Origin of the sequence: Gilliamella bombi (genome assembly GCF_900103255.1) — a bacterium.
In the GTDB taxonomy this organism is placed as follows: domain Bacteria; phylum Pseudomonadota; class Gammaproteobacteria; order Enterobacterales; family Orbaceae; genus Gilliamella; species Gilliamella bombi.
Map to the genome: position 1 here is coordinate 1 of NZ_FMWS01000037.1, position 57,671 is coordinate 57,671.

Consider the following 57,671-nt stretch of genomic DNA (forward strand, 5'->3'; position numbering starts at 1 on the left):
AAAATAAAAAATCCAATAAAATCAATAGTCTACCTGAGATATTTTAGAGCAAGAAACACGCTTATAGCACCATAATATTAATAAGTTTGCCTTATCAGAGCGCCAAAATATGCCGATAATGAAGTAAAGCTAGCACGCCAAATTGGGCTGTTGGGCGTGTTTGTGTTTTAGATGTTATCAGCAATATTAATCATTCCACCAAAGGTTAAAATGCCTGAAATCTGACATCATATTTTAATTAAAAAATTCACCTACTTTTATAACTGAATCATTTCTATCTTTATGTTTCTTTAAATTTATTTACATTTCTTTACAAAAAAGTCCGCCAAAAAACTAGCCAATTTTTTTTTTAACGACTATACTCTTATTGCTATAGAAAAATAAGCAAACAATCAAAAAAATACAAATAAAACAAAGTATTACTTGACAGGTGGAACGAAATGCATTATCATTTTAGGCACAAGGCACAAGGCACAAGCACTGGCAAACCTATGTCTTAAATTTATCAAATAATCCTATTCGACGAGTTTTTACACGAAACTTATTTATATCTTCGAAATTATCTCTCGAATTATTATCGAAATTATTCACAAAACTATCTTTAAAAATCCCATTGGCATTAGCGCCATTGTTGTTATTGCTGTACTCATTAGAATCGCAGGCATTATCGGCCACAACTTCTGAGCGCATTCACGGTACTGCGCCTTATTTAACCTTTGATGGCGGTGCAACCCATGCCGATTCAATTAGTCCCTTATTATCAGTAACATTGCCCGGAAACAAAATTATTACTGTATCAAATGATAGCTCAAGTATGGAAAATCCATTAGTGTTAGATAAACTTTCGGCCACTTTTGCAGATATTAAGACATTAGTACCTCATGGAGATTATCCAGAGGTATTGGCAGATAAAGTGATTGATGACAATGGTTATTGGAAGGATGATGATGGCGATACACTTCATCGTGTCAATTCAAGTAAATTAAAAATTAAATGGGAAAATATAGAAGGGCAAGATATTACTGATTATGTGAAGCACCATGCCAATAGCTTACTCAATGGGTGTGATGCACCTTATAAATTGACGTTAGAAGTTGGGGATATGAGTATTGAAACAGAATATGGCATACCATCTCAAGGAGGGCATTTTACGGGAGGAAGACATACCTATTTCATTTATCCGAAGGTGGATAAACCTAAGTTTTGTTACGCAAAACCAAATTTAGAGTTTGATTTTCACTCGGGTAAAATCCCTTATGATGGAGCGATTTCATCTATTAACGCAGGTAATGGTGAGTGGAATAAGCACAGGGGATTTTATGCTTATAATCCAGCGAATCCTGGGGCAAATTTTCCAACCACAGGCTCTCATAATTTATTTTTTTACTTGAGCGTTGCAGGAATGAAAGCACAAGAATTTATTAATACGAATGGTGATACAATTTCCAAAGGAGGCGTAACGCTCAAATTGCATAGGGAAAATAGTTCTCCTACTGGTTTAGTCAAAATTACCTTAACTGGCCCAAGTTTAGAAAATCCCGGGGCTTTTACACCTTCGACATTTTATTGGCGAGATGAAAGTAATCAACCATTATATAGTTTTAAGCTTGAGCGTTGGTATGTAGCTAAAAAAGGTGGTGGTGCTGGTGGGTATCAAAATGCAGTAGCATTTTGTAATAATTTTAATGGTGGTGGGTATCGGATAATAAAAGTACTTGATTTTACTAATGGAAGGGCTAGTAAAGTCAACTGGCAAATAGGTATAGTTGAACCGTTTTATCTGAGAAAAATTAGTTATAAAGCAAATGGTTATTGGATGGGGGGATTACTTAGTGAATGGGGTCGTATGACACAGCTTTACTATAAAGACAGTGATTGGGAATATTTTCGTGTTGGCGATCCTGCTTGGGGAGATTCTAGAGCCGCTTATTGGACTTCAGATGATCAAAATCGTTGGAGATATAACTATGTTGTAGAGGCCAATACTGGTGGTGTTGGTGATAGAGATCATTCGGATCAAGATTATAGAGTAGCCTGCGTTACACCTTAGTTTGCAGCTACCATCTAAAACACGTCTAATCATGGTTATTTAGGCAAGAAAAAACTAAATTTTTTGCCGAGATAGCCAATAAAATGTACATTGATGTAGACTAAGAACTAATGTGGTTGCTAATTAGTTTTTAAGCAATATGCCAGTAAATACTACTTTTCTTATTTAAAAAGTAAAATGTATAACAAATATTGAGCACACACTTTAATAGAAATTAACCTTAGATTTAAAATATTTATAAAAATAATTAACAATAAACTATATTGTTAAAAAGTGGGTTTTGTATCAAAAAATATTCTATAATTGTGAAAAAGCATTGATATTAAAAAGGTGGTAAATAAATGGAACAAAAAATTGGTTTTATTGGTTTAGGTAACATGGGGAATGCCATATTGCAAGGTATTTTGGGCAGTAATATTGTGCCGGGAACCCAAATTTATGTTTATGATCATCATCCAGAAAAAGGTCAAGTTCTTAATCAAACTTATTCAGTAAATAATCTTGATTCAGCGAGAGATGTTGCTCGAGAAGCCGATATAGTTTTTGTTGCGGTTAAGCCTAATGTGATTGTTGATGTACTTGTTGATATTCAAAAAGAATTAAAGAAAAATACCATCGTTATTTCAATTGCGGCAGGTGTTACCATTAAAACAATTGCCAAATGCGTGGGTTATGAGCAAAAAATTATACGAGTTATGCCTAACACACCAGCCCTTGTTAATGCCGCTATGTGTTCAATTACCCCTAATACCGAAATTACCGATGAAGAATTGTCTATTGTTCAACAATTGTTAAATTGTATTGGTGAAACGGAAGTTGTTCCTGAAGATTTAATTGACGCAGTTATTGGTGCAAGTGGATCTTCCCCCGCTTTTGTGTTTATGTTTATTGAAGCATTAGCTGATGGTGCGGTTAAAGGCGGATTATCAAGAAAACAAGCTTACAAGTTTGCTGCCCAAGCAGTTTTGGGATCGGCAAAACTACTATTAGATACAGGTAAACATCCAGGGGAGTTAAAAGATATGGTCTGCTCACCTGCGGGTACAACCATTGAGGGTGTGCAACTACTTGAAGCCAAAGGATTTAGGTCAGCAGTTATTGATGCAGTGGAAGCAACGATAAAAAAATCTCAAATGATGGCAAAAGATTAATGTTATAAAATTCATAATGTTATATCTTTAAATTAGCGTTATGAATTATTTTTACTGATATAATAGGTAATCTTTTAAAAAGATTGCTTGCATTAGTAAACTAATTATGAGTAAATAGAAACAAGCATACGACATGCGGATTTATTTTGTAACATTTCGATATATGTAGTTTGTAGTTTACTATAGCTTAGAGATTAGTTTTCTTTAGTATATTCTTCTTAGTGTTAATAAGTAATCTAGGTTTTATGTTTTTGAATATAGTCCTTTAAGGGCTAAAGTTAATTTATTTATAGGAAGATTATTATGTCTAAGAAAACTGGTCAAGTAAAATGGTTCAACGAAAGTAAAGGTTTTGGTTTCATTTCCCCCGCTGATGGTAGCAAAGATGTATTTGTACATTTCTCTGCAATTTCTGGCGATGGATTCAAAACATTAGGTGAAGGTCAACAAGTAGAATTTTCAATTCAAGACAGCCCTCGTGGTCCTTCTGCTGCTGATGTTATTGTAATCTAAGTCTTTTATTATCTTATCAGCATTTGCTGGTAAGATTTATATATTTCCATCCTAAAATTCTTCGCTACATCCTAGCTATTTTATAATATTCAAATTATTTTTTATAGATTATCAATGAAATGTAATAAAGGATAAAAATTAGTATTTTTATGGCGCCTTTAGGCATTTTTTCAGTAACTATGACTGATTTATCTGAAGTTTGTAAAAAGTTTTTATAAAATTGATACTTTACTCAAAACTAGCCCTGATGATTTAGCAATTAAATAACAAACTGACATAATCAAACAAAGCTTAGAATATAATAAACAATAAATTTCTGCACCACCAGTCGATAATCAAGAAGTGGACTGTAAACTAGTTATTGGTTCACATTGACATGTTGAAGCTTCACTCCCCCCTAAAAAAATAGGTATTTTATAAGGTGCCTTATTTGTTATTATGTCGAAAATCCCAAGGAGCTATTGGATGTTTATCTTTCCATAGTCCTTTTTTATTTTGTTTTGCTCTAGTCTCTAATTTTACCATTATTTTGTTATTAGCTACTCCTTTATAACGGTATGCCCAAGCATAACCTTTTTCGACCATTTTGGCATTGATATTAACTTTATTTAAAAAAATAGTACCTAAGGTTCTTTTATAGATATCTTTTTTGTTTTCTTTAACAAAAACATTTTTACCAGCAATGAGTGAAGCTAAATATTTCCGTGATACATTACCATAGGCTTGTTTACTTTCAGGCGCATCGATATCAAGCAAACGAACACGGATTTTTTGTTTTTTGATAGTTAAGATATCAACTGTATCGCCATCAATTACTTTGACAACTTTACCATTGAAATCAGCATAAACTAGTGTGTTTGATAAAAAAAATAAAATAATACAAATTAATAAAGGTTTTAAACGATTCATTATAAATAAAAAAGTATAAAAATTTGTAGCATTATACATGATTATTCATGCTATAACTAAATATGGATTTAATAAAAAAGAGATGATGTCAACCTTACTTGTATTTAATAAGGCTGACAGAATGAGTAGCTTTAAATTAAAAAGCGTTGGTATCTTGGAATAGACCTACTTTTAAATCAGATGCTTGATAAATAAGCTTACCATCAACAAAAACTTCACCATCACCGATACCCATAATTAATTTGCGATTAATAACACGTTTGAAATGGATTTTATAGGTTACTTTTTTATTGGTTGGTAGTACTTGGCCAGTAAATTTTACCTCACCAACACCTAAAGCGCGGCCTTTCCCTTTACCACCAATCCAACCTAAATAAAATCCAACTAATTGCCACATAGCATCAAGTCCTAGGCAACCAGGCATAACTGGATCGTTTTTAAAATGACATTTAAAAAACCATAAATCGGGATTAATATCAAGTTCAGCTTCAACAAAACCTTTGCCAAAGTTGCCACCGTTTTCATTCATTTCGATAATACGATCCATCATTAACATTAAATCAGATGGTAATGGTGGTCCATCATGACCAAATAATTCATTATTGCCTGATTTAATCAGATCTGCTTTATCGTACGATGATTTACGTTCAAATGTCATAAAAAAACCTTTTATTTAATGTAAATTAAAACATGTTTTGAAAAATTGAAAGTTAGCTAACTCTCTTTTTCTATTTCGTAATTAATAAAATTTTGAACCAAAGTTTATTTGGTATTATTACTTTTTGCAATATTTTTGCCATCTACTTAACCAACTATCTTGTTTTTTGTCCTGCAACAATACTGCTTGCATACGTGCATGAATCAATTGGTAAAGATTAATGCTATCTTTATCTTTATAAGGAATACCTGTTAGTAGGTAAAGCGCATCAGCAACATGTTCAACAGACCATATTGAAAACTTTCCTTGATCGATTGCTTCAATAACATCATCATTTAAACTTAAATGGCGTTGATTGGTGGCTGGTATGATCACTCCTTGTTGACCTGTTAAGCCTTGTTGTTTACAAACAGCAAAAAATCCTTCAATTTTTTCGTTCACTCCACCAATTGATTGGACATGACCAAATTGATCTACTGAACCAGTAACAGCCAATTGTTGATCAATAGGTTGTTGTGATAAAGCGCTAATGATTGCACAAAGCCCCGCAAGTGAAGCGCTGTCACCATCAATTTCACTGTAAGATTGTTCAAACACTAAAGAAGTTGAAAAAGGTAATTGATGATTGATAGCAAATTCAGACATAATAAATGCCTGCATTATCATCATTCCTTTTGAGTGAATATTACCAGCTAATTCTGTTTTGCGTTCTATATCAATTATCTCTCCATCACCAAAATGAATAAGACAACTTAGACGAGTGGGTTCACCAATCGCTTTTGGATATCCAGGGTATTCAATGACTGATAAGCCATTTATTTGACCAACAACTTGCTCTTTAGTATTAATCATTATTTGATTACTAAATATCTCCTCATGTAGCCTTTCTTGCAAATAATTTTCATGCCATGATTTTTGCTTTATAGCAGAAGTGATGGCTGATTCATCGATTACATTATTTTGCATAAAGTGTGTAGCATTAACTAATAGCGAATTAATCCAATCTACTGAAAGAGGAAGGTAATGTTGATCACCTGTATAGCGAGTAGCCTCTTTGTAAATTTTTGCTAAAGCTAAGGTATCAATATTGGGTAATTGTTGTTTGTTCGCAATAAAATTTAAATAATTAATCCATTGTTCGATTTGTTCTGGCGATTTGACCTGCAATTCATTTTCAAATTCAGTATAAATAGAAGTTGAATAAAATTCAGGTTCAAAATCTTGTAATTCTGCTAAACTTAATCTATCCCCAACTAAAATGATTCGTAAATCAAGTGGCATAGGAGGAATAGACAAAGGTAAAGGATGAGATTCGTCAGCTGAAACCCATTCAAACTCTTGCTTTATTACCATTTGTTTTAGTTTAGACCATAACAATGGTTGGCTAAGTAGTGAGCGAAGGCCTAAAATTAAAATGCCGCCATTAGCACGATGAACAAGTCCAGCTTGTAATTTTATAGGGCTATTTTCAGGTTGTCTAACACAACCAAATAGTTTTTCACTATCAACAGAAGATGCAAATAAACAATTGTCTTGAGCTGCAAAATTATCTTGTTTGCTCTTTGCATTGGCCAGCGTAATTTTACTTTCGCTAAAAAAATAACTATAGCCTAATGAAGGTGAATATAAATCAGATTTAATGGCTTGTCTTAGTAAATCAAAAAAAAGCTCGCTTTCAGGTGCTTTAAGCAACATAAAACGTGGGCTATAACATACTCTTTTGGGTGGGCATAACAGTGCTAAGGCTGAGGCCACACGTGGTTGCCACATGAGTAAATGTTCTGATTTTTCTGATGCTAATGATATTGAATTATTAGTTTTGTTTCTAAGTTCAGAAATATAGGATAAATCAGGCTGGATCTGTTTTGCGTTGAGTTGTTTAATTGCCAAAGTTTTTATCTTTTTGTTAACTTATTTCATTTTGAAATTATAACAAGTATCCGATGTATCGCCAACAGATTACCAAAATCTTTATGGTAGCAAATAAAAAATTTACAGAAAGATTTTTTAAAATCAGGTAAACTAAAACATAATTTATTGTTTATTCATCTTAATAATCACCATTAGCAACGACTTAATATGCTCAAAATCAAAAATACTTACTTCAAAGACTATCGTGCCTCACAAATTGTTAGTTGGGGGCATTGGTTTACGTTGTTTAATATTTTTGTTGTAATTTTACTAGGTAGTCAATATTTATTTATTGCAGATTGGCCTCGTACTTTTATGGGGCGATTTTATGCAATTATTAGTGCAATCGGACATTTCAGCTATTTGACCTTTATTGCTTATTTGATTCTGCTTTTTCCGTTAAGTTTTTTCATTCATTCATCTCGATGGCAAAGGATAATTGCAACGGTTTTTGCAACAGTAGGTCTTTCATTACTAATTATTGATATTGAAGTTTTTTCGCATTTTAGAATGCACCTTAATTTGTCTATTTGGCAATTATTTTCATCGCAAAAAGTCACTTATTTAAGTACGGTATTTATTGCTATTCCGTTTATTTTGTTGATTGAAATTTTATTTTCGGTATGGAGCTGGAAAAAATTACGTAGTTTAAGTAAACGTAAACGTTATGCAAAGCCCGTAGTAATTCTTTTTATTCTTTGTTTTGTTACCTCACATTTGATTCATATTTGGGCTGATGCTAATTTTTATCGACCAATTACTATGCAGCGTTCAAGCCTACCTCTTTCTTATCCTTTAACTGCTCGCCATTTTCTTGAGCGCTATGGCTTTATTAAAGAAAATGATTATCGTGATCGTGTTGCTCAAGAAGGGAATCCTTTTGCGATGGCAATTGAATATCCGTTGGGAAATATTGTTTATAATCAAAAGCCAATAAAAAATAATGTGTTAATGATTGTTATTGAAGGGTGGAATACTAATTTATTAACTCAACATATGCCGTGGTTAAATGAATTTTCTCAAGATAATATTTTCTTTGCTAATCATTATGGTGCAAGTAATCAGTCCTATTTAAATGACTTTTCATTGTTTTATGGATTAGATCCTAACTACTATAATAGTATCCTTGTTGGACATAAACCGTCTGTATTGCTTGATGTCGTTACAAAACAGCACTACAACTTAGGTCTATTTTCGGAAGATGGTTTTGCTGAGCCTTTATATCGTTCAGCTTTGTTATCTAATTTTTCAATACCACAACCTAAAAAACAATCTAATAAACAAATAACAGAAAACTGGAGGACTTGGCATGAAGAACAAAATAGCCTTGCTAATCATGCACCTTTGTTTTCTATAATCCAATATTCATTGGGTAATAAAAATAAAAAAATCACGATATCTGATCTTCAATCAGAAGCTAAAAGGCTAGATCAATACATTGAATCATTAATTGCCTATTTAAAATTATCTAATGCCTATGATGATACGATTATTGTTATTACTGGTTCGAATGATATTAAAATTGATGAGGTGAAAAAAGTAGCATCACGCAATACAAGTAGTGATTTTAAGAGAGAATCATTAAAAGTACCATTGATTATATCATGGCCGAATAAAGGAAGTGCTCAAATAACAGAAGCAACTTCGCAAACTGATATTATGCTTACATTAATGCAAGACGCATTTTATGTTACTACGCCACCTCAACAATACAGTCAAGGTAAAAACCTATTTACTCAAAAGCCTAGACAATGGCTAGTTGCTGGTGATGAAAATACTATAGCAGCACTTTATGATGATAAAACGGTTGTTTTAGATGCTTTTGGTCGTTCTAAAATTTATGATATTAATGGTAAATTGCAAAAAGAAGAAAAAATTAGCTTACCCATCTTTTTGCAAATCGTTACTGAAAATCGCCGTTTTATGGTTGTCGATAATTAATTTAGCTTTTGAGTAGAATTATAAAAAGGGGGGTGAAGATTACTTCACCTCTTTGCCCATTGCTTGTAAATCAGCATGATAAGATGAACGTACAAATGGTCCACAAGCTGCATGTGTGAATCCCATGTCTAATGCCGTTTGCTTTAATTCTTCAAATTCTTGTGGCGAAACATAACGTTCAACGGGTAAATGATATTTACTTGGTTGTAAATATTGACCAAGCGTCAACATAGTAACACCATGGCTGCGTAAATCTTTTAACACTTGAATTAATTCTTGATTTGTTTCGCCAAGTCCTACCATTAAGCCAGATTTTGTAGGAATTTCAGGATGTCGTTCTTTAAATGCTGCCAGTAATTTAAGTGATCCTTCATAGTTAGCACCAGGTCGAATCCTTTTATATAAGCGAGGTATATTTTCTAAATTATGATTAAATACATCGGGAGGATTATCACTTAAGACATCAATTGCTTCATCAATACAACCACGAAAATCAGGAGTTAATGTTTCAACCTTTATATTTGGATTTAATTCTCTGATTTCTCGAGTACAATTAGCAAAATGGCTAGCTCCACCATCTTTTAAATCATCCCTATCAACCGAGGTAATAACAACATAGCGTAATTTCATTTCTTGAATGGTTTGCGCTAGCTTAATGGGTTCTTTACTATCTGGTGGTAATGGTCTACCATGAGCTACATCACAAAATGGGCAACGGCGGGTACAAATATCACCTAAAATCATAAAAGTAGCCGTGCCATGATTAAAACATTCAGCTAAGTTAGGGCAAGATGCTTCTTCACAGACTGAATGTAATCCATGTTTGCGCATTGTGTTTTTAATATGTGCTATATTATCAGAGTGAGCAGATAATTTAATTCGCATCCATTCAGGTTTTTTTAGCGGTGCGACATCTTCTAATGTTACAGTTGGAATTAAGCGCGTCTTTTCGGCATCACGATATTTCGAACTTCTGATTATTGTTTCATTATTTTGCATAATTGGTATCTTATCTTTGAGGTAACTGCTTAATAAAATTATTAGTTAATAGTTGTTTTATCTCTTTACGGTCAATTTGAGAGACATATTCTTTTAGTTGCGTCATTTGTAATCCAGCATAGCCACAAGGGTTAATGTTATTAAAAGGGGAAAGATCCATATCAACATTGAATGCAAGTCCATGTAAAGTGCAGCCACGACTGATATGCAAACCAAGTGAACAAATTTTCTTTTCGTTAATATATACTCCTGGTGCATCAGACTTTGCATTAGCTATAATACCATAATGGAGCAATGTTTGAATGACACTATTTTCTAAATAACTAACTACATCTCGGATACCTATCTTAAGTCTTTTTAAATCAAATAAAATATACATGATTTGTTGACCTGGAGCATGGTAAGTAATTTGACCACCGCGATCGGTCTGAATAACAGGGATATTTGTCTGATTTAATAAATGTTCTGCTTTACCAACTTTACCTTGGGTAAATACCGGTTCATGCTCGACTAACCAGATTTCATCAAGAGAATGCTCATTGCGTTGTTTGGTAAAGTCATGCATAGCTTGATAGGTATACACATATGGTTTAATTTTTAAGTCTTTGATTATGACATTATTAATGATCATAGTTTTTTCTGTTGTCTTCAAGTAATATTATCGAAATTTTTACAAGTATATAACAGATTTTGTAATAACTTGACAACTTGTAGTTATTCTAAGCATAGCTGTTAGGAATAATATTTAAATTTATTATTAAGTAAAATTTAGTTATTTATCAGATAAATACCATTTATTTTATTATTAGTATTGAAATAGTTGATTAATTTGATAGGAATTAACATTCTTTTCAAAGCGGCAGTTTGCTTTACTTTTTTTTTTTAAATGGCAGACTGATATTAATGAAGCTCCGTAATGCAGAGTTTAAGCTTTCTTTTATTACGTTTTGTAATGTAATTGAGAATAGCAAATAATGCATTTTTCTAAACAAAAAAAGAGGTTTTTATATGTCGGACATGCAAATGAATGATGTCGATCCCATTGAAACACAAGATTGGCTCAAAAGTGTTGAGTCTATTATTCGAGAAGAAGGAATCGAACGTGCACAGTATATTATTGAACAAATAGTTAATAAGGCGAGAGATGGGGGTGTTCCAGTACTTTTTGGATCTTCAACAAGTAATTATGTCAATACTATTCCAGTAGAAGAGCAACCTACTTATCCTGGCGATTGGGAAATAGAAAGACGTATTCGTTCAATTGTCCGTTGGAATGCAATTATGATGGTGTTACGAGCTTCAAAGAAAGATTTAGAGCTTGGTGGACATATGGCATCGTTCCAATCTGCAGCTACTTTTTATGAAGTCTGTTTTAACCACTTTTTCCGTGCTCGTAATGAAAAAGATGGCGGTGATTTAATTTACTTCCAAGGGCACATCTCACCAGGTATTTATTCTCGAGCCTTTATTGAAGGACGTTTAACCGAAGAGCAATTAGATAATTTCCGTCAAGAAGTTCATGGTAAAGGTTTACCATCATACCCTCATCCTAAATTGCTTCCAGAATTTTGGCAATTTCCAACAGTATCGATGGGGCTTGGTCCTGTTAATGCCATTTATCAAGCACGTTTCTTAAAATATTTAGAAAATCGTGGGTTGAAAGATACTTCTGAACAAACTGTCTATGCTTTCTTAGGTGATGGTGAGATGGATGAACCAGAATCAAAAGGTGCAATTACCGTTGCAACACGAGAAAAACTAGATAATTTAGTTTTTGTTATCAACTGTAATTTACAACGTTTAGATGGTCCAGTAACGGGTAATGGCAAAATTATCAATGAACTAGAAGGTGTATTTGCTGGTGCTGGTTGGAACGTAATTAAAGTTCTTTGGGGTGACCGTTGGGATAAACTTCTCCAAAAAGATAAATCTGGTAAGTTAATTCGACTAATGAATGAAACACTTGATGGTGATTATCAAACATTAAAATCAAAAGACGGTGCTTATGTTCGCGAGCATTTCTTTGGTAAATACCCTGAAACTGCTGAATTAGTTAAAGATATGTCTGATGAAGAAATCTTTAGATTAAACCGTGGTGGTCAAGATCCTGCTAAAATGTTTGCAGCATTCCAACGAGCAAAAGAAACTAAAGATCGCCCAACTGTTATTCTTGCTCACACCATAAAAGGTTATGGTATGGGGGCTGCTGCTGAAGCAAAAAATATCGCTCACCAAGTGAAAAAAATGAATATGGATGGCGTGCGTCATGTTCGCGATTTCTTCAATATTCCAGTGACAGATGAAGCACTTGAAAAATTACCATACATCAAATTTGAGGAACACACGCCAGAATACAAATACATTCATGAGCGTCGTGAAGCGTTACATGGTTATGTACCATCTAGATTAACTCATTTTTCAGGAACTGTTTCAATTCCTCCATTAAGTGAATTTGCGTCATTACTTGAAGCTCAATCGAAAGAAATATCAACCACTATAGCATTTGTCCGTGCGCTTAATATTATGCTTAAGGATAAAGAACTTGCTCCACGTTTAGTACCGATTCTAGCTGATGAAGCACGTACTTTTGGTATGGAAGGTTTATTCCGTCAAATTGGTATTTATAATCCACACGGTCAACAATATACACCACAAGATAAAGAACAAGTGGCTTATTATCGTGAAGATGAGAAAGGTCAAATTCTTCAAGAAGGAATTAATGAATGTGGTGCAACGGCTTCTTGGATTGCTGCGGCCACTTCATATAGCACAAATGATTTTCCAATGATTCCATTCTACATTTACTATTCAATGTTTGGATTCCAACGTATTGGTGATCTAATGTGGGCAGCAGGTGATCAACAAGCACGTGGATTTATGATTGGTGGAACCTCTGGTCGTACAACGCTAAATGGTGAAGGTCTACAACACCAAGATGGTCACAGTCACATTCAAGCATTAACCATCCCTAACTGTATATCATATGATCCTGCTTATGCTTATGAAGTTGCAGTAATCATGCAAGACGGTTTACGTCGCATGTATGGTGAGCAAGAAAACGTTTACTACTACATTACAACTCTCAATGAAAACTACGCACAACCAGCAATGCCAGAAGGTGCAGAAGAGGGCATTCGACGAGGTATTTATAAACTAGATACCGTTGAGGGTCAAAAAGGCAAACCGACTGTTCAGTTACTAGGTTCAGGCTCTATTTTACGCCATGTTCGTGAAGCGGCTGAAATCTTAGCTAAAAATTATGGTATTAGCTCAGAAGTTTATAGCGTAACATCATTTACTGAACTGGCTCGTGATGGTCAAGATTGTGAACGATATAATATGTTGCATCCAAGTGAAACACCAAAAGTGCCTTATGTTGCACAAATTATGAATAACAATCCAGCGGTGGTTTCAACTGATTATATGAAATTGTTTGCTGAGCAAATTCGTGGATTTGTACCTGCTGAAAGTTATCGAGTACTCGGTACTGACGGTTTCGGTCGCAGTGATAGCCGTGAAAATTTACGTCATCACTTTGAAGTCGATGCATCTTATGTTGTGGTTGCAGCATTGGGTGAACTTGCTAAACGTGGTGATATTGAAGTTAGCGTTGTTGAAGATGCGATCAAAAAATTCGAAATCAATGCCGATAAACTTAATCCACGAATTGCATAAGAGGTTATTATAATGAGTATTCAAATCAAATTACCTGATATCGGTGGTGACGAAGTAGAAGTAACCGAAATTCTGGTTAAAATAGGTGATAAAGTTGAAGCTGATCAGTCAATTATGACAGTTGAAGGTGATAAAGCATCAATGGAAATCCCTGCACCACAGGCTGGTATTGTTAAATCTATTTCTGTAAAAATTGGCGATAAAGTCAAAACAGGCGTTGACATTATGGTCTTTGATGGGCAAGGTGGCGAAACTGCTGCTCCAGCTCCAGCTACAGCACAAGAAGCACCAAAAGTTGAAGTAACGCCAACTGCAACTAGCCAAATTGTAGATGTAAAAGTTCCAGATATTGGTGGTGATGAAGTCGAAGTAACGGAAATTTTGGTAAAAGTAGGTGATACTATATCTGTTGATGATTCATTAATTACCGTTGAGGGTGATAAAGCCTCAATGGAAGTACCAGCAACCATTGCTGGTACGGTTAAAAGTATCACGATAAAAGTGGGTGATAAAGTGAAAACAGGTTCCAAAATCATGGAATTTGAAACCACATCTAGTGCAGCTCCAGTTACTCAAGCAGCTCCAGCTGCCGCAGCGCCTGTTGCTGAAAAAGCAGCACCTGAGCCAACGCCAGCACCAGTTGCTGCAAAATCAGCGCCTGCTTCATCAAGCAATGAGTTTGTTGAAAACGATGCTTATGCTCATGCAACACCATCTGTACGTCGTTTAGCACGTGAATTTGGGGTAAATTTAGCAAAAGTTACTGCTACAGGTCCTAAAAACCGTATTTTACGTGAAGACATTCAAACTTACGTAAAAAATGCTGTTAAACAAATTGAAAGTGGCGCTACAGGTGGTGCATTACCTGGTCTATTACCATGGCCTAAAGTTGATTTTAGCAAATTTGGTGAAGTTGAAAGTTTACCATTAACTAAAATTCAAAAAGTATCAGGTGCAAATTTACACCGTAACTGGGTAATGATTCCGCATGTGACAGAATTTGATGAAACAGATATTACTGATTTAGAAGCATTCCGTAAGCAACAAAATGCAGAAGCAGAAAAGAAAAAACTTGATCTTAAGATCACGCCACTTGTGTTTATCATGAAAGCGGTAGCAAGTGCATTAACAGCGTATCCACGCTTTAATAGCTCATTATCTGAAGATGCCCAAACCTTAATTATCAAAAAATACATTAATATTGGCGTTGCTGTCGATACACCAAATGGTCTTGTAGTACCAGTATTTAAAGATGTTGATAAAAAGGGTATTGTTGAACTTTCTCGTGAGCTTGCGGCAATTTCTAAAAAGGCACGTGAAGGTAAATTGACAGGTAGCGATATGCAAGGTGGATGTTTCACTATTTCTAGCCTTGGTGGCATTGGTACAACCTCGTTTACACCAATTGTTAATGCGCCAGAAGTTGGTATTTTAGGTGTATCTCGCTCTAGCATGAAACCAGTTTGGAATGGCAAAGAGTTTACACCACGGCTAATGTTGCCATTATCATTATCATTCGATCACCGAGTTATTGATGGTGCTGATGGTGCACGCTTCTTAAGCCATATTGTTAACGTCTTATCCGACTTACGTCGTTTAGTGATGTAATTAAGGAGATCAAATTATGAGTCAAGATGTTAAAACACAAGTTGTGGTTTTAGGAGCAGGACCAGCGGGTTATTCCGCTGCGTTCCGTGCTGCCGACCTTGGACTAGAAGTTACCCTTGTTGAACGTTATTCAACACTTGGTGGTGTTTGTTTAAATGTAGGCTGTATTCCATCAAAAGCATTACTTCATGTTGCTAAAGTAATGGATGAAGCAAAATCATTAACCGAACATGGTATCCATTTTGGTACACCTAGACTTGAATTAGACAAAGTGCGTGGCTGGAAAGAAAAAGTAATTAGTCAACTGACTAATGGACTAGCTGGTATGGCCAAAATGCGCAAAGTCAATGTTATTCAAGGTGAAGCACAGTTTACTGGTAGTCATACAATGGAGGTAACTTCATCAAAAGGAATCACTAAGATCACCTTTGATAATGCAATTATTGCAGCGGGCTCTCGTCCAATCAAGTTGCCTTTTATTCCACATGATGATCCTCGTATTTGGGATTCTACAGATGCCTTAGCCTTAACCACCATTCCTAAAAAATTATTATTGATGGGTGGCGGAATTATAGGTCTTGAAATGGGGACTGTATACCATGCACTTGGTTCAGAAGTCGATGTAGTTGAAATGTTTGATCAAGTGATTCCGGCTGCTGATAAAGATGTAATTAAAGTCTTTACTAAACAGATCCAAAAGAAATTCACTTTACGATTGGAAACTAAAGTTACTACCGTTGAAGCAAAACATGATGCAATTTATGTTACCATGGAAAAGAAAGACGGCAGCACCGAAACTCATACTTATGATGCGGTATTAGTGGCTATTGGTCGTACACCAAATGGTAAGTTAATTAGTGCGGAAAAAGCAGGCGTTAATGTTACTGACCGTGGATTTATCGAAGTCGATAAACAGATGCGTACCAATGTTCCGCATATCTATGCAATTGGAGATATTGTTGGTCAACCAATGCTTGCGCACAAAGGCGTACACGAAGGTCATGTGGCAGCAGAAGTAATTGCAGGTAAAAAACACTTCTTTGATCCAAAAACCATTCCTTCTATCGCTTATACTGAACCTGAAGTTGCTTGGGTTGGTTTAACTGAAAAAGAAGCGAAAGAGAAAGGTATTGATTATGAAGTATCAATCTTCCCATGGGCAGCTTCAGGACGAGCTATTGCTTCTGATTGCTCTGAAGGGATGACAAAACTGATCTTCAATAAAGCAGATAATCGCCTATTAGGTGGTGCGGTTGTTGGTGCAAATGGTGGTGAATTACTTGGTGAAATCACCTTAGCTGTCGAAATGGGTTGTGATGCCGAAGATATCGCATTAACAATTCATGCTCACCCAACATTGCATGAATCAATTGGCTTAGCCTCTGAAATTTATGAAGGCTCTGTCACTGATTTACCAAATGCTAAAGCGAAGAAGAAATAGTAATAAAAGGTCATTTATATACTTAATAGAATGCCGTTAGCTCAAACTAACGGCATTTTTATTTTTTATAAGATAATTTTTGTCAAAAAGTTTCAGGTAACTATACGTTTCAGTAAAAAATGAATCAAATAACTAAGTATTGATCTTAATGAAAACGAGAGATAAATAAGTTATATATCTTTGATAACTTTGGTAAACGTCAATACCCTAGTATTGGTTATTAACAGGTGTCTTTATATTATTAAAAAGATTACAATACTTAGGATTTTATTCAGATGATTTAGATGATTTATCTAAGATAAATTTGTCTGTAAGTATATTAAGAGATTTTTCAAAAAAACGATACCAATCAAAATAAATTGAAAAAATGAGGTTAATATGAACACACAGGAAATACAAACAAAATACGGCATTATTTATGCACGAAATGCATTGATATTATCTGACGTTAAATTAGAATGTATACCATTCACTTTGATGGTCAATACATCATTATCACTAGCAGGCTGTAAGCCAAAAATCTTAAATGTTCCAGAAGTTAAAGTTACATTTATTTTTAGTGATATTGATAGCTTATCTATTTATCTAATAGATGAATACCCTTATGAAAAATATTCAAAATCTAGTTTTGATTTAGTAGATGAAGTTCATAAAAAAGGCAAGCAACGCGTAATTCTTAGTACTTATGATCATATTTTTGATGTTATTGGCAGATATAAAATTGAATATGATTAATTGATAGAAGAAATACCAACATAAACCTATCTATTGTTGGTTGTTGACAGCCTAAAAATACTCAGTAAGTATTGGTAATAGAAATTATTATAAATAAAATTCATAAAACACGGTTCTATCTTTCAGCCTTTGATTAAATAGCTTGGAATTTTGATTCACAAAGTATTAAACAATATTTGGATGTTGGTAACAGAATTTGATATGTTAAAACTGAATGTTTTTGCTGATCAAAATTTAATATTTGAACACACCTTTCCTGTTGCATCCTTATTTACTTAATAAAATGCCGTTAGCTTAAACTAACGGCATTTTTATTTTTTTATAAGATAATTTTTGTCAAAAAGTTTCAGGTAACTATACGTTTCAGTAAAAAATGAATTAAATAACTAAGTGTTGATCTTAATGAAAACGAGAGATAAATAAGTTATATATCATTGATAACTTTCGTAAACGTCAATACCCTAGTATTGGTTATTAACAGATGTCTTTATATTATTAAAAAGATTAGAATACTTAGGATTTTATTCAGATGATTTATCGCAGATAAATTTGTCTGTAAATATATAAAAAGATTTTTCAGAAAAACAATACCCATTAATAATAAATTGAAAAAATGAGGTTTATATGAATACACAGGAAATACAAACAAAATACGGCATTATTTATACACGCAATGCATTGATATTATCTGACGTTAAATTAGAATGTATACCATTCACTTTGATGGTCAATACATCATTATCATTAGCAGGCTGTAAGCCAGAAATCCTAGATGCTCCAGAAGTTAAAGTTACATTTATTTTTAGTGATATTGATAGCTTATCTATTTATCTAATAGATGAATACCCTTATGAAAAATATTCAAAATCTAGTTTTGATTTAGTAGATGAAGTTCATAAAAAAGGCAAGCAACGCGTAATTCTTAGTACTTATGATCATATTTTTGATGTTATTGGCAGATATAAAATTGAATATGATTAATTGATAGAAGCAATACCAACATAAACCTATCTATTGTTGGTTGTTGACAGCCTAAAAATACTCAGTAATCATTGGTAATAGAAATTATTATAAATAAAATTCATAAAACACGGTTCTATCTTTCTGCCTTTGATTAAATAGCTTGGAATATTGATTCACACAGTATTAAACAATATTTGGATGTTGGTAACAGAATTTGATATGTTAAAACTGAATGTTTTTGCTGATGAAAATTTAATATTTGAACACGCCTTTCCTGTTGCATCCTTATTTACTTAATAAAATGCCGTTAGCTTAAACTAACGGCATTTTTATTTTTTTATAAGACAATTTTTGTCAAAAAGTTTCAGGTAACTATACGTTTCAGTAAAAAATAAATTATCTATAACTATATTTTTAAATGAAAGTAATTTTATAATGAATTCATTATATTCATCAGGCTTTGATAACTATCAACATCATGATAGCGTACCTTACTAGTCGAAAGTTCGTTAAAAAGCTTTTTCGCGCACGAAATTTTTGCTTGTTCAATTGGTCTTAAATTTAAACTATCCATAGTACCTTTGGTTTCAGCAATAAAAAAGATATGCTTTACTTTCCCAACATGAAAAGCAATTGCCCAATCGGGTGAATAATTACCAACAGGTGTTGGAATATGAAAACCTTTTGGTAATTTTGCATATACGCACACTTCTTCTGCCGTATCAAGATCTTCAACAAATTTCCGTTCAATACTTTTTTCGGCTAGACCATCGGTAAATACATAATTTTGAATTGCTTTTTTCGCTAAAAACGCTTTATCGTAACTTTGTAAACTTTTTTCCTGAGTGAAAATAGTACTGTCATATTTGCCTGAAGTTTTATTGTATGTAATATGTTCTATAATTGTAGTTGCTTTTTGTTCTTTAATTAATTTAATAATTTTAGCAATAAATTCTTCTGGATTATCCTTGAACATATCTAGTTTTTTTGTATCTAACCCCTTTAATATGGCCACTACTGTTTTGCGGGTTAATGTGGTTTCTTGCGCAATCTGACCAATCAAGTCGTATTTTATTGGTTTAAAATAAGCATGTTCCAAAGTGGTAGTCTTTGTTTCTTGAGTTTTAAACGCATCATTTTGATAGATACTTTGTGTCGTTATCTGCTCTTTAAGTTGACCGACAGCCGTAATGTATTGTAGCTGCGAGACAAATAACTTATCGTTGATATGAGCAATTGCTTTGTTGATTAATTCATCACTATCAAAGTCAACAGTATAGGCATATTGCTGATTAATTTGCTGCCATAATGCTTGGAATTCGGCTTTATCAAAATTCTCATTAAGTGGATTATCTTTAATCTTTGTTTCATGACCATCGGTAAACATGGCGTCTAACTCGCTATCATTATAAATAGTCTGAATTAGGCGATGAATTCCGTCACCCATTGGTTGTAATTCATCTGGTAATGGTGCCACTGAGTTCATTACAACATCGTTGCGGTATTTATCGGTTATTTTACGCTCGATATCAACATAGCCATGACTAATTAAATAAAATTCAATTTTATCAGCTACTGCTTTATCGATAATGGTTGATACACCATTAACTTCTACATATTTACCGAAAAAGTACTCACTGGTGGCAACAGTTGGTCGATCATAAATGACTGTTTTTATGTCGGCTTGAAGATCATTAACAAAGTTTCTATAACTTTCACTAGCGATAACGGTTAACATGTTGATATCGTGGACTTGTTCGCCGCAGCTTTCAATATCCATACGATTACCATCTTGATTAACACATAAACGAAGACCACGACCAACTTCTTGCCGTTTAGCTGTTTGGTTATCGGAGTGTTTTAGTGTACAAATCTGGAAAACATTGGGATTATCCCAACCTTCACGTAGTGCTGAGTGCGAAAAGATAAATCGAGTGGGCTCATCAAAGCTTAACAGTTGTTCTTTATTTTTAAGAATCAGGTCGTAAGCTGAAATATCATCTGAAGATTCGCTACCTCGTTTTAATTGGCTATCAATACTTTTGCCAGTTTTTTTATCAATGCTAAAGTAACCTTTATGTACTTGGCTTGCATCATTACACTTATTTTTTAAATATTGTTGATAAGGTGTGTTGCTGGCTTGGTCTAAGTATTGTTGCAAAATCGTTAGGTATTCTTGTTCAAATATTTGTCCATATTCGCCCAATATTTCGTTATTGTTTTCATCATATTGGCGGTATTTAGCTACTTCATCAATAAAAAATAATGATAGTGATTTAACGCCCATATTGAACAATTTTTCTTCTTTGTCAAAGTGAGATAATATGGTTTCTCTAATTTGAATGCGGCGCATATTTTCTTCAGAAATATCACCTATCACTTCACCGGTTTTAATTGAAACACCATTGGTAAAAGTGACTATTCCAGTCAAAGGATTGATCTCAGATACTGTATATCCCTTGTATTGCTGCATCTGTTTTGAAACAGAATAAAGATTATCACCCTCAGTAAAATGGCGAATTTCACGTTTGATACCATTCTTATGATTTATTTCTAGCTCAATATTTGCCAGTGGTGGTTTTTTACTGGATAAGACGATTTGTTCAAGATACAAGTAGCTATCAGTACCTCTTAGATTTTTAACTTCAAAACCCTTTACTTCAATTTTTTTAACTAGCCGTTTATTGTATGCATCAAGTGCATCAAGTACATAAATTAGATTATTCTGTTTTTTATGGGTAGCAGAATAATTTAATGAAAATAATGGATTAAAATTTTTTAAGGCTTTTTGCGTGACTTCACCACCCATTTTTTGTGGCTCATCCAAAATAATAATGGGATTATTAGCGGCTATAACATCAATCGGCCGGCGCGACGCAAACTCATCGCGTTTTGAGTAAATAATTCGTGCCTCTTTATTTTTGCCGTCTTCTTTTAGCGAGGACGCAAAAGCTTGAGTGTTAATGATCATAACATTAATGCCCGAATTGGCAGCAAAACTATCTAATAAAGTTAAATTTTTACTGTCATAGACAAAAAAGCGAGCCTTTTGACCATAATGCTCCATAAAATGGTCTGAGGTTATTTCAAAGGTTTTTTTTACTCCCTCTCGAATGGCAATAGAGGGTACCACAACAATAAACTTGCTCCAGCCATAATGCTTGTTCAGTTCAAACATGGTTTTGAGGTAAACATAGGTTTTACCAGTACCGGTTTCCATTTCAATATCAAGACTACACCGACCTAAGTTTTTAATTAAATCAGCCGACTGTTTGATATTGTTTATATTTTGTATTTTTTTAATATTAGCGAGTAACTCGTTATCGGTTAACGAAATAATTTCATTTTTAAAACCAATATCGATTGCGCTATCATCTGATGTATAACTTGAAGCCGTTTCATAACTCATTTCTGCCTGAGTAGGTGCATTGCCTAAATCACGCACATAACGCAGGCTATTTTGATAACCTTGCCCGTTAAAAACTTGAACTACTGCATTTACTGCATCGGTTTGATATTGTTGAATTTTAAAATTAAATTTCATTACAACACCTTCCTCTTGGTTTCAGGGCTGTAGGTAGTAAAAATTTGTTCAAAATTGGTGGCAACACTATCATTTTCCATTGAGCTATCACGCATAACAAAATAGTAAGGTTTTTGTTTGGCAATAGCCGTGATGACCTCTTCATTAATGTCTGTATCAAAACAAGCCATTAAAAAGTTATCCGCTACGTTAAACACTGTTTTACCGGCAATAGTGGTTTGTTTAATATCACTGGAAAGTAATACACCCAAATCCAGCATAACTTGGAACAATAAATCTTCCGCCGTTCTATCGGTTTTGATATTGTCAATCAGGGCGTCAAGAAGATCGGTATTATACTCAGCAGGGTTGTAATAAACCTCTTTCATATTACTGCTATCGCACTTTAAGACGCGAAAGCCTTTATCAAATTTAGCCTGTGGATTTTCTTGAGCAATTTTATTGCCTGCCCGGCGAATGCGCTCTTTACCAATTTCGCAGATATTAGTCGCTTTCTTTTGTTTTTGTAAAAACTCAACAGCAAATTTATTGTTTCTTTCCGAAATATCTTCGGGCATCTGTACCAATATATATCTAGCTGACTTATTTTGTTTTACATTATAATCCATTACCGCAGCAGCGGTTGTTGCCGAACCAGAGAAGAAGTCCATGATAATAGGAGATTCTTGTTTATATAAAGTTGCTTGTAATAAAATTTGAATTAATTTTTCAGGTTTCGGAGTATCAAATATATCTCCACCAAATAAATGTCTAATTTGAGCTAAACCATCTTCATTGGTTTCACATGAATAAGAATTAGGAGATAAAACATTTTTCATTTTTTTTATTTCACCACCTAATTTTATATGATTGGGCCTAAAAGGGGCTTTACTAATAACGATTTTTTCTTGATTTTGTACAATTTCATCGATTTTGCTTTGTGAATAGCGCCACTCACCCTCCAAAATTATCTCGGTTATATTTTTATAATTTTCAACAATTACCCTATTTAATAATTTAGTAACAATATTTCCTTCAGACATATCTTGAGGTTCAAAAATTTGTTCTTTAATTGAAAAATCAACCGAGAATGGAGGTAAAGTTATGGTTGAACGACTATTTCCTGCATTGTTTATAGGGTATTTTTTTCCCTCTGTTGTTTTTTCAATTGAAAATGGGACGGTTAGCTCGGATTGTTTAGCATAACAAAGCACGTAGTCAAAAATTTTTCCAACGTTTCTATGTAAAAATGACGGTTTCTTTTTCTTCTCCCATATAAATTCTGCGATAAAATTTTTTTCCCCAAAAATTTCATTACATAATTTCCTAGCATTGTAATTTTCGTTATCATCAAGAGTGATAAAAATGATCCCATTTTTTTTTAAAATATCTTTAGCAATTTTTAATCTTGGATACATCATGTTTAACCAATCGGTATGAAAACGACCATTACTTTCTATATTTTGGATTAATCTATTCCCATTTAGATCATATTGATTGCTATGACCTATATATTCAGCATAGCTTTGGATGAAATTATCCAAATACATAAAATCATGTCCAGTATTGTAAGGGGGATCAATAAATATTAAATCAACTTTATCGAGATAAGTTTCCTGCAATAGTTTCAATACCTCAAGATTATCACCTTCAATATATAAATTTTCGGTATCATCAAAATCAACACTTTCTTCACGACAAGGTCGTAAAGTTTTGGCTATGGGCGCATTAGCAAGTAGAATCGATTTCTTTTTATCTGGCCAAGTAAATTGGTAACGTTCTTCTCGACCTTCAACAATCACTGATGAAAGTTCTTGTTTGAGCAAATCAAAGTCGATGGCGTATTCCACTTCACCTTGTTGGTTTTTGCGTTCAGTAATACAGTTCGGGAATTGTGCACCGATTTTTTTGATATTTTCATCCACTTTATTGAGTGAATGCATCTTTAATTTATCCATTTAAGAATCCTTTAACTCTTGTTTCAATTGGTTAATTTTTTGCACCAATTCAAATACTTTTTTAGGCTGTAGCTCTTTTCTTGCTTGCTTTTCAAGACGTGCAATATTTAAAATCAGTTTTTGTCTTTTATCGGCAATGATAATCTGCTGCTCAAGGCTATTGCCTTGCTCAATATTGAATTTGCCGACTTGTTGAATGATGTTTTGCCAGACATTATCAAGGTTTAATCCTTTTAATTCAATGTGTAATTCTTCTTTAGCTTGCCAATCACTTTGTATCAATTTATGTTGAAAAACGGCCAATTTAGCCTGCTTAGCATATTGCAAAATAAATAGTATATTTTGCGGTATTAGTTTGGATAATAAAACAAGGCTTGTTTCATTAAAATTGATTTTTTTTAGTTGTACCAATGCCACAAAAAAAGCATTAATGTTATTTCCTGCTGCGAGATTTATCTTTGCTGCGGAAACCTCGTTAACAAGGGTTATTTTAGCTATATCCGCATCGACTTTTTCTTTCGTAGCATTGTTCAGTTGAAACTTTGCATAGATTGTTTTTTTAGCTAACTGGTGATTTATTTCTGTCGTTTTGGGCAAACCAAGCATTATGCTACCTTATTTTCTGATTCACTGACAACTAAAAAACAGATTAATTCAAAGTCATCTAGACCTTTTATACTATCGGTAACAAAACTAACTGAGTTACCGCTTAAAAAATTATCAATATCACTGTGTTTTTTTACTTCAATAATTGAATTTATGGCATCACCAAGTCGTTGTGAAAAATGAGTCATATTACTGCCATCGGCTGTGATTTTGTTAAATTGCTGATACAATTTTGCAATGGGTTCTGTTTTGCCTTTGCAAAGTAAGCGTATTTTATCAAGTAATTGTTTTGGTGATAAATGATCACAAATAACTTCGCCATTATTAGCTACATACACCATGTAAAACGGATGAAGTCGATTTTGATTATTAATATTAATGCTGTTTGCCCGATTTTTTAATATATAAATAACTCCTGCGGGTATATCTGGTGAAGCTGGCACAACTGCATGTAATCCATACGGTGTTTTATCAAGCTCAGGATGGTTTTTGATATACTCTAGCAAATCAAGTCTAAATTCATTTAAACCTAAATCCATAATTGATATACTGTTAGTGATATCTTCAATATCAACCACTTCGTCTTGTAAGCGTTTGAGCTGTGCTTTACGATAGGCTAAATCGGATTTTTCTTCTTCACTTAAAATATTGTCATCACCTGTTGCAGTCATGTCGACAATTTTCATGCGAGTTTCTACCTTAGCTTTTAGATCAATATATTCATCTAAAGTAACATCAGGCCAAAAGTTAACTAGCTGAATCGACTGATTTTTGCTGCCTATGCGATCAATACGTCCAAACCGCTGAATAATTCGTACCGGATTCCAATGTATATCGTAATTAATTAAATAATCACAATCTTGTAAGTTTTGCCCTTCAGAGATGCAATCGGTTGCAATTAATATATCAATCTCATGAGTGTTATTCGGCATTAACAAGTGTTTATCTTTTGATTTGGGTGAAAAGCAGGTTAAAACAGTGTTTAAATCACAATGCAATTTAGGTACAGTAGATCTTCCGTCAACCGAACCTGTTATCATTGCGGTATGTAGGGAAAAGTTATTTTGTACATACTGGCTAACGTGATCAAACAAATAACTTGCTGTATCGGCAAAAGCGGTAAATATAATCACTTTTTTATTATTGTTATTAATGGGGTTTAGTTGCTTATTTTTAATAATAGTAAGTAAATTTTGTAATTTAATATCATGTTTTGCGGTGATATCACTTATCATATGAGTTAATAATGATAAGATTTCATAATCTTTAGTAAGATAGTGTTTCCATGAAAGATAATCCATATCGGCTAAGGCAATTTTTACTTTTTTGCCAAATGTAAATAACTGATCATTATTATGTTCATCTTCATCAAGATCATTGAAATTAGTAATATCGGTAAGCTCTATTTCTTTTTTTATACTTTGATTATAAGATTCAATAGTAGCTATTGTTTGCTGAATAAAGTTTTTTATACGTTCTAATGTATGATTAAATGAGAATACCGAGCTTTCGAGTCGTTTCATCAAGTTGATTGCCATTAAACGACGAATTCCTTGTTCTCGATTAGCTTGGGTAAATCCTACATTAATTGTGTTGTCCTCATATATTTCTGCATACTTTTCCATTTTACTTTGTAAGATAAAGTGGGTAGGGGTATAAATTGATAGATTCAGTAGCATTAGTTGTTCGAAAATTTCGTTATAACTTATTGCATTAGCTAAATCCGTTAGTTTAGGTCTTACTGAAATAGGCTTGAGCCTGGTTGGAAAAGTACCTATATCGGCGGTATCGTAATATTTTTGAATGTGTTTGCGTGAACGAGCAATCGTAACAGAATCCAATACTTCGAAAAAGTCAAAATCCAACATCCGTAATAGGCTTTCTGTTGTTCTTTCAGTTGTATCTTGTTTACTCCAAATGTTAAATGCTTTTTGTGCATTCTTAAAAATCTCATCCAATGAACGATGAGTATTGAGATTTTCATCAATATGACTGGTTTTTCCTTCGTAAGCAAGGGCTAATTGATTTTTTAAATCATTGAAACGATTATTAACAGGTGTTGCGGAAAGCATCAATACTTTAGTTTTGACTCCTTTTCGGATCACTTGATTAAGTAATTTTGAATATCGATTTTCTTTTTCATTTTCGTTGTCTTTGCTTGATAATTTGCCACCATTACGGAAATTATGTGATTCATCAATCACTACAAGGTCGTAATTATTCCAATGAATTCGATCTAAATCTATACCATTTGATTTACCACAAGAGCGATTAAGGTCGGTATGAAAAAGCACATCATACCGTAATCGATCTTCAGCGATGGGGTTATTAATGTAATTTGCTTTGTAAGTGTTCCAGTTATTGTTCAGTTTTTTAGGGCATAAAACGAGCACAGACTTATTTCGGTTTTCATAATATTTAATTACTGATAAAGCAGTAAATGTTTTACCCAGCCCAACACTGTCAGCTAAAATACAGCCATTATATTTTTCAAGTTTATTGATGATTGCTAAGGCTGCATCTTTTTGAAAGTTGAATAGCATATTCCAGATTTTGCTATTTTTGAATCCAGTAGCTTCGTTGGGCAATACATCTTCTGAAATATCTTCAAGAAATTCATTAAAAATATTATAGAGGATAACAAAATAGATAAACTCAGGTGAATTTTCATTGTAGGCGCTGGCAATATTGTCGATAACAATATTGGTTACATCCTGAAGTTTAGTTTTATCTTGCCAAAGTTCATTAAAAATGGAAAGAAATTTAATTGAATCTGGAGAAGGAATCTTTTGTACTATGTTGTAAGCATTGTTTCCTCGTTCACAGCCTAGATCAATAGTTGTAAATCCATTGATTGGTATATAAGCATTATCGTCTACATGTATGAATCCAGCCATATTTTCATTAGTGATGTTGGATTTAAATGTAACCTTTTGTCTAATCCAATCAGCACATTCTTTAGCAATCGCTTTTTGTGTTAATTCGTTACGAAGTTTAATTTCAAATTCGGTACCATAAAGGCTACGTTCTCGATTAAGGCGTGGTATGTAGAATTCTCTTTGTGCTTTTGGGGTTTGCTCGGTTATAAAGGTTGGCGAAGTAAAGATGAAACGGAGTTCATCTATATTTTTCAACTCTTTTTTGAGTTTTTCAAAAGCAAAAAATGAAAAGCATGCGGCAACGATTGCTAATTTACTCCCTTGCTTTATTTCGCCTGATAGATCTTCTTGGAGCGTTTTCGTTATGTTATCTATGATTCCCATTGTTTTATTTTCTCTGCGATATTATCTGTACTAATGCTAACTTCCCTTATTTTAAATTAGCTTCTACAAAAAAGTATTGTCATTGGTGATTAACTATAGCGCAATTTATTGTGATATTTTTATTATTGTAAAAATGTAAATTATTGTCTAGAAATGTTTTTATCTATTTTTTGCTAAAAAGTATGGTTGTTGATAGTGGCTAAAAATTGGAAAAAATTTACTGATATAAATAAAAATCATAAGCGAATATCTCATGGTCAAAAAAAGTTAGTGTTAAGTTTAAATAATAATTAATTATCTTTTAACTCTTTCTAAAAAATACACTCACAAGTAGAAAATTTTTTATGATCAAAATAGAATTTAAATATGAAAAAATGATAGTGCAAAAAATAACCTAATATTAAGTTTCTAATATATTGGTTATTTACATATAATATTTCATTTATTCAATCGATTTGCTATACATTATTTATGTAATTATGCGATATATACCTGATAACTAGCTCAAACTGTATTTTAAAAGTGATTAAGTATATAATGCCCCACAAATTTAATTAATTTATATCATCTAATATATATTTTTATGAAATCTTCAATTATCAACAAATTAGAAATGCTACAAGAGCGTTATGAAGAAGTTCAAGCATTATTGTCTGATGCTTCGGTTATTGCGGATCAAAATCGCTTTCGCACTTTATCTAAAGAATATTCGCAATTAACAGGGGTGGTTAAGTGTTTTTCTGATTGGAAGCAAACACAAGAGGATATCGACACAGCTAAAATGATGCTATCTGATCCTGAAATGAGTGAAATGGCACAAGAGGAGTTAAACGAAGCATTAAGTCGAGTTGAAGAACAAGAAAAGCAACTACAAGTTTTACTATTACCTAAAGATCCTAATGATGACTATAATTGTTTTGTCGAAGTTAGAGCAGGAACGGGGGGTGATGAAGCGGCTATTTTTGCAGGTGATTTAGCCCGAATGTATACAAGATTTGCCGAGTCGCACAGTTGGCGTGTTGAGATTATGAGTGCAAATGATGGTGAACATGGTGGCTATAAAGAAGTTATTATGTTAGTGAGTGGGGATGGTGTTTATGGCCATTTGAAATTCGAATCGGGTGGACACCGAGTTCAACGTGTGCCAGAAACAGAATCTCAAGGTCGTATTCATACCTCTGCTTGTACTGTTGCTGTTTTACCGGAAGTTCCTGAAGCAGAAATGCCTGAAATCAACCCCGCTGATTTAAAAATTGATACCTATCGTTCATCTGGCGCAGGTGGTCAGCATGTTAATACAACAGATTCTGCTATTCGTATTACCCACATTCCTACGGGCATCGTTGTTGAATGTCAAGATGAGCGATCGCAACATAAAAACAGAGCCAAAGCAATGTCAGTTTTAGCCGCAAGAATTCAAGATGCAGAACTACGTAAGCGCCAACAAGAAGAGGCTTCAACACGTCGAAATCTATTAGGTTCAGGCGATCGTTCAGATAGAATCAGAACATATAATTATCCACAAGGTCGAGTAACCGATCATCGAATTAATTTAACGCTTTACCGTTTAGACGAAGTCATGGAAGGAAAATTAGAGATGCTAATCGATCCGATTGTGCAGGAATATCAGGCCGATCAACTAGCAGCTTTATCGGAACAAGATGAATGACATACTTACAATGGCTTAAAAGTGCATCTCAAACCTTAACAGATAGTGAAAGCCCAAAGCGAGATGCTGAAATTTTACTGAGTTTTGTTACGCAAAAAACGCGGACATTTTTAATGGCGTTCAGTGAAACATTGCTAACTGATGATGAATTGATTGCTTTATCTGAATGTTTAGAACGCAGGAAAAATGGTGAGCCTATCGCTTATATAACTGGCGAAAAAGAGTTTTGGTCTTTAAAGTTTAATGTTTCTAATGCCACTTTAATACCTAGACCAGATACCGAAAAATTAGTTGAATTAGGTTTAGAGTACCTTCCTAAAGTTCCTTGTGAAGTATTGGATCTTGGCACGGGAACAGGCGCGATAGTTATTGCAATGGCAACCGAACGTCAAGACTGTTTATTTACCGCAATTGAAAAAAATAAAGATGCCCTAATCTTAGCTCAAAAAAATGCTGCTCAAATCGGGGTGAATAATGTTTATTTTTTACAAGGTGATTGGTACAAACCAATAAAGAATAGAAAGTTTTCAATGATTGTCAGTAACCCTCCTTATATTGAGCCAACAGACATCCACTTATCCCAAGGCGATGTACGCTACGAACCAAGAAGCGCATTGGTTTCTGAAGATGATGGTTTAGCTGATATTAAACTAATTGTACAAGGTGCAACTAAGCACTTAAACCAATATGGGTGGTTACTAATAGAACATGGTTGGAAACAAGGCGAGGCAGTGCAAACTGTTTTTAAACAACACGGATATCAATTAGTAGAAACCTTCACCGACTACAGTGGTAATGATAGAGTTACCCTTGGTCGCTGGTTTAAACCTTAACTAGGAAAATTTTATGATGCAGCAAAAAAAAGTAAACATTGGTGACATTACTGTCGCTAATGATCTACCCTTTGTACTATTTGGTGGTATGAATGTGCTTGAATCTCGTGATTTGGCGATGAAAATCTGTGAACATTATGTCACCGTTACCAATAAACTAAATATTCCTTATATTTTTAAAGCCTCTTTTGATAAAGCAAATCGCTCATCAATTCATTCCTATCGTGGACCAGGATTAGAAGAAGGGCTAAAAATATTTCAAGAGCTTAAACAACAATTTGGCGTTAAAATTATTACTGATGTACATACTGAAGCACAATGTCAACCCGTTGCTGATGTGGTTGATGTAATTCAATTACCTGCCTTTTTAGCAAGACAAACTGATTTAGTTGTTGCAATGGCTAAAACAGGCGCAGTAATTAATGTCAAAAAACCACAATTTGTTAGTCCAGGGCAGATGGGTAATATTGTTGAAAAATTTGAAGAGGCTGGTAACAATCAAATCATCCTTTGTGATCGTGGTAGTTGTTTTGGTTATGACAACTTAGTGGTTGATATGCTTGGTTTTAACATTATGAAAAAAGCAAGCAAAGGGTCACCAGTTATTTTTGATGTTACTCATGCTCTTCAATGCCGTGATCCTATGGGAGCAGCATCAGGTGGACGTCGTGGTCAAGTAACAGAACTTGCACGTTCGGGCATGGCTGTTGGTATTGCTGGGTTATTTTTAGAATCCCACCCAGATCCAAGTCATGCAAAATGTGATGGACCGTCAGCGTTACCACTAGTAAAATTGGAACCTTTCTTAAAACAGATGAAAGCCATTGATGAACTAGTAAAAAGTTTTGATGAAATTGATACTGAACATTAAGAGTTTAATTATTTAGCTACGATTAAAAAAACGTTATTTATTATAAGGTAAACGGTATTTTTAGCATATTAATAAAAAAGAGAAACCAAATGTGATTTCTCTTTTTTATTTGGTTATGTGGTCATTTTACGTTATTAATCTTTAGAAATTACTTACTTTTTAATTTTCAATTTTTCAACCACAGTAATAAATATACATAAAAAATGCCATATCCTAAATCATAGGTAGCGTGTTGATATTATAAATAAAATTGGTGATAGACTAAATATTGACACCAAACGTTCATTTAGAACATATTCATTAGCATCTTCCAAAATCGTCATAACACATTAAATAGTGTGACTTTAATGATTAATACTAACGTAATTTTGTACGTGGGTTGTCCATTTACAATGGGATATTTATACAAAGGTTTATATTTTTGGTGATATTTTTGTAAAAAATATTCAGGATTCTATACCGTCATAAGTTTAAAAAACTCTAAAAAAAGTCCGTCATATTATTTTTTACAATAAAAAAAGTTGTGACTTTTATCTAAAAATTAGCATAAAAATCGATCTTTTTAGTGATTATGATCACGATTTAGAGTGTTTAATTTGCTAGATAAAATATGTTTATGCATTATAAAAATACATATTTACCTCATATCTGAATTTAAATATACCACCTAAACATGTCACCTAAATATAGTTTAGGAGTTAAATATTTAAAATAAAAATTAATTTTAATTTACCTATAAATCACATTTTTATAGTTTATTGTAAGTTAAACAGCATAAATTTATCATTTTAGGAAAACCAATATGAATACCTATAATGCACAAATAAAACCTCGTCCATTTAATCATTTAACTAAATTGATTTTATCCTTATCTATTTTAAGTAGTGCCGTTCCTGTTTATGCTACCTACGAAAACCATTTTGTCGATGATTCTTCATTAACTGGTAATGTCTTTTTTTGGAATCGAGATCGTGAACGCAAAGATATTGATACACATAAGTATGAAAAAAACCTAAGACATACTTCATTCAATACTAATTTGGATTTTAAATCAGGCTATATTGCCGATAGATTGGCTATTGAACTCGGTGGTTATGGCGCTTGGGAAGTCAGTAATGGCGGTAATGGACACCCAAATGAAATAGGATTTAGTGGTGCTCATACCCGTTGGGATGAGGATTGGAAGAAAGATGTCAGTGGACTTAGTTTTTATAAAGCACAAGCAAATTTTAAAATTGACGAATTATTTTGGGTAAAAGCAGGTTATATTCAGCCATCAGGACAAACATTACTTGCGCCACATTGGAGTTTATTACCGGGTACTTATCGTGGGTTTGAGATAGGTTCAACGCTTGATTTTGATAGCGCTGGAGCATTGTCGATGTCATATATGTGGAGTGATAAATATAAAGCACCTTGGTATAAACGGCTTTATGAATTTAAACAGTGGGGAAAAGGTAAAAAAATTGATTATTTACATTCTGCCGGTTTGAAGTATGACTTTAAAAATGACTTAGTATTAGAAAGTGCATTTGGACAAGCACAAAATTATATGAACCAATTTTTTGGTAAAGTATCTTATAAAATGGAAGTATTTGATAATCCTATGATTATGAGCTACCAATTTTATGGCGCTAAAGATCAATCTCATAAAGGTACAGATGTATATGATGGCTTAGCGTGGTTGCAAGCAGCAACATTAGGCTATCAAGTTGGTGCTATAGGTCTACGATTTGAAGGCGTTTCGGTTAAAGCTGATGGAGAACAGGGATTCTTTTTACAACGTATGACACCTGATTATGCTTCATCAAATGGTCGTTTAGATATATGGTGGAATTCTCGCTCAGACTTCAATGCTAATGGTGAAAAAGCCCTGTTTGCTGAAGTGACTTATGATTTAAGTCACTTATCTCATTATTTAGCGGGTTGGAAAACAGGTGCGTCTTATGCCTATGGTTGGGATGCAAAACCTAGCACTAATCGTCAATACAATCAAAAACAGCGTTTGATTGAATCTGCATATAACTTTGATTTAGGTTATACCGTGCAAGAAAGTTGGGCAAAAGATACAACCTTCCAATTGCACTATACCAAATATAATAACCATTCAAATATACCGAGCTGGGGTGGTGGATACGGTAATATCTTCCAAGATGAACGGGACATTAAATTTATTGTTACAATTCCATTCACTGTTTTTAGTGCTAAACAAAAATAGGTAAAAAAGATGAAAAAGATTAAGGCAACGATATTAGCAACTTCAATCCTTTCTTTGTTAAATATATGTGCGATTCAATCAGTGCATGCTTCTCAACAAATTGCTGATTTGATTAGTTCTCAACTTAATGTTAAATATGAAGTCGTCGACAATCAAGCAAACGCAAATGGCGTTAACTGTTCAGCTTTAGGTGCTGATTGGGCTTCTTGTAATAACGTAATGATTTCACTTAAAAATACTGGAACAGCCATTAATAATAAAGATTGGGCTATCTATTTTGATAATATCAGAATGATTCTAGCTGTAGACAATGATCAGTTTAAAATCACCCATATTACAGGTGATTTACATAAGCTCGAGCCAACAGAAAAGTTCACTGGTTTTCCTGCTAATACAACGGTGAATATTCCAATTATTGGGGAATATTGGATTGTAAGTGAAAGTGATGTTATGCCACGTTGGTATGTAACTTCAAGTGATGCTAAACCCAAAATTATTGCTAACACTAACACGGATTCTGACAATTTATCGGCATTTGTTGCACCAATAAAACAACAATGGAAAAGAACGGCTGATGATCACAATATTTTAATGACGCCTGCTAACCGTTTTGAATATAACGCCGATATTAATAAATTATCTGAATCATCGTTACGAGGGCAAATTCTACCAACACCAAGCAAACTTACAATAGGTAAAGAGGATGTTACGATTGATCAGCAAGGCGTTAATTTAATTCTTGATGGTTTAAATCAAGATAGTTTAGCTATTCTAAAGGCACAATTTAAAGCATTAAACATAGCTGTGACAGAAAAAGGTTATCAAATAAAAGCAACGATTGATCCTAAACAATTCGAACAAGGAAAAGTAGGATCATATCAATTAGATATTAAAAATGATAAGACATTAATCACCGCTTATGATGAAGCAGGGATTTTTTATGCCATTCAATCCATTTTATCTATCATTCCCGTAAATCATTCAAATTCAATACCAATGCTAAATACTATTGATTCGCCACGTTTTGTTTATCGAGGAATTATGCTTGATATTGGGCGTAATTTTAAATCTAAACAAGCCATATTAAGTTTATTAGATCAAATGGCAAAATATAAAATGAATAAATTTCATTTTCACTTAAGTGACGATGAAGGTTGGCGAATTCAAATTCCTGGATTACCTGAGCTAACCGATATCGGTAGTAAACGCTGTCACGATCTCACGGAGCAAAATTGTTTATTACCACAATTAGGTTCTGGACCTGATAGTAATACAAGTGGATCAGGATTTTTAAGTCGTAATGATTACATTGAAATTGTCAAATATGCAAAAGCACGCTTTATCGAGGTTATTCCTGAAATCGATATGCCTGCACATGCCAGAGCAGCAATAGTATCAATGGAAGCACGTTATAAACGCCTAATGAATGAAGGAAAAGAGCAACAAGCTAATGAGTATCGTTTAGTTGATCCAACCGATACATCCAATACCACAACGGTACAATTTTATAATCGCTTAAGCTATTTGAATCCTTGTCTTGATTCATCTAAACGCTTTGTTAATAAAGTTATCGATGAAATCGCAAAAATGCATATTGAAGCAGGGCAACCGCTTAATACTTGGCATTTTGGTGGTGATGAAGCTAAAAATATCCGTTTAGGTGCAGGTTATCAAGATCTGCAAGCAAAAGAAAAAACTAATATTAAAGGTACTATTGATCAAAGTATTGAAGATCATCCATGGGCTAAATCACAAGCTTGTCAAACTTTTGTGAGAAAAGGCGAAGTGAAAGATATTGAACATCTACCAAGCTATTTTGCCCAACAAGTCAGCACCATTATTAAAGAGCATGGCATCAATCATATGCAAGCATGGCAAGATGGCATGAAACATGCCGAAAATGCCAAATCTTTTGTGGTTGATAAAGTCACAGTTAACTTTTGGGACACATTATATTGGGGGGGATTTGATTCAGTTAATGAATGGACAAATAAAGGTTATCAAGTAATTATCTCTAATCCAGACTATGTTTATTTAGATATGCCATATGAAGTGAATCCAAAAGAAAGTGGTTACTATTGGGCAACACGTTTTAATGATGAGCGTAAAATATTTAGCTTTGCACCGAATAATTTACCTCAGAATGCTGAAACTTCGGTTGACCGAGATGGTAATCCATTTACAGCTAAAGGTACTATGAACTGGTCAGGTGCTTATGGGCTATCAGCACAAATTTGGACTGAAGATATCCGTAGTGATAACAAAATGCAATATATGGCTTTTCCTCGTTTACTAGCGGTTGCTGAAAGGGCTTGGCATCAAGCTGATTGGGAAATGGCTTATCAAAAAGATCGCCAATATCAACAAGGTGAAACACATTATGTAGATAGCAAAGCGTTACATGATGATTGGAATCGCTTTGCTAATTTACTTGGACAAAGAGAGCTAGCTAAACTTGATCTTGCGGGTATAAATTATAGATTACCTATCCCTGGTGCAAAAATTGTAAATGGTAAATTAAACGCCAATATTGCCTTTCCTGGGTTGAACATTGAATATTCAACCGATAACGGAAAAAATTGGAAATGTTATAATGATCCAGTTGCTATTAATAAAGATAACACTATCTCTATTCGTAGTATTTCATCAGATCAAAAAAGAACAAGTCGTATAGAAAAGCTAAATTAAGCTTTAAAACACTAATATTCTTATCCGTTTATCGGATAAGAATAAAGCCTAAGAAAGGGAGTTGATGATATTTAATGAAGCGTTTCCATTAGCTCCATTTCGTCAAAATCGTCATCATTCCCATCTTCAAAATAAGTGCCCCAACCATCATAATTGACGTCAAATTGAGTAGTAAGTGTGATGATTTCTGCAATTTGTGCATTTATTATTTCGGCATTGAGTGGGCTTTCGGTAACAATATCAAAAGCGATAACAACATTGCCTACATCGTCAATATCTTCATCGGGATCGGTTGCTTCATAGCCTAATTTATAGGCTTCTACTGCCACTTTTTCTAATTTATCAAAATGTTGTGATGAAATGTGATGCTCAATGATATAAAGTGCATGAGGATCGCTACCATCTTCTAGTAGTTCCTCAATAATTGCGCTAGTATCTTGTTGAGCAAGGCGAATTTGATCTTTCATAATATACCTTTTAGTGGTCATGCAAATTGTGTGGTATATTACACGTTTCAAAATAATTTTCGAGAAAAAAATGATCGTTGATTTACATTCACATACTACGGCATCGGATGGTCTTTTAACACCTAGCGATCTTGTCAAAAGAGCTGTGGATAACCAAATTGCTATTTTGGCTATTACCGATCATGACACCGTTAAAGGTTTACCTGAAGCTCAAAAAACGATTGCTAACGAAAATTTACCTATTAAATTAGCTTGTGGTGTTGAAATATCAACTTCTTGGAAAAACAACGAAATCCATATTGTTGGGTTAAATATTGATATTGCACATCCTGAGTTAACAGCACTGCTATCATCACAAGAACAAGGAAGAATCGAGCGAGCGTTGGCTATAAGCCATAAATTAGCTAAAGTTAGTATTGAAAACGCTTATCAACAAGCACAACAATTTGCAAAAGGAGACATTGTTTCGCGTGCTCATTTTGCAAGATTTTTAGTTGCTAACGGCTATGTTAAAGACATTAAACGGGCCTTTAAAACGTACTTAGGAAAAGGTGGTTATGCTTATGTACCTGCAACATGGTGTAGTATTTCAGATGCAGTTAATGCCATTCATGCGGCAAGAGGGCAAGCAGTACTTGCGCATCCAAGTCGCTATGATCTAACTTTAACTAAATTGAAATTATTAATAAGTGAGTTTAAATCTAGTGGTGGTGATGCAATTGAAGTTTCACAAAGCAGGCAAACGCAAGATGATTTACAAAAGTTAGCTAAATTAGCCAATGAATTTGAACTATTGGCATCACAAGGATCGGATTTTCATGGTGTTGACACCTATTTAGATTTAGGGAAAACAACCCCACTACCCGGTAGTGTTATACCAATTTGGCATAATTGGAAACTCTAAATAAATCTGGTTTAAAATCGATTTATATTCGTGCTTCACTATAAGGTTAACGATATAAAATTTAATCATGCAAATCTGATTAACAATAATATTGATATAGAAGAAAATTATGAGTCAAACTTTTTATATTCATCCAGATAATCCGCAAACTCGATTATTAAATCAAGTTGTCAACATATTAAATGATGGTGGTGTTATAGCTTTTCCGACCGATTCAGGATATTCACTGGGTTGTTTACTAGACAATAAATCGGGTGTTGATCGAATTTGTCAAATTCGTCAACTTGATAAAAATCACAATTTTACCTTGATGTGCCGTGATCTTTCTGAACTATCTAGTTATGCTTTTGTAGATAACACAACTTTTCGGTTACTAAAAAATAATACCCCAGGTAAATATGTTTTTATTTTACAGGCAAGTAAAGAAGTACCTCGTCGATTGATGAATGAAAAACGCAAAACAATTGGACTAAGAATTCCTGATAATAAAATTGATTTAGCGTTGCTCGAATTATTAGGGCAGCCATTAATGACTGCGACATTAATTTTACCTAATGATGACCAAGCGCAATCCGATCCCGACGAAATAGAAGATAAAATAGGTTATCAGCTTGATGCGATTGTGCACGGTGGTTATATAGGTCAACAACCTACCAGCGTAATTGACTTGACTAATGACTATCCAACAGTTATTCGCAAAGGAAGTGGAGACACTAAGCCATTCGAATAAATGTTCATTTTTTATTGTTAATATATCGACAATATAGTTAATAGAAAATTGATACCTGAGAAGGTAACAGCGAGGATTTTATGAAAAATAGCAAATCAGCATTCCCACAACTTGGCAAAAAGACAAATAGCGTTAAAGCAAAGGAAAAGCAACTCTACGAAAAACCAAAAACCTCAAGAGTACCAGCTATTACACGCAAAACATCGGCATATGATAATACTGAAAAACTCCAAAAAGTATTAGCTAATTTAGGTAATGGATCACGCCGAGAGATTGAAGCAATGATTGTGGACGGTAAAATCAGTGTAGATGGTAAAATTGCCTCATTAGGCGATCGAGTTGATGTAAATGCAAACCCTAAAATTCGTATCAATGGACATTTAGTTCAGCTTAGAAGTAAAGAAAAAGAAGTTTGTCGAGTACTAGCTTACTACAAACCAGAAGGTGAAATTTGTTCACGCAATGATCCGCAAGGACGGGCAACTGTTTTTGAACGTTTACCTAGATTAAAAAATGCACGTTGGGTGAACATTGGCAGACTTGATATCAATACATCGGGTTTATTATTATTCACAACTGATGGTGAATTAGCTAATCGATTAATGCATCCACGGCACGAGATTGAGCGTGAATATGCAGTGCGAGTATTTGGTAATGTGACTGATCAACAAATTAACCAACTTCGTAAAGGGGTGCAACTAGAAGATGGCCCAGCCTCATTTCAATCAATTAAAGCACAAGGTGGTGATGGAATTAACCAATGGTTTAATGTAGTTATAACAGAAGGCCGTAATCGGGAAGTTCGTAGAATGTGGGAAGCTATTGATGTGCAAGTTAGTCGATTGCTACGCATTCGCTATGGCAATATCACTTTACCCAAAGGATTATCACGCGGAACTTGGCTAGAACTTGGTATTGACTCAGTCAATTACTTACGTGAACTAGTCGGTTTGCCACCTGAATCTAAAAGTTTCACCACAAGTTCTTCTTCTGACAAAAGAATAGTAAGACCTAAACGAGTCAAACTTAATCAACAGATTAAAACAACACGGCAAAGAGTAACTCAAAAAGCAACTCGAAAATAACCTTTATCCTGCCCTTAAATAGTTTAGTTATTTAAGGGTACCAGTATAAAATATAATTCACACCTTTCCTATTTCAAATAAACTGACTTGTCACCCAATAATAATGAGTAACTAGTTAATCAATTTTTAGCAAAAAAAGTTAATAAATTAGAACTAATTTATAATAGACTCACCAACTAGCTTATTAATCAAGCTATATTTAAACAGTTTTCATCTTAATAACAAGATGAACAAGCAAAAAAATAAACTAAAATGAATTGAAAGGAAAATTATGCGTATAATTATAGCTGTTTTTTTTATGTTCTTATTAGCCGCTTGTCATACACGTACAGCAGAAGAAGCTTATAAAGAAGGAAAATATTTAGAAAGCATCAACTTATTGGCGGATAGTATTGAGGATAAGGGTACTGCAAAATTAGGTCAAAAAGACGTACAACGACTACAAAATATCGTCAATAACGTTATGCAACATTATGAAACAACTTTATCAAATGCCAATAATCAGGATTATGCCAAACGAATAGAATGCTACCAAAATTTATTAGCAATGAAACTGCGATTAAGTGATCGCTTTTATAGCCAAGAAATCAGTTTTTTTGATAATAAATATGATTTTACTAAATTACAAGAGAGTATCGCAAAAGAGTACTATGACTATGGTAATTCAATCACAGGAACCGATAGTAAAAGTTATAGAATAAAAGCCGATTTATACAAAAAAGGATTTGAGCAATACAACTATAAAAACATTGAAAGTTTGTATAACAATGCAAATAAAAAATATATGCAACTTGCTGCTAAAGATTATTATGACCAAGGAAAAATGTTAGCACAGCAAGGTAATTATAAAGCTGCTGCGGATGCATTTAATAATGCCTCGGAAGTATATCAGCCTCTTGGCAAGTACAAAGATAGTGACAAACTTTCTATTGAGAATGATAGAAAACACTGTACTCAACAAGCAGAAAATGCTTATGAACAAGCACAACAATTAGCCAGAACAGCAACACGTCGTTATCAATTTCGAGAAGTTGCCCAATATTACGCTTCAGCTGCTTCGGCTTATCGCCAATACGGAGCGTTTCGCGATGCAGATTTCCAAGCAGATAAATATAAAAGAGAAGGGAAAATAAAAGTTTATTATAATTCTTCAGAATTAAAATCTTATGTAACAGATCTATTAAGTAAAGACTTTATAGAATTTGTTATCTACCAACCAGGACAAGCAGATGTCACGATCCGTGTAACGACAAATGTTGAATTTTCTGATCTTGGTAAATCAGTTAACAATGAAACCAAAACCGAAAAAATATTTGATAAATTTATTGAATTCGCTGACGAAAACGGTAATAAAAAGCAAGTTAAAACCTATAAAGATCAGCAGTTTAATTTACAAACTGTGACTCACAGCAATAAATTAACCTTAACCACTGAAATTGAGGCTCATGGAATCTATAGTTACAGTAAATCATTTAACATTGTACAAACGTCAGCAAAACATGATTATATCTACTCTGGCAATGTGCCATCAAATTTACATAATTACAGTAAAGGAACATTGCAAACCAAAGATAGCTTGCTTCGAGCGGCAAAAGAACAGCAATTAACAGAATTAAAAGTATATATTGAAGATATGGTTCGGGATTTATCATATCTATAATTACTATAAATGTCATAACTAAAATTTAACTAAATAAAGACTACTTACTCATTGGTGCTCATTTTTATAAATGAGTGTCCAATGAGTAAATTGAATGTTTTTATTTATTTGCGGAGTTGATTTAATTCGTCCAGTATAAAGAAGTACGGGCTAGATTAGAGCATATCTAGTCAAAAATTAAAAATGTGTTTGTTTGGGGCAGCGTTGGTTAGTAAACACTGTTTTCGGCTAAATGAAACTTGAATCCTTGTTGATGCATGATTTCTCGCAATGTTTATAGTATTAATTACTGTAAACAACACTAGAAATTCCTACAATTAAAAAGTTGCTATATCAGTACTAAATTTCATCTAAAATAAAACGACGTTTGGTTTATCAGAACATCAACTCCATACTTTTTCAATTCAATTATTGAAGTGATAACTAAAATAGTTGTTTTATCAAATTCATGATAAAATATGGTTTCTTTTAAAAACTTTACAAAAAAATTAATACGATGAAAAAAATAAAATATTCTTTGTTGCTAGTTTGCAGCATAACATTGGTCGGTTGTTTTGGTTCAGATACCACTTCGTCTAGCTCTGTTGATCGTATGATTGATAATCCAACACCAAATGAAATAAAAGTGATTATTGATGGAAATGAATTAACCATTCCAGCAAAATCAAGTGTGAATTATACATTTGAATACGGTAAGCATACACTGTCTTACGGTAATCAATCATTAAATTTTATAGCTAAACCTTCAACAACTAATAGTTCAGGATTAATTAATCCTACTCAAAGTAATTATTATTTATTAACAACTTTCTATACAACTTCAAATGTGAGTGATGAAACTTACGATAAGTTGATAGCTAAATATTTAAATTCAGTTCCAGTAATTATTAAAGGTGAACAGCAAGAGCTTGAACTACCAGTTAAAGTTATTAATGATGTTTTTATTGAGCGTCAAAAAGATTTTTGGGATTATTCAGTAGATGAACCTTATCCAGATGAAGTAACTTTACGAGGGAAAGGGCAATTTCAATCTCGAAAAATCAAATTATTCCGAGAAGATGGCTTTATTGAAGCTTTAAAAGCAGAAGGGCTTAATGAAAAAGTTGATTTTATAAATGAACATCCTAAATTTTCTGAGCTTAAAAAATATACTATACCAAATATTCAGCTAGATGCTATTACTTGTAAGAAAGGTCGCGAATTTGTTGAAACGCAGTTAAATGATTGGAATAAGCTTTTTACTCTGACAGGTAAAGATTTGGCCTTGTTATACAAACAGTTAACATCGTCTGAAACTTTTCACACGAAACATGCCATCATAACAGAATGTACGAAAGCAGGAGATTCAAATCAAAGCTATCAGTTCGCTACAAGAGAACTTGAGGGGGCATTCGATGAAACTAATCAACTTAATTTTTTTATTACTCAATAAACTAATTTAAGTAAAGGTAAATGTTTAACCGAATCGGTAATAGTTACATCTTCTTTATAATATAAGCGCCATATCTTTCGTCAGTGATAAGGCGTTAGTTTTGTTTTCATGTATATTCTTTATAGCCATTTTTTAAAGCTTCATAAATAAAGTGAGTTGTTCCTACATTAAATTTTTATCACTTTTGATGTTTACAATCTTCATACTAACCTCTAAACTAATTGATGTTCTCAACGGGGTGCCCTAAAGGGCTGAGAATGTTAGATAGGATAACATAACCCGCCGAACCTGAACTGGATCATGCCAGCGGAGGGATTTGAGTTATTGCACTTGCTCAAGCCTTTTGTCTTTTATTTGCTATTTTGGAGGCAAAATGTTTTGTAAAAAATTGTTATTATCTTTGGTATTTTCGGTACCTTTTATGGCAAATGCTGCCAACGTAAAACCAACCTTAACTGTTTATAGTTATAATTCCTTTATTTCAGAATGGGGACCAGGAAAAGCAATTGAGAAAGGGTTTGAAGCACAGTGTAACTGTGAACTTGAGATTGTTACATTAGGCGATGGAGTAGCGGTTTTAAATCGAATGCGACTTGAAGGTGATAGAACTAATGCCGATGTAATTTTAGGATTAGATAACAATCTTTTAGAACAGGCAAAACAAGCCAAAATAGTTATACCTCATCAAATCAATAAACCAGATAATTTAAATACCAACTGGTGGGATAGTGATTTTATGCCCTATGATTTTGGTTATTTCGCTTTTATTTATGATCAACAAAAAATCAGTAATCCACCACACAGCATGCATGAGTTAGTAGATAATAAAGTCAACTGGAAAATTATCTATCAAGACCCACGAACCAGCACTCCTGGGTTAGGTTTATTATTTTGGGTGAAAAATATATATGGTGATGATGCCGCATCTGCATGGCAGAAAATAGCAAAAAATACTGTGACAGTGACCAAAGGCTGGGGTGAAGCTTATGGCCTATTTTTAAAAGGCGAAGCTGATTTTGTGCTTAGTTATAGCACTTCGCCAGTTGCACATATTATGAATGATAATGATCATCGTTATGCTGCTGCTATTTTTGACGAAGGGCATTATCGCCAAGTCGAAGTTGCGGGTATTACTAAGTATAGTCAGCATCCCGAATTGGCACGTGCTTTTTTACAATATTTATTAACGCCTGATGTACAACGTCAATTTGCTGAAAAAAATTTCATGTATCCGATTATTAATATAACGTTGCCTGAAGCTTTTCAGCAAATTAAACCAGTCAATAAAGCACTCGAGTTTGATGCTAAGCAAGTTAAAAATAATCAAAAGAGCTGGGTGCGTGAATGGAAATCCACCATTAGTAAATAGTTTTATTCAGTATAATGTTGAAATTAAGAACGTTAATCCCCGGCATTAGTGCTGCAAGCTTGATTTTAGTTGTATTAGGTTCAGCACTATTTGCGCTTTGTTTAGTTGCTTTTGAGTCTAATAATTTAACTGTCTATTTTGATAGTTATTTATTACATGTTATTTGGATAACAATATTTCAAGCAACGTTATCAACATTGCTATCTGTGTTATTGGCAATATTGATGGCTAAAGCCCTATCGATAGTCAATTTTTGGGGTAAAAATCTATTGCTACGCATTATGCCTATCACCTTTATATTTCCTACGTTGGTTGTGGTAACGGGGTTATTATCTGTTTATGGGCAACATGGTTTATTAGCGTCGTTTTGTCATTATTTAGGTTTGCCTTTTGTGATATCCATTTATGGTTTAAAAGGTATTTTATTGGCACATATATTTCTTAATTTCCCTTATGCTTGTTGCTTGTTTTATCAAACCTTAAATAGTGTACCAGTCGAACACAAACAATTAGCTGCTCAATTGAATTTTTCGAGTTTTACTTATTTTAAATTGGTGGAATGGCCACTATTGCGTCGACAGTTGCTACCTATGGCATCGCTAATCTTTATGCTTTGTTTTTCTAGTTTTGCTATTGTATTGGCTCTAGGTGGTGGACCTAAATATACCACACTTGAAGTTGCCATTTATCAATCCATCCGTGAATTTGATTTGATACAAGCCGTGCTTTTAGCATGTTTGCAGTTGGTTTGTTGTGCTTTTTTTATGGGGTTGATGCAAAAGTTTAATTATAGCTATAAATTTAACACTAAATATGTTAAGCAAAGTTATCGTTTACCTGTTTCGTTTAGCTTAATTTTGTCGAGTTTTGTTATTATTGTTATTGGTGCATTATTTATTTTGCTACCCATCATAACTATATTAATAAAAGGTATTTATTTTTTTCAGTGGTCATTTTTTTCAGTGGCCTTTCAACGTGCAGTTATGTTTTCTTTACTAATTGCTTTTGGGTCAGCCAGTATTGCTATGCTACTAGCTTTATTATTACTCTATACAAACAGCCGATTATTGATTTATCGGCAAATAAATTGGAGTAATCGATTAATGTTAATTGGATCGCTGATATTAATTATTCCAAGCATGGTGCTGGCGTCAGGTCTGTTTTTACTGTTATTTTCGTACGCTTATAGTTCGGTCTTTGTTTGTGTTTTGACGATGCTTTGTAACAGTTTAATGGCACTGCCATTTATATTAAAAAACCTTGCTGCACCAATGTATGATGTTACATCTCGCTATTGGCACTTAAGCCAGTCACTTAATATTACTGGTTTTTGGCATTTTTATTTAATTGAATATAAAGCACTAAAAAAGTTAATTATCCAAAGTTTTGCCTTTTCAGCAATATTATCATTGGGTGATTTTGGTATTATTGCGTTATTTGGTGGCCAGTCAGTCACAACGTTACCTTATTATTTATATGAGCAAATATCGTATTATCATTATCATGAAAGTGCCGTAACGGCTGCATTATTGCTAATATTATCTTTTAGTTTACTGGTTGTGATAGATTATGATCGAACTGAATCAAATTAATTGTCAATATGATAATTTTAAAATGCATTTTGATATCAAAATTACTGCAAAAGAAAAGGTGGTTATTGTTGGGCCAAGTGGTGCAGGTAAAAGCTCATTGTTAAGCTTGATTGCTGGATTTATTTCACCAAATTCTGGGCAAATTTTACTTAATCATCAAAATATGACTCACACTCAACCAGGAAAGCGGCCTGTTTCGATTTTATTTCAACATAATAATTTATTTGATCATTTAAATGTTGAACAAAATATTGGCTTAGGCATAAAGCCTTGTTTAAAACTAAATACATCGGAACGCCAAACAATAGATGATATGTTAGCTAAAGTTGGTTTAACTGGTTTTAATAATCGTTATCCCGAACAACTTTCAGGTGGTCAGAGTCAACGTGTTGCGTTAGCTCGTTGTTTAATTCAACGTCGACCTATTTTATTGTTAGATGAGCCATTTTCAGCTCTCGATCAAGCATTACGCTTTGAGATGTTAGCATTAGTTGATCAAATTTGCGATGAGCTCGATTTGACATTAATGATGGTCTCACACAATCTTAATGATTCGCTTAGTTATTTTTCTCGTTGTTTGGTGGTGGATAATGGACAGATCGTTTTTTATGGTTTACCAAACCAATTAAACCAACCTGAAAATAATCACATTGCAAAGATATTGGGTTTAAATATCTCAAAAAATTAATAGTTTAGCATTTAATAATTTATATATTTAAATTTAGATATTTAAAGCTTAAGGTTTTATTAATCTACCAAGCATATATTGCATTTTATGATCAATAACAAAGCAAATTAAATATCTATGCTAAACATAAAAGCAACCAACAAATTTAGCTGGTCAGCACTTATCTTTAATATTTTATTTTTTACTTATTTTTCTAGTGCATTACAGTTATATATTTTTCTTTCGGGGCATTCCAATGCAATTGGACTTCGCGATTCAATTATCTATAGTTTGATTTGGCTTATTCCTGTTTTGATTTTTCCTGATTATACAAGAAAGATTGCGACTATATTTGGGCTTATTGTCGGCTGTTTGTCTTTGGTTTCTGTCGGTTATTTTGTGATTTATCGACAAGAATTTTCGCAAAGTGTATTTTTTGTTATGGCAGAATCAAATTATAGTGAATCGAGCGAATTTGTTCAGCAGTATTTTAGTATTAAATTAGTTATAGTATTGATTATTTATAGTTTAATGGGTGTTTATCTTTGGAGTAAAGTCAGACCTGTTTATATTAAAACTTCTACTAAATGGATTGTATCACTATTAATAGCTATTTATGCCATAATGCCTGTGTTTATTAGTGTGATAATAAAAAAATCATCTATTGAAAAAGCCGGAACTCATTTACTAACGCGTATGGAAACAACTGTGCCATGGCAACTTATTAATAGCTATTTAGCTTATCGATCTCAACTTAAAAATATGGAAGATATTTTAAATCATTTAGACACTTTACCTCCTGTTGAAAATTTAAAAGATGCTAACGGTAATACGCCTAGGACGTTGGTGTTAGTCATTGGTGAATCAACAACACGTAATAGGATGAGTATTTATGGTTATGGTCGAAATACCACACCTCAAATTGAGCAGTTTAAAAAAGATAATGCTGATTTTGTTGTATTTAACGATGTGGTTTCATCAAGACCTTATACTATCGAAATTTTGCAACAAGCGTTAACTTTTGCTGATGAGAAGCATCCCGATTTATACCTTAAAACTCCTTCATTAATAAATCTTATGAAGCAAGCAGGGTATAAAACATTTTGGATCACTAACCAGCAGACCATGACCAAGCGTAATACCATGTTGACTATGTTTTCTAAACAAGCCGATGAACAGTTTTATATGAATAACGATCGTAATCAAAGTTCAAGACAATATGATGAATCGGTATTTGATCCTTTCAAAAAAGTGCTAGCTGACAACGCTGAAAAGAAATTTGTTGTTATCCATCTGCTCGGAACACATATGAAATACGAGTTCCGTTACCCAAAAGACGGTAAGTATGACCGTTTTAAAGATAAGGAAAGTATTCCATATCCTCTCGATGACGATAAAGTAGATGTATATAATAGTTATGATAATGCAATAAGTTATAACGATTATGTCACAACAACACTGTTTAATATCTTCAAAAACAGTAAAGAAAATGGTTTTATGTTATATTTTTCAGATCATGGTGAAGATGTTTATCAAACGCCACCGCATAATGTGTTAGGGCGAAACGAGAAGGCACCAACTAAAACTATGTATACTGTGCCATTTATGCTTTGGCAATCGCCAACATGGGTGGCAACGCATCCTAATAACTATCAAGCTTATGTAGATCGAAAATTTAGTACACAAGATTTGATTCATACTTGGTCTAATTTAGCTGGGTTAAGTTATAACTTATATGTTCCTGAAAAAAGTATTGTTAATCCTAATTTTCATGAATCGATTCGTTGGATTGGCGATCCTTATGACAAAAATGGTTTAATTGATTTTGATAAATTAACTAAGTAATTCACTTAGGTTGTTTACACAAATATTTAAGGTATAATATTGTATATTTATACAGTTATATTTGAGTATTGTGAAACCCTCTATGCGAAAAATTATTCATGTCGATATGGATTGTTTTTATGCCGCCGTTGAAATGAGAGACAATCCCCGTTATCGCAATATGCCTATTGCGGTAGGGGGCGATCCTCGTAAACGTGGCGTGGTTGCGACTGCCAATTATTTAGCTCGTCAGTATGGTATACACAGTGCTATGTCAATGGCTCAAGCTATAAAACTTTGTCCTAACCTTAAAATTATAGCGGGTAGGCATGCAGTTTATAAAGAAGTCTCCAAACAGATCCACCAAATATTTAAACGATATACTGAATCTATTGAGGCTTTATCACTCGACGAAGCTTACCTTGATGTAACTGATTGCAAACTTTGTTATGGTTCAGCGACTTTAATTGCTCAAGATATCCGTCAGGCAATTTACAAGGAACTTGAGTTAACTGCATCGGCAGGTGTTGCTCCACTTAAGTTTCTTGCCAAAATAGCCTCTGATATGAATAAACCTAATGGTCAATATGTAATAACACCAGATAACGTTGATAGTTTTATAGAGCAGTTACCGTTAAAAAAAATCCCAGGTGTGGGTAAGGTCACGGAAAAAAAATTAGCCCAATTGGGGCTATTTACATGCAATGATATTGTTAATTATGATGTAACTAAATTAATTACCCAATTCGGTAAATTTGGAAGAATACTATATGAGCGATGCCAAGGTATTGATGATCGTGAAGTGTGTAATGACAGGCAACGTAAATCGGTAGGGGTAGAGCGTACTTTAACTGATGATATTCATAGTTGGGAAGAGTGTTTATTGCAGTTCGATCCATTATTTGATGAAATGGAAAAACGGTTAAGCAAAGTTCGTGCTGATTTATCGATTGCTCGGCAAGGCGTAAAATTTAAGTTTGACGATTTTCAGCTAACTACACAAGAACATGTTTGGTCTAAATTGGATAAAGCTGATTTAATTGAGCAAGCGCATAAAGTTTGGTTAGAACGGCGTAATGGGCGTGGAGTTCGGTTAATTGGTTTTCATGTAACGTTAATCGATCCGCAAGTTGAAAAGCAGTTGATTTTTCAGTTTTAGCCCTTTTAACCATAAAAATGAGGATGCAGGCAAAGCCTTCAAACATCCTCATAACAAATGATAGCTAGCTAATAATGATTATTTCAAACTTGCACCATTAGTACTAATGACTTTTTTGTACCATTCAAAAGAGTCTTTTTTATAGCGTTTCATACTACCGTTACCTTCATTATCACGGTCAACATAAATTACGCCATAACGTTTTTTCATTTCGCCAGTAGTGAATGATACAACATCAATAATTCCCCAAGCAGTGTAACCCATTACATCAACACCATCATAATCTATAGCGGTTTGCATGGCTTTGATATGGGCACCTAAATATTCAATACGTGGTTTATCGTGTATTTGATTACCGTTTTCGAGTTCATCAATTGCACCAAAACCATTTTCGACAATAAATAGTGGTAATTGATATCGATCATACAGACGGTTAAGTGTATAACGTAAACCTTCAGGATCAATTGGCCAACCCCAATCGCTGCTTTTTATATAAGGATTTTCAACCGCATTAGGTAGTGCACCGTTAACTATGTTGTCACGATTATCATTTTTGGCATCAGCTTTAACGACAGTAGACATATAATAGCTAAAGCCAATGTAATCAACCGTACCTTTTTTCAAATAACCTAAATCTTCTTCGGTAATATCAAGTTTATATCCTTCACGCTCAAATTCTTTTAATGCATAAGCTGGATAGTAGCCGCGAACGTGAACATCAGGGAAGAAGAATCGTTGATGCATGGCAATTTCTGAAGCCATCATATCTTCAGGATTACAAGAATATGGATAAATTGGCACATGCGATACCATACAACCAATTTGAAAATCAGGATTAATTTTTTTACCTGCTATTACTGCTTTAGCACTGGCTAACAGTTCATAATGTGCAACTTGGTACAGAACTTCTTGCGGATTTTCATCAGGTTTAACTTGTACGCCAGAGTTAGTCCAAAAGAAGATAGGATTACTAGTATCCATTTGATTATTGATTTCGTTAAATGTCATCCAGTATTTAACTTTATTTTTATAACGTTCAAAACATGCAGTAGCAAAGCGCTCAAAAAATTCAACTGTCTTACGGTTTCTAAAACCACCATAATGACGAGCAATATGTAAAGGCATTTCAAAATGGGATAATGTGATAACTGGTTCAATGCCGTGAGCTATTAGTTCATCAAAAACATCATCATAAAAGCGAAGACCTTCTTCATTTGGTTCAAGTTCATCACCCTTTGGAAAAATTCGAGTCCACGCGATCGAGGTGCGTAGACATTTAAGGCCTAATTCGGCAAAAAGCTTGATATCGTCTTTATAATGATGATAAAAATCAATTGCAGTATGATTTGGATAAAATTTACCTGCTTCGATATCTTGAGTGATTTGTCTTGCAACGCCATGAGCACCTGCGGTCATAACATCAACAACACTTGGGCCTTTACCGCCTTCATTCCAGCCGCCTTCAAATTGGTGAGCGGCTAAAGCACCGCCCCATAAAAATGGTTTTTTAGTCATTTTTTATTCCTTGTTATTGCTTAATGTTAAATATGATATCATCAACTGTTACTTGTGTTTTATCGGTTAATGAAATTTGTTGATACTGATCGGTATTAACAATAATAATTGGAGTAATTAATGGATAACCTGCTTGCTTAATTGCCTCAGGATTGAAGCTGATTAGCAAATCACCTTTTTTTACTTTTTGATGTAATTCAACATGATATTCAAACTCATTGTTAGTTAAATTAACTGTATCAATCCCCACGTGAATTAGCAATTCGACGCCATTATCTAATGTTAACCCAATGGCATGTTTAGAATTTTCAAATACTGCAGTTACCTCGCCATCAAAAGGTGCATAAACGTGATTATCAGTAGGTTCAATTGCAATCCCTTCTCCCATGAGTTTTTGTGAAAAAGCAGGATCGGGCACTTCGCTTAGTGGTAATGCTTTACCTGTCATTGGGCTTGTAATTTCAACCTCATCTAGTAATATTTTTGGTGTATCATCTTTAGTGTTAGCTATATCTTGTTTTGTTTCACCTGTGCCAAATATTTGGATTAAAATTACAGGCCCAATTAATGCAATTGCTGAACCAATTGCTACACCAAAAAACGAACTCATATTATCGGGTTTAATGGCATTGACAATGGTTAGTGGGCCTGGTAGTGCCGCATAAGTATAGTAATAAGGTGTAAAGAATCCAGCAACAATACCACCTAAAGATGCGCAGATACATCCATAAATAAATGGCTTTTTAAAGCGTAAATTTACACCATAAATAGCGGGTTCAGTGATACCAAATAAACCAGTGATAAATGCAGATAATGAAACACCTTTCATCTCTTGTGTTTTAGTTTTTATATAAAAACCTAGTGCAGCACCCACTTGACCAATTACGGCAATAGTTTGGAATGCTTGGAAAGAATCTTGCCCATATTGATTGATATTTTCGGTGATGACAGGTGTTATTCCCCAATGTACACCAAAAATAACCAATACTTGCCATACAGCACCAATCAACCCACCCGCAATGTAAGGCGCAAGATTAACTACCCAATTATAACCATTGGCAATATAGTGAGCTGCGTTTGCAGTTATTGGTCCTATAGCAATGAGAGTTGATGGCACCATAATCACTAAACAGATTAAAGGCATTAAAAGAGGTTTGATAATACTATGTAATCGTGGTTCCAAAAATCGCTCTAAATACGACAGTAACCACACCAAAAAAAGTGGCGGCAGTACGGTTGAGTTATAAAGCGTTTCTGATAATACAATACCAAATAAATCGATTTCTGCCCCTTCTTTGATTAATTCTGCCAATTTAGTCCAAGTGGGAGAAAGTAATGCGGCACAACAAGCCACTGCAATGTAAATATTACAACGAAAATGTTGTGAAGCAGTAATAGCAATAAAAATTGGAAGAAAGAAAAAAGGTGCCCAAGAAATAAAGTCAAAAATTTTATAAGTGCTAGTTGATTCCACTTTAGGAAAGCCTAATTTAATTAAAATTAAGATCCCTTGTAAAATCCCCGAAGCGGCTAAAACATAAACAAACGGCGCAAAAACAGCTGACATCGTTGCAATAACACGATTTAAAATATTCGCTTTATCGTTATTGGTTACTTTATTATCAGTATTAATCAGTTGAGTAAAGGCGTTATAAACTTTATCAACATGTGTACCAATAACCACTTGGATTTGACCACCTTTTTCAACAACGGTAATCACGCCTGGTAATTTAGAAATGTTTTCTTTTGCATGATCTGGTGTATGTTGGGTAACAAGGCGAAGGCGTGTTGCACAGCGAGAAACGGTAACAATATTTTTCTCACCACCTAGCTCATTTAAAATATCAACAGCTAACTTGTTATAATCTCTAATTTTTGATGACATCCATAAACTCCTTAAAAGCAATTCAGTAAGATTATTTTATAGACAATTTCAAAATTGTTAATTAACAATTATATTGTTTGTGATCTAGATCGTGTTTTTATATTATTTAATTTAAAACTAAAAATAAGCTGTATAAAATACTACTTCAATTATTGATTAAATTAATAACATAAACACATGGTTAAATATCAAGAAGTTGCAAAAAAATCAAACAGATGATTTATCAAAAACAACTGTCCAAAGGCACTCAGCTTGCTAATATTGACGGGTTAATTACTCAATATCAGGTCAGTCGTAGTACAATTGTTAAAGCGCTTAATTGTCTTGAGCGGCAGGGCGTTATTTATCAAGTGCAAGGTAGTGGTATTTTTGTTCGTGAACGTAAAAAAAGAGGCTATCTCAATTTTTTGCAAAGTCATGGTTTTACTGTCGATCTAGAAGATGTTTATGGTTCTTCGACAGTACTTAATGTTGATATCATCAAGCCCAGTGCAAAAGTTAAAGAAAATCTACAATGTGATGATAACGAAGAAGTCTATTTTGTTAAAAGATTGCGCTATGTTGAAGATAAATTATATGGCTTAGAACAGTCATATTACCGTAAAAAGTTAATTTGTTATTTAAATAAAGAAATTGTAGAAAACTCAATTTTTAATTACATTCAGGAAAATTATAATCTTAATATTGGTTTTTCTGATAAATATTTACAGGTAATAAAACTTGATGAAAAAATGGCGCCATGTTTAGGATTGCAACCTGGTGAACCTGCACTTTGTGTTGAAGAAATATTTTACACCTCATCAGGTGAACCTTTTGATTTTTCAAAAATCATTTATCATTACGAAAATGCAAGATTTTGTATACAAAATCACTCAAAGTAAGTTTGAATGATGAATTATTAGGAAGATGAATAAGAAATCGATCATTCAACTTCCTTTAATTATTAGCAAATTTAACTGTTAACAATTAAATTTCACCACCAACACCTTTAAACTTTTCAACCAATGCGGCGATCTTTTCAAAGACTCGGTTCTTTTTAATTAAATATTGAGGATTCAGTGGGCTCATTTTTGGTAAAATCTCGTTCAACTCTGTGCCGTTTTCGGTTGCATATTTTCGCTTTAATGATGAGGCAATATAGCGTTTTGTTACCGCTTCATTTAAATTTTCCTCTTCAATTAAGGAATTAAGCTCTACCTGTAACTCTTGCTGTGCATACAAGAAAAACGCATCAATAATCGAGGCTTTATCTGGAATAGCATCAAGATCAGTTTGTTTTATAAACTCTACAACTAGCTCTTCTTTAGCTCGATTTTCTAAGCTTGATCGAATTAATCGCTTAGCATCTTCGACAATGTCCTGTTTGGTTTTTTCTTGTTTATTTTGTTCATAAATTAACTCAAGAATATAATCCAGATTGATCTCTTGCGATTTTAATAGATCAATTTCGAAAACCACATCATCCCAGTCAAATCTTTGCTGATCTTGTTGATTGGCTTCTTTTTCTCGGCGTAGCCAATCACGAATATCATTATAAGTTGAACGATAATTTTGAATTGTGCGGTCAGTCGGTAGTTTAACTGCTTGCATTTTTTGCAGATCTTCATCAGTCACATAATGCTTATTTTTAAACGCTAAAACTGCCTGCGCATCTGTCATATCTAATTGTTGGAAATCCTTTAATGCAACAAATTCATCATAATTTTGTAATATATTGTCAGCACGTAAGTACTCACCAAATAATTTAACAAACTCTTTTTTATCTTTTTCTTTGATAATTTCATCAGGGCGTGGGAACTTTTCTTGTAACTCGGCAACGATGGCTAGATAGCCATTGTGGAAATTACCTGAATCTTTATCAGTAAACCCTTCCATGTATTCCTTAAAGCTTTTTTCTAACACTACTTCATGAGTATTACTTTTACCAAATGTTTTTATTGCATCAATGGTCGCTTGTTCTAAATCACGAAACGCCACAATATTACCAAAGGTTTTGGTGGCATTATAAATACGATTGGTGCGTGAAAAGGCTTGAATTAACCCATGATACCGTAAATTTTTATCAACAAATAAAGTATTAAGCGTTGGCGCATCAAAGCCAGTTAAAAACATACCAACCACAATTAATAAATCAATTTCTTTATTTTTTACTTTTAAAGACAAATCGCGATAATAGTTCTGAAACTGCTCACTGCTGACATCATAGTTTGACTTAAATTCCTGATTATAGTCATCAATAGCCATTGCTAAAAACTCTTTAGCACTTTGATTTAAGGCATCTATTTCAAAACTTTCATCGGCAAAATTACCTTGTGCATCTTGTTCTTCATTAGCAGAATAAGAAAATATCGTGGCTATTTTTAACGGCTGATTTGCACCTTCTTGTAATTTTTTGAATGATTCATAATAGAGTTTAGCCGCATCTACACTACTCACTGCAAACATGGCATTGAACCCTTTACTTTTGCCCATTAATCGGTGGGTTTTTTGTTTAAAATTATTCAGAATATATTGTGTGATTTGCTCAATACGGTTTGGGTGGAGCAATGCTTTTTTATTTTCAGCAGCGCTGAGTTTTTCAAGATTTTGTTCTTGCTCTATCGATTTAAAATTAGGACGCACATCATTATAGTCAACTTTAAATTTTAGTACCTTTTCGTCACGAATTGCATCGGTTAATACATAAGCGTGCAGTTCACGACCAAAAACATCCGCTGTAGTTTGCGTTCCGATTGCGTTAGTATGCATAATCGGCGTACCAGTAAAACCAAATTGGTAATATTTTTTAAATTTTCGCTTTAAGTTTTTTTGAGCTTCGCCAAACTGGGAGCGGTGTGCTTCGTCAAAAATAAATACAACGTGTTTATCATAGATCGCTAAGTTATCGTCGCTTTTGATCAAGTTATTAAGTTTTTGAATGGTAGTAACAATAATTTTATTATCGGTTTTCTCAATATTGCGCTTAAGCCCTGCGGTACTATTTGAACCATTCACACTATCTTTTGAAAATTTTTGATACTCTTTCATGGTTTGATAATCCAGATCTTTACGATCCACCACAAAAAAAACTTTATCAATAAATTCTAATTCGGTTGCAAGGCGTGCCGTTTTGAAACTGGTTAATGTTTTGCCAGAACCTGTTGTGTGCCAAATAAAGCCACCACTTTGTAAGCTACTCCACTTTTTGGCATGATAAGCGCTAATGATTTTCCATAATATGCGCTCGGTGGCGGCGATTTGGTAAGGGCGCATAATTAACAATGTGTCATTCACATCAAGCACCGAATAAGTCAATAACACATTTAACAGCGTTCGGCTAGCAAAAAAGGTTGCGGTAAAGTCTTTTAGATCTTTTATCGGCTCGTTTTTAACATTCGCCCAATTCATTGTAAAATCAAAGCTATTTTTGTCACGTTTAGTCGTGTTAGCAAAATAGCGCGTATCGGTACCATTTGATATAACAAACAGTTGTAAATATTTAAATAGTGAATTGTCTTGATTAAAGCTCTCTTTACTATAGCGATGCACTTGATTAAAGGCTTCACGAATAGCAATACCACGTTTTTTTAGTTCAACTTGAACAAGCGGCAAGCCATTAACTAAAATCGTCACATCATAACGATTTGCATAATTACCTGTTTGCTGAAATTGATGGATAACTTGTAATTTATTATTAGTAACCTCTTTTTTATCTAACAACTTGATATTTTGAATATGGCCGTCATCAAAAACAAAATCGTAAATATGATCGTGGTGGATTTTGCGACTTTTATCGATCATTGATTCATTGGGTTTATCCAAATACTCTAATACAAAACGTTGCCATTCATCATCCGTAAATTGCATTTTGTTTAGTGTTTGCAACTGCTCACGAATATTGGCTAATAACTTTTCATGTGTATTTAAATTCGGTAAGTATTCATAACCTTGTCGAGCTAAATCATGAATAAATTCATTTTCTAAATCCGTTTCAGTCTGATAAACAGCAGCCGATTCTTCAAGTTTGTTGTAGTTATCTAAAATAATATAGCTATTGGTTTCGGCGATGGGGGTTGTATAAGTCGTCATAGTCTATTCCAGCTATTTAAAATTATAATTTTCGAGCAAATGATTAAGTAAAAAGGCAACAATCTGCTTTTCAGGCTCGGAAGGTTCAGGGGGCATTTCATTGGATAATTTTGAATGACTTGTAAAATTGATAATTCGTGTTAAATAAACTTGTTTATCGTCAGGCAATAATTCTGACCATTGCGGATAGCCTAAAAAACCAGCGGTTTTTTCATATAAGTTACGTAATAGGGTAAAATGATATTTTTCAATTTTTTGTTCGCGAATGGCTTGTTGTAAAATATCTTTTAAATAAAGATGATAAGAAAAACAGTGATTTGAATCGCCTTTTTTATCTTCTAATGCAAATTTACCGTCCTCAAATCGTCTTAAAATATAACCATTTTTTAAACCTAATTCATTATAAAGCACATTATAAAACAGCGGGTTATGGGTCGTAATAATAAATTTAATATCAGATTCACAGGATTTGATTAATTGGGCAATATCTACCGCCAATTGGATAAGGTGATTTTCGTCCAATGAACTGACGGGATCATCAATAAAAATATAGCGTAAATGGTCAAATTCATTAGTCGAGCGTTCGCTTTTGTCAGTAATATTGCGCTCTGCAATAACTAAGTTAATCAGCGTGAAAAAAAGACTCCAAATTAAATTGTTTTCTTCTCCTTTAGAGATTTTAATATTATCAATACGCTGATCATTATCGCCTGCTAGCGAAAAAGTAATAGCAGAAAAATCCTTATTGAAATGCGGCAGTAATCTTTGATGAGTATAGGATTGAAAGTAACGAACAATATTTTGGTCTTGTCCTTGGTCTTTTAAAATCCAGTCAGTAAATGAGTTAGGTTGAATGATTAATTGATGTTCACCCTCTTGGTGTTTATCATTATCCCAAGCAAATAAATCTTCAGTAAAAGCGTTATAGTAAAGGATTTTGTGCCTTGTTAAGGCTGCATTATTTTCTTTATCGTCTTTATGCTGCGATATAATTAAATTCTTAAATGTTTGAGATAAACGTGTTTTACCCGTACCGTTAAAGGCATAGATTAATTGGGTTTTTTTATCATTTTTATCCAGCTTTTCAGCAATATTCCTTAATGTGGTATTCATCTTTTTATAACTCTATCT

The 57,671-nt window shown here is 33.6% G+C and carries 39 protein-coding genes and 1 riboswitch; of the genes, 25 read left to right on the forward strand and 14 right to left on the reverse strand.

Features of this window, described 5'->3' with window-relative positions:
- The first annotated feature begins 613 nt into the window (after positions 1-613).
- The 3 genes from B9N71_RS07400 (at position 614) to cspE (ending at position 3,714) form a co-directional block, all read left to right on the forward strand.
- Complete coding sequence (locus tag B9N71_RS07400) at positions 614-2,050, forward strand: hypothetical protein (protein WP_143422082.1); 1,437 nt, start codon at positions 614-616, stop codon at positions 2,048-2,050.
- Between the two features lie 341 nt (positions 2,051-2,391).
- Positions 2,392-3,201 (forward strand): pyrroline-5-carboxylate reductase, encoded by an 810-nt coding sequence (gene proC, locus B9N71_RS07405; protein ID WP_085165210.1) that lies wholly within the window; start codon positions 2,392-2,394, stop codon positions 3,199-3,201.
- Between the two features lie 303 nt (positions 3,202-3,504).
- On the forward strand, positions 3,505-3,714 hold the full coding sequence (gene cspE, locus B9N71_RS07410; RefSeq protein ID WP_085165212.1) for a transcription antiterminator/RNA stability regulator CspE: 210 nt from the start codon (positions 3,505-3,507) through the stop codon (positions 3,712-3,714).
- Between the two features lie 426 nt (positions 3,715-4,140).
- Here the strand turns inward: cspE and B9N71_RS07415 are convergent, their stop codons facing one another.
- The 3 genes from B9N71_RS07415 to B9N71_RS07425 all read right to left on the reverse strand — a co-directional run bounded on the left by B9N71_RS07415 (position 4,141) and on the right by B9N71_RS07425 (position 7,171).
- Positions 4,141-4,662, reverse strand: a complete 522-nt coding sequence (locus B9N71_RS07415) for a thermonuclease family protein (protein WP_244178536.1) — start codon at positions 4,660-4,662, stop codon at positions 4,141-4,143.
- A gap of 97 nt (positions 4,663-4,759) precedes the next feature.
- Positions 4,760-5,281, reverse strand: coding sequence for a bifunctional 3-hydroxydecanoyl-ACP dehydratase/trans-2-decenoyl-ACP isomerase (gene fabA, locus B9N71_RS07420; protein WP_034909831.1), 522 nt, complete (start codon positions 5,279-5,281; stop codon positions 4,760-4,762).
- A gap of 117 nt (positions 5,282-5,398) precedes the next feature.
- On the reverse strand, positions 5,399-7,171 hold the full coding sequence (locus B9N71_RS07425; protein ID WP_143422083.1) for an AAA family ATPase: 1,773 nt from the start codon (positions 7,169-7,171) through the stop codon (positions 5,399-5,401).
- Positions 7,172-7,360: 189 nt separating this feature from the next.
- Between B9N71_RS07425 and B9N71_RS07430 the strand changes: the two genes are divergently transcribed.
- Positions 7,361-9,133, forward strand: a complete 1,773-nt coding sequence (locus tag B9N71_RS07430; protein ID WP_085165214.1) for a DUF3413 domain-containing protein — start codon at positions 7,361-7,363, stop codon at positions 9,131-9,133.
- 39 nt (positions 9,134-9,172) lie between these two features.
- Here the strand turns inward: B9N71_RS07430 and lipA are convergent, their stop codons facing one another.
- Positions 9,173-10,132 carry a lipoyl synthase gene (lipA, locus tag B9N71_RS07435; protein WP_065589948.1) on the reverse strand — a complete coding sequence of 320 codons (960 nt, stop codon included), beginning with the start codon at positions 10,130-10,132 and terminating at the stop codon, positions 9,173-9,175.
- A gap of 10 nt (positions 10,133-10,142) precedes the next feature.
- A complete protein-coding gene (lipB, locus tag B9N71_RS07440; RefSeq protein WP_065589947.1) occupies positions 10,143-10,763 on the reverse strand; it encodes a lipoyl(octanoyl) transferase LipB in 621 nt (206 codons plus the stop codon).
- 377 nt (positions 10,764-11,140) lie between these two features.
- Here lipB and aceE point away from each other — a divergent pair, with 377 nt between their 5' ends.
- The 5 genes from aceE to B9N71_RS07465 all read left to right on the forward strand — a co-directional run bounded on the left by aceE (position 11,141) and on the right by B9N71_RS07465 (position 18,572).
- Positions 11,141-13,807, forward strand: coding sequence for a pyruvate dehydrogenase (acetyl-transferring), homodimeric type (aceE, locus tag B9N71_RS07445; RefSeq protein ID WP_065589946.1), 2,667 nt, complete (start codon positions 11,141-11,143; stop codon positions 13,805-13,807).
- 12 nt (positions 13,808-13,819) lie between these two features.
- Complete coding sequence (gene aceF, locus B9N71_RS07450; RefSeq protein WP_085165216.1) at positions 13,820-15,415, forward strand: pyruvate dehydrogenase complex dihydrolipoyllysine-residue acetyltransferase; 1,596 nt, start codon at positions 13,820-13,822, stop codon at positions 15,413-15,415.
- 16 nt (positions 15,416-15,431) lie between these two features.
- Complete coding sequence (gene lpdA / locus B9N71_RS07455; RefSeq protein ID WP_065560236.1) at positions 15,432-16,856, forward strand: dihydrolipoyl dehydrogenase; 1,425 nt, start codon at positions 15,432-15,434, stop codon at positions 16,854-16,856.
- Between the two features lie 378 nt (positions 16,857-17,234).
- Positions 17,235-17,591: a hypothetical protein gene (locus B9N71_RS07460; protein WP_085165218.1), complete on the forward strand. Its 357-nt coding sequence runs from the start codon at positions 17,235-17,237 to the stop codon at positions 17,589-17,591.
- 624 nt (positions 17,592-18,215) lie between these two features.
- Positions 18,216-18,572: a hypothetical protein gene (locus B9N71_RS07465; RefSeq protein ID WP_085165220.1), complete on the forward strand. Its 357-nt coding sequence runs from the start codon at positions 18,216-18,218 to the stop codon at positions 18,570-18,572.
- A gap of 412 nt (positions 18,573-18,984) precedes the next feature.
- On the opposite strand, the gene B9N71_RS07470 is transcribed toward B9N71_RS07465, so the two are convergent.
- Genes B9N71_RS07470 through B9N71_RS07485 form a run of 4 tightly spaced genes read right to left on the reverse strand, consistent with a single transcriptional unit; the run spans position 18,985 to position 27,904 of the window.
- Complete coding sequence (locus B9N71_RS07470) at positions 18,985-22,098, reverse strand: type III restriction-modification system endonuclease (RefSeq protein ID WP_085165222.1); 3,114 nt, start codon at positions 22,096-22,098, stop codon at positions 18,985-18,987.
- Positions 22,098-24,035 carry a site-specific DNA-methyltransferase gene (locus B9N71_RS07475; RefSeq protein ID WP_085165225.1) on the reverse strand — a complete coding sequence of 646 codons (1,938 nt, stop codon included), beginning with the start codon at positions 24,033-24,035 and terminating at the stop codon, positions 22,098-22,100. Before B9N71_RS07475 ends, B9N71_RS07470 begins: the two co-directional genes overlap by 1 nt.
- Positions 24,036-24,641 carry a DUF4391 domain-containing protein gene (locus tag B9N71_RS07480; protein WP_065608599.1) on the reverse strand — a complete coding sequence of 202 codons (606 nt, stop codon included), beginning with the start codon at positions 24,639-24,641 and terminating at the stop codon, positions 24,036-24,038.
- Entirely contained in the window at positions 24,641-27,904 is a 3,264-nt protein-coding gene (locus B9N71_RS07485) for a helicase-related protein (protein WP_085165227.1), read from the reverse strand. The genes B9N71_RS07480 and B9N71_RS07485 overlap by 1 nt, the downstream gene beginning before the upstream one ends.
- A 583-nt stretch (positions 27,905-28,487) precedes the next feature.
- Between B9N71_RS07485 and prfA the strand changes: the two genes are divergently transcribed.
- The 5 genes from prfA to B9N71_RS07510 all read left to right on the forward strand — a co-directional run bounded on the left by prfA (position 28,488) and on the right by B9N71_RS07510 (position 36,183).
- The gene (prfA, locus tag B9N71_RS07490) at positions 28,488-29,573 is read left to right on the forward strand and encodes a peptide chain release factor 1 (protein ID WP_085165229.1); all 1,086 of its coding nucleotides are present in this window, start codon (positions 28,488-28,490) and stop codon (positions 29,571-29,573) included.
- Entirely contained in the window at positions 29,570-30,406 is an 837-nt protein-coding gene (gene prmC, locus B9N71_RS07495) for a peptide chain release factor N(5)-glutamine methyltransferase (RefSeq protein WP_085165231.1), read from the forward strand. The genes prfA and prmC overlap by 4 nt, the downstream gene beginning before the upstream one ends.
- Positions 30,407-30,422: 16 nt before the next feature.
- Positions 30,423-31,277: a 3-deoxy-8-phosphooctulonate synthase gene (kdsA, locus tag B9N71_RS07500; protein WP_085165311.1), complete on the forward strand. Its 855-nt coding sequence runs from the start codon at positions 30,423-30,425 to the stop codon at positions 31,275-31,277.
- A gap of 802 nt (positions 31,278-32,079) precedes the next feature.
- Positions 32,080-33,495, forward strand: coding sequence for an OprD family porin (locus tag B9N71_RS07505; RefSeq protein ID WP_085165233.1), 1,416 nt, complete (start codon positions 32,080-32,082; stop codon positions 33,493-33,495).
- Positions 33,496-33,504: 9 nt separating this feature from the next.
- Complete coding sequence (locus tag B9N71_RS07510) at positions 33,505-36,183, forward strand: beta-N-acetylhexosaminidase (protein WP_085165235.1); 2,679 nt, start codon at positions 33,505-33,507, stop codon at positions 36,181-36,183.
- 71 nt (positions 36,184-36,254) lie between these two features.
- Here B9N71_RS07510 and rraB read toward each other — a convergent pair whose 3' ends face one another.
- On the reverse strand, positions 36,255-36,650 hold the full coding sequence (gene rraB / locus B9N71_RS07515) for a ribonuclease E inhibitor RraB (protein ID WP_085165237.1): 396 nt from the start codon (positions 36,648-36,650) through the stop codon (positions 36,255-36,257).
- A gap of 70 nt (positions 36,651-36,720) precedes the next feature.
- Here rraB and rnm point away from each other — a divergent pair, with 70 nt between their 5' ends.
- From rnm to dinB, 10 genes are all read left to right on the forward strand, one after another.
- Positions 36,721-37,554 carry an RNase RNM gene (gene rnm / locus B9N71_RS07520; protein WP_085165313.1) on the forward strand — a complete coding sequence of 278 codons (834 nt, stop codon included), beginning with the start codon at positions 36,721-36,723 and terminating at the stop codon, positions 37,552-37,554.
- Between the two features lie 109 nt (positions 37,555-37,663).
- A complete protein-coding gene (locus tag B9N71_RS07525) occupies positions 37,664-38,284 on the forward strand; it encodes an L-threonylcarbamoyladenylate synthase (RefSeq protein ID WP_065560248.1) in 621 nt (206 codons plus the stop codon).
- A gap of 80 nt (positions 38,285-38,364) precedes the next feature.
- Positions 38,365-39,369 (forward strand): 23S rRNA pseudouridine(2605) synthase RluB, encoded by a 1,005-nt coding sequence (gene rluB, locus B9N71_RS07530; RefSeq protein ID WP_085165239.1) that lies wholly within the window; start codon positions 38,365-38,367, stop codon positions 39,367-39,369.
- A gap of 271 nt (positions 39,370-39,640) precedes the next feature.
- Complete coding sequence (locus B9N71_RS07535; protein ID WP_085165241.1) at positions 39,641-41,029, forward strand: hypothetical protein; 1,389 nt, start codon at positions 39,641-39,643, stop codon at positions 41,027-41,029.
- A 496-nt stretch (positions 41,030-41,525) separates the two neighbouring features.
- Entirely contained in the window at positions 41,526-42,461 is a 936-nt protein-coding gene (locus B9N71_RS07540) for a hypothetical protein (protein WP_143422084.1), read from the forward strand.
- A gap of 224 nt (positions 42,462-42,685) precedes the next feature.
- Positions 42,686-42,794, forward strand: a riboswitch (TPP riboswitch).
- Between the two features lie 40 nt (positions 42,795-42,834).
- Entirely contained in the window at positions 42,835-43,830 is a 996-nt protein-coding gene (gene thiB / locus B9N71_RS07545; protein WP_085165243.1) for a thiamine ABC transporter substrate binding subunit, read from the forward strand.
- Positions 43,831-43,844: 14 nt separating this feature from the next.
- Positions 43,845-45,422: a thiamine/thiamine pyrophosphate ABC transporter permease gene (thiP, locus tag B9N71_RS07550; protein ID WP_085165245.1), complete on the forward strand. Its 1,578-nt coding sequence runs from the start codon at positions 43,845-43,847 to the stop codon at positions 45,420-45,422.
- Positions 45,400-46,110 (forward strand): thiamine ABC transporter ATP-binding protein ThiQ, encoded by a 711-nt coding sequence (thiQ, locus tag B9N71_RS07555; protein WP_065589937.1) that lies wholly within the window; start codon positions 45,400-45,402, stop codon positions 46,108-46,110. Before thiP ends, thiQ begins: the two co-directional genes overlap by 23 nt.
- Positions 46,111-46,227: 117 nt before the next feature.
- On the forward strand, positions 46,228-47,934 hold the full coding sequence (gene cptA / locus B9N71_RS07560; protein ID WP_085165247.1) for a phosphoethanolamine transferase CptA: 1,707 nt from the start codon (positions 46,228-46,230) through the stop codon (positions 47,932-47,934).
- Positions 47,935-48,016: 82 nt separating this feature from the next.
- Positions 48,017-49,072 (forward strand): DNA polymerase IV, encoded by a 1,056-nt coding sequence (dinB, locus tag B9N71_RS07565; RefSeq protein WP_065611232.1) that lies wholly within the window; start codon positions 48,017-48,019, stop codon positions 49,070-49,072.
- Positions 49,073-49,150: 78 nt separating this feature from the next.
- Here the strand turns inward: dinB and B9N71_RS07570 are convergent, their stop codons facing one another.
- Both B9N71_RS07570 and B9N71_RS07575 read right to left on the reverse strand, forming a co-directional pair.
- The gene (locus tag B9N71_RS07570; protein WP_065589934.1) at positions 49,151-50,587 is read right to left on the reverse strand and encodes a 6-phospho-beta-glucosidase; all 1,437 of its coding nucleotides are present in this window, start codon (positions 50,585-50,587) and stop codon (positions 49,151-49,153) included.
- 13 nt (positions 50,588-50,600) lie between these two features.
- On the reverse strand, positions 50,601-52,472 hold the full coding sequence (locus tag B9N71_RS07575) for a beta-glucoside-specific PTS transporter subunit IIABC (RefSeq protein WP_085165248.1): 1,872 nt from the start codon (positions 52,470-52,472) through the stop codon (positions 50,601-50,603).
- A 215-nt stretch (positions 52,473-52,687) separates the two neighbouring features.
- Here B9N71_RS07575 and B9N71_RS07580 point away from each other — a divergent pair, with 215 nt between their 5' ends.
- On the forward strand, positions 52,688-53,353 hold the full coding sequence (locus B9N71_RS07580) for a GntR family transcriptional regulator (protein WP_085165250.1): 666 nt from the start codon (positions 52,688-52,690) through the stop codon (positions 53,351-53,353).
- 85 nt (positions 53,354-53,438) lie between these two features.
- On the opposite strand, the gene B9N71_RS07585 is transcribed toward B9N71_RS07580, so the two are convergent.
- A complete protein-coding gene (locus tag B9N71_RS07585) occupies positions 53,439-56,540 on the reverse strand; it encodes a type I restriction endonuclease subunit R (protein ID WP_085165252.1) in 3,102 nt (1,033 codons plus the stop codon).
- Between the two features lie 12 nt (positions 56,541-56,552).
- Positions 56,553-57,653, reverse strand: coding sequence for an AAA family ATPase (locus B9N71_RS07590; protein WP_085165254.1), 1,101 nt, complete (start codon positions 57,651-57,653; stop codon positions 56,553-56,555).
- Positions 57,654-57,671 lie beyond the last annotated feature (18 nt).

Bases quoted from the DNA above. Each gene is read 5' to 3' on its own strand.
- proC (WP_085165210.1), top strand. From the start codon at position 2,392: ATGGAACAAAAAATTGGTTTTATTGGTTTAGGTAACATGGGGAATGCC.
- cspE (WP_085165212.1), top strand. From the start codon at position 3,505: ATGTCTAAGAAAACTGGTCAAGTAAAATGGTTCAACGAAAGTAAAGGT.
- B9N71_RS07415 (WP_244178536.1), bottom strand. From the start codon at position 4,662: ATGTATAATGCTACAAATTTTTATACTTTTTTATTTATAATGAATCGT.
- fabA (WP_034909831.1), bottom strand. From the start codon at position 5,281: ATGACATTTGAACGTAAATCATCGTACGATAAAGCAGATCTGATTAAA.
- B9N71_RS07430 (WP_085165214.1), top strand. From the start codon at position 7,361: ATGCTCAAAATCAAAAATACTTACTTCAAAGACTATCGTGCCTCACAA.
- lipA (WP_065589948.1), bottom strand. From the start codon at position 10,132: ATGCAAAATAATGAAACAATAATCAGAAGTTCGAAATATCGTGATGCC.
- lipB (WP_065589947.1), bottom strand. From the start codon at position 10,763: ATGATCATTAATAATGTCATAATCAAAGACTTAAAAATTAAACCATAT.
- aceE (WP_065589946.1), top strand. From the start codon at position 11,141: ATGTCGGACATGCAAATGAATGATGTCGATCCCATTGAAACACAAGAT.
- aceF (WP_085165216.1), top strand. From the start codon at position 13,820: ATGAGTATTCAAATCAAATTACCTGATATCGGTGGTGACGAAGTAGAA.
- lpdA (WP_065560236.1), top strand. From the start codon at position 15,432: ATGAGTCAAGATGTTAAAACACAAGTTGTGGTTTTAGGAGCAGGACCA.
- B9N71_RS07460 (WP_085165218.1), top strand. From the start codon at position 17,235: ATGAACACACAGGAAATACAAACAAAATACGGCATTATTTATGCACGA.
- B9N71_RS07465 (WP_085165220.1), top strand. From the start codon at position 18,216: ATGAATACACAGGAAATACAAACAAAATACGGCATTATTTATACACGC.
- B9N71_RS07470 (WP_085165222.1), bottom strand. From the start codon at position 22,098: ATGAAATTTAATTTTAAAATTCAACAATATCAAACCGATGCAGTAAAT.
- B9N71_RS07475 (WP_085165225.1), bottom strand. From the start codon at position 24,035: ATGGATAAATTAAAGATGCATTCACTCAATAAAGTGGATGAAAATATC.
- B9N71_RS07480 (WP_065608599.1), bottom strand. From the start codon at position 24,641: ATGCTTGGTTTGCCCAAAACGACAGAAATAAATCACCAGTTAGCTAAA.
- B9N71_RS07485 (WP_085165227.1), bottom strand. From the start codon at position 27,904: ATGGGAATCATAGATAACATAACGAAAACGCTCCAAGAAGATCTATCA.
- prfA (WP_085165229.1), top strand. From the start codon at position 28,488: ATGAAATCTTCAATTATCAACAAATTAGAAATGCTACAAGAGCGTTAT.
- prmC (WP_085165231.1), top strand. From the start codon at position 29,570: ATGACATACTTACAATGGCTTAAAAGTGCATCTCAAACCTTAACAGAT.
- kdsA (WP_085165311.1), top strand. From the start codon at position 30,423: ATGCAGCAAAAAAAAGTAAACATTGGTGACATTACTGTCGCTAATGAT.
- B9N71_RS07505 (WP_085165233.1), top strand. From the start codon at position 32,080: ATGAATACCTATAATGCACAAATAAAACCTCGTCCATTTAATCATTTA.
- B9N71_RS07510 (WP_085165235.1), top strand. From the start codon at position 33,505: ATGAAAAAGATTAAGGCAACGATATTAGCAACTTCAATCCTTTCTTTG.
- rraB (WP_085165237.1), bottom strand. From the start codon at position 36,650: ATGAAAGATCAAATTCGCCTTGCTCAACAAGATACTAGCGCAATTATT.
- rnm (WP_085165313.1), top strand. From the start codon at position 36,721: ATGATCGTTGATTTACATTCACATACTACGGCATCGGATGGTCTTTTA.
- B9N71_RS07525 (WP_065560248.1), top strand. From the start codon at position 37,664: ATGAGTCAAACTTTTTATATTCATCCAGATAATCCGCAAACTCGATTA.
- rluB (WP_085165239.1), top strand. From the start codon at position 38,365: ATGAAAAATAGCAAATCAGCATTCCCACAACTTGGCAAAAAGACAAAT.
- B9N71_RS07535 (WP_085165241.1), top strand. From the start codon at position 39,641: ATGCGTATAATTATAGCTGTTTTTTTTATGTTCTTATTAGCCGCTTGT.
- B9N71_RS07540 (WP_143422084.1), top strand. From the start codon at position 41,526: ATGAAAAAAATAAAATATTCTTTGTTGCTAGTTTGCAGCATAACATTG.
- thiB (WP_085165243.1), top strand. From the start codon at position 42,835: ATGTTTTGTAAAAAATTGTTATTATCTTTGGTATTTTCGGTACCTTTT.
- thiP (WP_085165245.1), top strand. From the start codon at position 43,845: ATGTTGAAATTAAGAACGTTAATCCCCGGCATTAGTGCTGCAAGCTTG.
- thiQ (WP_065589937.1), top strand. From the start codon at position 45,400: ATGATCGAACTGAATCAAATTAATTGTCAATATGATAATTTTAAAATG.
- cptA (WP_085165247.1), top strand. From the start codon at position 46,228: ATGCTAAACATAAAAGCAACCAACAAATTTAGCTGGTCAGCACTTATC.
- dinB (WP_065611232.1), top strand. From the start codon at position 48,017: ATGCGAAAAATTATTCATGTCGATATGGATTGTTTTTATGCCGCCGTT.
- B9N71_RS07570 (WP_065589934.1), bottom strand. From the start codon at position 50,587: ATGACTAAAAAACCATTTTTATGGGGCGGTGCTTTAGCCGCTCACCAA.
- B9N71_RS07575 (WP_085165248.1), bottom strand. From the start codon at position 52,472: ATGTCATCAAAAATTAGAGATTATAACAAGTTAGCTGTTGATATTTTA.
- B9N71_RS07580 (WP_085165250.1), top strand. From the start codon at position 52,688: ATGATTTATCAAAAACAACTGTCCAAAGGCACTCAGCTTGCTAATATT.
- B9N71_RS07585 (WP_085165252.1), bottom strand. From the start codon at position 56,540: ATGACGACTTATACAACCCCCATCGCCGAAACCAATAGCTATATTATT.
- B9N71_RS07590 (WP_085165254.1), bottom strand. From the start codon at position 57,653: ATGAATACCACATTAAGGAATATTGCTGAAAAGCTGGATAAAAATGAT.